A 50577-nucleotide genomic window follows, 5' to 3' on the forward strand; every position below is an offset into this window, starting at 1 on the left:
GCTCCTCCTCGTCCCCGTACCCCCCGCCCACGTGGCCGCCGTGGCTGACGACGCCCCCGCCGACCTCGTCCGGCCGACGCCCGGGACGCACCGCCGTCAGCTGGTCGGGGCGCGCCGACAGCTGCCCGCCCAGGCCCGACACCAGGCAGTCCACCGCGCTGACCTGCTCCAGCCGCAGCCCCGCGAACGCGCCGCGCGCCGCGGGCACCGTGGCGAGCACGAACTGCGCCTCCTGCCCGGTCACCGGATCGAGGCAGTCCACGAAGCCGTTGACCACGACCGAGTCCAGTACGCCGAACTCGTCCGCCGCGTACAGCTCGCGCACCACCAGCAGCAGGCACTGCGCCAGCAGGTCCCGGTACAGCGCGCGCCGCTCCGTGACCGGGCGCGGCTTCACCTTGTCCTGGTCGGTGCTCGGCAGGTACTGCACCGCCCTGGCCTCGGGCACCACCGCGTACCCGGGCAGTTCCCAGTCCAGCACCAGCTGGCGTACGGCAGGCTCGTAGGCGGCCGACACCTGCCTCGGCAGCGTCTCGGGCCAGGCCGTCGAGGCGTACAGAGCGGCCGAGAAGTACTCCACGGCGGCCCCGGCATCGCCCGAGCGCAGGGCGTCGGCCAGCTCGGCGAGCCCGCTGTTGTGCGCCCGTACGCCGGCGAGCTGCTCCGCCGCCCACCGGTCGTACTGCTGGCGGTACGCCGCCAGCTGCTGCTGCCGTTGCGCCTCCGCGGCGCTAGCGGCCTGCCAGGCCGCGGTGTACCGGGCGTGCGCCTCCCGCTCCGCCTGCGCCCGGTGGTTCGAGCCGAGCGTCCAGCCGCTGCTCTGCTGGAAGTCCTCGATGCGGGGCAGCGGCCCCGGCTGCGCCAGGGCCCCGGGGTTGAAGGGCTCGAGCTGCTCGGGCCGCATCAGGGAGGCCATCCGGAACGCCGGTGCCCGGCAGCCCGCGACCAGCAGGCCCTTCAGGGCGGCGACCTCCGCGTCGAGCGCGGCCGTACGGCGCAGGGCCTCGGCCTCGCGGTACTGGCGGTGGCTGCGGTTGGCCTCCCGCTCGTACGCCCGCTGCCGGCGCTCCGCCTCCCGCTGCTGGACCAGCTGCGTCTGCTGCTGTCGGCGCTGGGCCTCGGCCCAGGTCCCGATCGCTCCGCCCGACCGACGACTCATCAGCTGTGTACTCCCCCCACCAACCCCGAGAGGGAAAACACTAGTCGGCATTCGGGTGGTACGTCCCCCGGGTCGCACCACCCGAATGCCTCGGTACGTCCTACAGCGCGGCCCCCGCCACCACGGCCACCGCCGCGGGCAGCGCGGCCCCCGAGCCGTCGCGGCGCGGGTCCGCGGCCGGCAGGGCGGCCGGGGTGCCGTTCGCGGCCGCCGCGCGGGCCGGTGCGTTGCCGGCCCAGGCCAGGGTCAGCAGGTCCTCGCCCTTCAGGAAGCGCTGGCAGCGCACGCCGCCGGTGGCGCGGCCCTTGCGCGGGTACTGGTCGAACGGGGTCAGCTTGCCGGACTGCACCGAGTCGTCCAGCGTCCCGTGGGAGCCCGCCACCGTGAAGACCACGGCGTCGCGCGCCGGGTCCACCGCCGAGAAGTGGATCACCTTGGCGTTCTCGGAGAGCTTGATGCCCGCCATGCCGCCCGCCGGGCGGCCCTGGGGGCGCACCTGGCCCGCCGGATAGCGCAGCAGCTGCGCGTCGTCGGTGATGAAGACGAGGTCCTCCTCGCCGGTGCGCAGTTCGACCGCGCCGACGATGCGGTCGCCCTCCTTGAGGGTGATGACCTCCAGCTCGTCCTTGTTCGCCGGGTAGTCCGGCACCACGCGCTTGACCACGCCCTGCTCGGTGCCCAGCGCCAGGCCCTGCGAGGACTCGTCCAGCGAGGTCAGGCAGACCACCTTCTCGTCCGGTGCCAGCCCGGAGAGGAACTCCGACAGAGGGGCCCCGCCGGCCAGGTTCGGCGCGGCGTGGGTGTCGGGCAGCTGCGGCAGGTCGATCACCGACAGCCGCAGCAGGCGGCCGTGGGAGGTGACCGCACCGACGTCGGCGCGGGCCGTGGCCGCCACCTGCGAGACGATCAGGTCGTGCTTCGCCCGGGCCCCGCCCTCCTCCAGCGGCACCGGGTCGCCGGTCGCCGTGCGGGCCAGCAGGCCCGTCGAGGACAGCAGCACCCGGCACGGGTCGTCCGCGACCTCCAGCGGAACCGCCGCGACCGGCGCGCCCGCCGACTCCAGCAGGACGGTGCGGCGCTCGGTGCCGAACTTCTTGGCGACCGCGGCCAGCTCCGAGGAGACCAGCTTGCGCAGCTCCGCGTCGGAGTCCAGGATCCGGGTCAGCTCCTCGATCTCGCCGATGAGCCGGTCGCGCTCGGACTCGAGCTCGATCCGGTCGAAGCGGGTGAGCCGGCGCAGCGGGGTGTCGAGGATGTACTGGGTCTGGATCTCGCTCAGCGAGAAGCGCTCCATCAGGCGCTCCTTGGCCTGGGCGGAGTTGTCGCTGTCGCGGATGATCCGGATGACCTCGTCGATGTCGAGCAGGGCCACGAGCAGGCCCTCGACCAGGTGGAGCCGGTCGCGCCGCTTGCCGCGGCGGAACTCGCTGCGCCGGCGCACCACGTCGAAGCGGTGGTCGAGGTAGACCTCCAGCAGCTCCTTGAGGCCCAGCGTGAGCGGCTGGCCGTCGACCAGGGCCACGTTGTTGATGCCGAAGGACTCCTCCATCGGCGTCAGCTTGTAGAGCTGCTCCAGCACGGCCTCGGGGTGGAAGCCGTTCTTGACCTCGATGACCAGGCGCAGGCCGTGCGCGCGGTCGGTCAGGTCCTTGACGTCCGCGATGCCCTGGAGCTTCTTCGAGCCGACCAGGTCCTTGATCTTCGCGACGACCTTCTCGGGGCCGACGGTGAAGGGCAGTTCGGTGACGACCAGGCCCTTGCGGCGCGCGGTCACGTTCTCCACGGACACCGTCGCGCGGATCTTGAAGGTGCCGCGGCCGTTCTCGTACGCGTCCTTGATCCCCGACAGGCCCACGATCCGGCCGCCCGTGGGCAGGTCGGGACCCGGCACGAAGCGCATCAGCGCCTCCAGGTCCGCCTGCGGGTAGCGGATCAGGTGGCGGGCGGCCGCGATGACCTCGCCCAGGTTGTGCGGGGGCATGTTGGTGGCCATGCCGACCGCGATCCCGGACGCGCCGTTGACCAGCAGGTTCGGGTAAGCGGCCGGCAGCGCGACGGGCTCGCGCTCCTGGCCGTCGTAGTTGGCGGTGAAGTCGACGGTGTCCTCGTCGATCGACTCCGTCATCAGTGACGTGGCGTCCGCCATTCGGCACTCGGTGTAGCGCATCGCCGCGGGCGGGTCGTCGTTGCCCAGCGAGCCGAAGTTGCCGTGGCCGTCGACGAGCGGCAGCCGCATCGAGAAGGGCTGGGCCATGCGCACGAGGGCGTCGTAGATCGACGCGTCGCCGTGCGGGTGCAGCTTGCCCATGACCTCGCCGACGACGCGGGCGCACTTGACGTACCCGCGGTCGGGGCGCAGGCCCATCTCGTTCATCTGGTAAACGATGCGCCGGTGGACCGGCTTCAAGCCGTCCCGGGCGTCGGGCAGGGCTCGGGAGTAGATCACCGAGTACGCGTACTCGAGGAAGGAGCCCTGCATTTCGTCGACGACGTCGATGTCGAGGATGTTCTCCTCGAAATCCTCCGGCGGCGGGGTCTTCGTGCTGCGGCGGGCCATCGCTGCGCGGCTCCTTAACCAAGAAAGAAGGTGTGCTGGGGGTCTGGCGGGGTAGGGCGGGGTCGGGGCCGTCGGCCCGGACGGGGCCGCCGGGGGTTGTCGCGGACCATTGTGGCCCGAGGCTCCGACAGCGCCGACTCCGACCCAGGACTGAGCCGGGAACTTCTCCGCGGCCCGACGCGCTTGCATACAGTGACAGGTCTGACAGAAATCTCTGCATCGCGATCGAAGGGACCACATGCCCATGGGTCACACGGCCACAGCCCAGGCCGGCTCCGGCGGCCTGACAGCGACCGAACACCGGCTGGCCAACGGCCTGCGCGTGGTGCTCTCCGAGGACCACCTGACCCCGGTCGCCGCCGTCTGCCTCTGGTACGACGTCGGCTCGCGCCACGAAGTCAAGGGGCGCACCGGCCTGGCTCACCTCTTCGAGCACCTGATGTTCCAGGGCTCGGCGAGCGTACCGGGCAACGGCCACTTCGAGCTGGTCCAGGGTGCCGGAGGCTCGCTGAACGGCACCACGAGCTTCGAGCGCACCAACTACTTCGAGACCATGCCGGCCCACCAGCTGGAGCTGGCGCTCTGGCTCGAGGCCGACCGGATGGGCTCGCTGCTGGCCGCCCTGGACGAGGAGTCCATGGAGAACCAGCGCGACGTCGTCAAGAACGAGCGCCGCCAGCGCTACGACAACGTCCCGTACGGCACCGCCTTCGAGCGGCTGACCGCCCTCGCGTACCCCGACGGCCACCCGTACCACCACACGCCGATCGGCTCGATGGCCGACCTGGACGCGGCCTCGCTGGAGGACGCCCGCGCGTTCTTCCGTACGTACTACGCGCCCAACAACGCGGTGCTGTCGGTCGTCGGCGACATCGACCCGGCCCAGACCCTCGCCTGGATCGAGAAGTACTTCGGCACCATCCCCTCCCACGACGGCAAGAAGCCGCCGCGCGACGGCAGCCTGCCCGAGATCATGGGCCGCCAGCTGCGCGAGGAGATCATCGAGGAGGTCCCGGCCCGCGCGCTGATGGCCGCCTACCGGCTGCCGCACGACGGCACCCGCGAGTGCGACGCCGCCGACGTGGCGCTCACCGTCCTCGGCGGCGGCGAGTCCTCCCGGCTGCACAACCGCCTGGTACGCCGCGACCAGACGGCCGTCGCCGCCAGCTTCGGCATGCTCCGCCTGGCCGGCGCCCCCTCCATGGGCTGGCTGGACGTGAAGACCTCCAGCGGCGTCGAGGTGCCCGCCATCGAGGCCGCCGTGGACGAGGAGCTCGCCCGGTTCGCGGCCGAGGGCCCGACGGCCGAGGAGATGGAGCGCGCCCAGGCACAGCTGGAGCGCGAATGGCTGGACCGGCTGAGCACGGTGGCCGGCCGCGCCGACGAACTGTGCCGCTTCGCCGTCCTGTTCGGCGACCCGCAGCTCGCCCTGACCGCCGTACAGCGGGTCCTCGACGTCACCGCCGAGGAGGTGCAGGCCGTGGCCGCGGCCCGGCTGCGCCCCGACAACCGCGCGGTGCTGGTGTACGAGCCCCTCGCGGCCGACGCCGCCGATGCCGATGACGACGCCGCGAACCAGAACGAGAACGAGGGGGCGGAGCAGTGAGCGACACCGCAGCCGTCACGATGACCTTCCACCCGCGGCCGCAGGCCGGCGAGGCACGGCCGTGGGCCTTCCCGGCCCCCGAGCGCGGCGCGCTGCCCAACGGCATGACCGTGCTGCGCTGCCACCGCCCGGGCCAGCAGGTGGTGGCCGTCGAGGTCAACCTCACCGCCCCGCTGGACGCCGAGCCCGAGGGCCTGGACGGCGTGGCGACCATCATGGCCCGTGCGCTGTCCGAGGGCACCGACAAGCACTCCGCCGAGGAGTTCGCCGCCGAGCTCGAGCGCTGCGGCGCCACCCTCGACGCCCACGCCGACCACCCCGGCGTGCGGGTCTCCCTGGAGGTCCCGGCCTCGCGGCTGCACAAGGCCCTGGGCCTGGTCGCCGAGGCGCTGCGGGCGCCGGCCTTCGCCGACAGCGAGGTCGACCGCCTGGTGCGCAACCGCCTCGACGAGATCCCGCACGAGCTGGCCAACCCGCAGCGCCGCGCCGCCAAGGAGCTCTCCCGCCAGCTCTTCCCGGCCTCCCTGCGGATGTCCCGCCCGCGCCAGGGCACCGAGGAGACCGTCGCCCGGATCGACTCCGCGGCTGTCCGCGCCTTCTACGAGGCCCACGTGCGCCCCGCCACGGCCACCGCCGTGGTCGTCGGCGACCTGACCGGCATCGACCTGGACGCCGTCCTGGCGGACACCCTGGGCGCCTGGACCGGCGATACCGCCGAGGCGCGCCCGGTGCCGCCGGTGACTGCCGACGACACCGGCCGGGTAGTCATCGTGGACCGGCCCGGCGCGGTCCAGACGCAGCTGCTCATCGGCCGGATCGGGCCGGACCGGCACGACAGCGTCTGGGCGGCCCAGGTGCTCGGCACGTACTGCCTGGGCGGCACCCTCACCTCGCGCCTGGACAAGGTGCTGCGCGAGGAGAAGGGCTACACCTACGGCGTGCGCGCGTTCGGCCAGGTGCTGCGCTCCACCGCCGACGGCCGCGGGGCCTCGATGCTCGCCATCAGCGGCTCGGTGGACACCCCGAACACCGGTCCGGCCCTGGACGACCTGTGGAAGGTGCTGCGCACCCTCGCCGAGGGCGGTCTGACGGACGCCGAACGGGACGTGGCGGTGCAGAACCTGGTCGGGGTGGCCCCGCTGAAGTTCGAGACGGCCGCCGCCGTGGCGGGCACGCTCGCCGACCAGGTCGAGCAGGAGCTGCCGGACGACTACCAGGCCCGGCTGTACGCGCAGTTGGCCGCCACCGGCACGGTGGAGGCGACCACGGCGGTCGTCAAGGCCTTCCCGGTGGACCGCCTGGTCACCGTGCTCGTGGGTGACGCCTCGCAGATCGAGGAGCCGGTGCGCGCGCTCGGGATCGGAGAGGTGACCGTCGTCACCAACTGACCGTCGCCGCACGGCGGATGAGGCGCCGACGTGCTGTCGGCGCACCGGCGAACCGCCGACGGACGAAGGGCCCCGATGGCTTGGCCATCGGGGTCCTTTATGTCCAATTGGCGCCAAGGTTGCCCGTATGGGGTGTGGCGTACGCAACAAAAGCGCGCGTCTGTTTGGCGATTGACTGATGATCCGCCTAGCGTCGGGCGTGCTGTCCGTCAGTTTGTACGCGCCGCACCCGCGGCACCGGGCAGCGATCGCCGAGTCCCCGTCAGGCGTGAGCCTGGGGAGCCGGGGACCCACATGTCCCTGGGGTGAATCGGGCCGCCTCGCCAGAGGGGCCCGTAGGAGACCTTCCTGCTCCGAACCCGTCAGCTAACCCGGTAGGCGAGAAGGAAGGAAAGGATCAGCCCCTCCATGGCTTTTGGCAGTCGTGCCGCCGGCAAGCACCGTGGTTCCAGCCGTCTGAGCCGCAAGACCGCCGGTTACGCCGGCGTCGCCGCCCTCGCCACGACCGGCGTCGTGGGCACCCTCGCCGCCCCGGCGTTCGCCGCGACGGACCACAAGGGCCCCTCCATGGAGGACACCGGTCTGAACGCGGTCGTCACCGCCGAGGACCTCCAGGGCCAGATCGAGGCCCAGGCCGAGGCCCAGCGCAACGCCGCGGAGGCCGCCGCCCTCAAGGCCAAGGCCGAGGCCGACGCCGCTGCCCGCGCCGCCGAGGCCAAGCAGAAGGCCGAGGAGAAGGCGAAGGCCGAGCGCGAGGCCGCCGAGCGCGCCGCCCGCGAGGAGGAGCGCAAGCGCCTCAACACCTTCGTCTCGCCGCTCGACGACACCTACATCAGCACCCAGTACCACGCCGGCGGCGGCATGTGGTCCTCCGGCAGCCACACCGGCATCGACTTCCACGCGGCCTCCGGCACCTCGGTCCACGCGGTCGGCTCCGGCACCGTGGTCGAGGCCGGCTGGGGCGGTGCGTACGGCAACAACGTCGTCATCCGCCACAACGACGGCACGTACACCCAGTACGGCCACATGTCCTCGCTGAGCGTCTCCGTCGGCGAGACGGTCACCCCGGGCCAGCAGATCGGCCTGTCGGGCTCCACCGGCAACTCCAGCGGCCCGCACCTGCACTTCGAGGCCCGCACCGGCGCCACGTACGGCTCGGACATCGACCCCGTCTCGTACCTGCGCAGCCACGGCGTCGACCTCTGACCGACGCGCCGTCGAGCGGCGCCGCCGCACCGCTTCGCACAGGACCCCGGCTCACCGAGCCGGGGTCCTCGCGTTGTGGCCGCAAAGGCCGCCGATTTCTGCGGGCGCTCGGAAAATTCGGCGTATTGCAATAGAGTCTCGGTACGATCCCGGTGCGGTGGCGGCAAAGGCGACCGGCAGCCGGAAGAGGCGGAGAAATAGGCGGAGGTCCGGTCTTGCGTATTCCCGCGCACGCGGTATGCACTGCAATCCGCGACGACATCGTCTCCGGGGCATTCGAACCGGGCGGCCGGCTGACCGAGGAGGTGCTGGCCCGGCGCTACGGCGTCTCCCGCGTCCCCGTCCGCGAGGCGCTGCGGACCCTGGAGTCCGAGGGGTTCGTGACCACCCGCCGGCATGCGGGCGCGTGCGTCGCCGAGCCCACCGAGCAGGAGGCCGCCGACCTGCTGGAGCTGCGGATGCTGCTGGAGCCGCTGGCCGCGGCCCGGGCGGCCCGGCGCCGCACCGAGGCGCACCTCAAAGTGCTGCGCGGGCTGGTCAGGCTGGGTCAGGAGCGGGCCCGGCAGGGCCAGGGCGAGGACCTGCGGGCCCTGGGAAGCTGGTTCCACGAGACGCTGGCGCAGGCCTCCGGCAGTCCCGGGCTGATCGCGATCCTCACGCAGATGCGGCACAAGGTCGCCTGGATGTACGTCGTACAGGCGCCGCAGCGGCCCGTGGAGTGCTGGGCGGAGCACGGGGCGATCGTGGATGCGGTGGCGCGCGGCGACGCCGAGCGGGCGCGGGCGCTGACGGCGGTGCACGCGGACCGGACGTCCGGGGCGTACCGGCTGCGCGTGAGGACTTCGCAACGTGCCGTAAACATGGCGAGCGGCTCCCATTAACAAAACCCGCGTATGAATGGGGGAGGGTCGAAGAGTCGCCGTATTCTTGTGCGCCTTTCCCCGGAGCATTTTCTCGGCGTATTTTCTCTGCGCTTCTTCTGGGCGCCTTTCCCGTGCCGGGCATGAAGGAAAACGGCAGGAGCCGCGGCCGCCGGAAATTCCGGTGGCCGCGGCTCCTGCCGTTCTCGCGCCGCCCGCGCGACAAGCGAACCCGAAGGGTCAGACGGTCTCGGGAAGCTCCTCGAGCCCCTCGGCGACCAGCTTCGCCAGGCGGTCCAGCGCCGCCTCGGCGCCCTCGGCGTCGGACGACAGGATGATCTCCTCGCCGCCCTGGGCGCCCAGGCCCAGCACCGCGAGCATGGACGCGGCGTTGACGGGGGAGCCGTCGGCCTTCGCGATGGTCACCGGGACCCCGGAAGCGGTCGTCGCGCGGACGAAGATCGAGGCGGGACGAGCGTGCAGGCCCTCGGCCCAGCCGACGTTGACGCGGCGCTCTGCCATGGTGATGCCCTTCAGGTTCTTACGGTTGTCTAGACCACTATCCCACAAGGTCCCGAGTGCTCCGACCGGCCTCCCGCCCGGATCCCCCGAGGTGCGAACCACCCCAGCTTGCACCGGTTCACCCCGGCTTGCCGCGTCCGCCGCGCAGGAGCTCCCGGGGCCCCTCTGGCCTTAAGATCGCCGCATGACCACCGCGTCGGACCCCGCGTACCCGGCCCACTGGGAGGCCGACGTCGTCCTGCGCGACGGCGGCACCGCCCGCATCAGGCCCATCACCACCGAGGACGCCGGCCGGCTGGTCAGCTTCTACGCGCAGGTCTCCGACGAGTCGAAGTACTACCGCTTCTTCGCCCCCCACCCCCGGCTCTCCGACCGCGACGTCCACCGCTTCACGCACCACGACTACGTCGACCGCGTCGGCCTCGCCGCGACCGTCGGCGAGGAGTTCATCGGCACCGTCCGCTACGACCGGATCGACTCCGACGGCCGGCCCGCCTCCGGCCCCGCCGACGAGGCCGAGGTCGCCTTCCTCGTCCAGGACGCCCACCAGGGCCGCGGGGTGGCCTCCGCGCTGCTGGAGCACATCGGCGCGGTGGCCCGGGAGCGCGGCATCCGCCGCTTCGCCGCCGAGGTGCTGCCCGCCAACACCAAGATGATCAAGGTGTTCACGGACGCCGGCTACCAGCAGAAGCGCAGCTTCGAGGACGGCTCCGTCCACCTCACCCTCGACCTGGAGCCGACCGCGAAGTCCCTCGCCGTCCAGCGCGCCCGCGAACAGCGCGCCGAGGCCCGCTCCGTCCAGCGGCTGCTGGCCCCCGGCTCCGTCGCCGTCATCGGCGTCAGCCGCTCCGGCGGCGGCGTCGGCGCGGCGGCCCTGCGCAACCTCCGCGACAGCGGCTTCCGCGGCCACCTCTACGCCGTGAACGAGGCCGTCTCGGCCGACCTGCTGGACGGGGTCCGCGCCTACCGCTCCCTCGCCGACATCGACGCCCCGGTCGACCTCGCCGTGGTCGCGGTCCCGGCCGAGCGGGTCCCGCAGGTCGTCGCCGCCTGCGGGGAGCACGGGGTGCAGGGGCTCGTCGTGCTGTCCGCCGGGTACGGCGAGAGCGGCCGGGCGGGTCTGGACCGGCAGCGCGAACTGGTCCGCCAGGTGCGCTCGTACGGGATGCGGCTGATCGGGCCCAACGCCTTCGGCGTCATCAACACGGCGCCGGAGGTGGGCCTCAACGCCTCCCTCGCACCCGTCCCGGCTCCCGTGCGCGGCCGGATCGGGCTGTTCACGCAGTCCGGGGCGATCGGCATCTCGCTGCTGTCCGCCCTGCTCCGCCGCGGCGAAGGGCTGTCCTCCTTCGTCTCCGCCGGAAACCGCGCCGACGTCTCCGGCAACGACATCCTGCAGTACTGGTACGAGGACGAGGCCACCGACGTGGCCCTCATGTACCTCGAAACCCTCGGCAACCCGCGGAAGTTCACCCGCCTCGCCCGGCGCACCGCCGCGGTCAAGCCCGTCGTCGTCGCCAAGGGCGGCCGCCACACCCCGGCCGGCCACGTCGTGCCCGGGACCCGGCTCCCGGAGACCACCGTCTCCGCGCTCCTGCGCCAGGCGGGCGTGATCCGGGTCGACACCGTCACCGAACTGGTCGACGTCGGGCTGCTGCTGGCCTCCCAGCCGCTGCCCGCCGGGCCGCGCGTGGCGATCCTGGGCAACTCCGAGTCGCTCGGCTTCCTCACGTACGACGCCTGCCTCGCCCAGGGGCTGCGGCCCGGCGCGCCCCTGGACCTGACCACGGCCGCCTCCCCCAAGGACTTCGGGCAGGCGCTGGCCGCGGCCCTGGCCTCCGAGGCCCACGACGCCGTGGTCGTCACCGCGATCCCCTGGGTCAGCGAGCACGCGGACGGCGACGACCTGGCCGACGCCCTGCGCGACGCGGTGGCCGCGCACCCCGGCAAGCCCGTGGCGGTCGTCAACGTCGAGCTGGCCGAGCTCGTCGACGCCCTCTCCCGCGAGGACGTGCACATCCCCGCCTACCCCGCCGCCGAGCGGGCCGTCCGCGCCGTGGCCGAAGCCGTCCGCTACGGGCAGTGGCGGCGGGCCAACGCCGACGCCGGGCACGTGCCCGAGTACGAGGACATCGACGAGGCCGGAGCCGCAGCCCAGCTCGCCCGCCTCCTGGCCGCCGCAGCCGGAGCCGGAGCGGGCACGGACACGGGCACCGGCCCCGGCGCCGCTGCCGCCCTCGGCGCCCCCGCCGGGCTCGCCTCCCACCGTGCCCGCGCCCCCCTCGGCGACGGCGTGCTCACCCTCGCCGACGCCGACGCCGCCGAGCTGCTCGCCCGCTACGGGATCCGGGTCCTGCCCACCCTGCCCGCGCCCACCCCCGACGCCGCGGTCCGGGCCGCCGCGACCCTGGGATACCCCGTCGCGCTCAAGACCACCGCCCCGCACCTGCGCCACCGCGCCGACCTCGGCGGCGTACGCCTCGACCTGACCACCGAGGCCGAGCTGCGCCGCTCGTACGACGAGCTCACCGACCTCCTCGGGACCCCGGCCGAGCTGCTCCCCGTCGTCCAGGCCATGGTCCCCCGCGGCGTCGACACCGTCGTGCGCTCCGTCATCGACCCGGCCGCCGGCGCCGTCCTGTCCTTCGGGCTCGCCGGCGTCGCCTCCGAGCTCCTCGGCGACACCGCCCACCGCCTCGTACCCGCCACCGACCGTGACGTCGCCGGACTGATCCGCTCCATCCGCACCGCGCCCCTGCTGTTCGGCTGGCGCGGCAGCGACCCCGTTGACACCCCCGCCCTCGAGGAGCTGCTGCTGCGGCTGTCGCGGCTGGTGGACGCCCATCCCGAGGTGGTGGGCGTCACGCTCGAACCCGTCGTCGTGGCGACCGAGGGCCTCTCCGTGCTGAGCGCCGCCGTCCGTATCGCCCGTCCGCCCGCCCGCACCGACCTCGGCCCCCGGACACTCCCCAGCTACTGAGCGGGTCAGGGGCGGCCGGGGCGCCCCGTACGGGCCTTAGGATGGACCCCATGGCGAAATCCGGTACGACGACCCAGGGGCTGCGCACGGCGATCGAGCGCAGCGGCTACTACCCGGCCCTCGTGGCCGAGGCCGTGGAGGCCGCGGTGGGCGGCGAGCCGATCTCGTCGTACCTGGTCCACCAGGAGACCACCTTCGACTCCAACGAGGTCCGCCGGCACGTCACCGTCCTGGTCCTGACCGACAACCGCTTCATCGTCAGCCACACCGACGAGCAGGCCGCCGACGCCGGGTCCCCGTCCCCGTACGCGACCACCTCCACCGAGTCGGTGAAGCTGGCCAGCATCTCCTCGGTGGTGCTCAGCCGCGTCGTCGCCAACCCCGAGTCGTACACGCCGGGCACCCTGCCCCGCGAGGTCGTCCTGACCATCGGCTGGGGCGCGGTCTCCCGCATCGACCTGGAGCCCGCCGCCTGCGGCGACCCGAACTGCGACTCCGACCACGGCTACACCGGGAACTCCACCGCCGACGACCTCAGCCTGCGCGTCAGCGAGGCCGGCGACGGCCCCGAGGCGGTCCGCCAGACCCTGCTGTTCGCCCAGGCGCTCTCCGAGGCGACCGCGGCGACCTCCTCCGCCCGCTGATGTCCTACTCCGCACCGCAGAACTGGGACGAGCCGGAGCTGCTGGACCTCGCCGGCGCCCCCGTGCCCGAGTACGGCTCCGGCTCGCTCGCCGACCTGCTGCCGACGCTGGTCGCCGGCCAGGGCGTGCCGGGCTACACCGCCTCCATAGCCGAGCTGACCCCGGCCGACCGCAACTGCGTCTTCCTCGTCGACGGCATGGGCTGGGAGCAGATCAAGGCCCACCCCGACGAGGCCCCGTACCTGACCTCCCTGCTCGCCACCTCGCGCGGCGGCACCGGGCGCCCCCTCACCGCGGGCTTCCCGGCGACCACCGCCACCTCGCTGGCCTCCGTCGGCACCGGGCTCCCGCCCGCCCGCCACGGCCTGCCCGGCTACGCGGTGCGCAACCCCGCCACCGGCGCGCTGATGAACCAGCTGCGCTGGAACCCGTGGACCGAGCCCAAGGCCTGGCAGCCGTACCCGACGGTCTTCCACGAGGCCGACGCGGCCGGCGTGGCCACCGCCCAGGTGTCCTCGCCCGCCTTCCAGACCACCCCGCTCACCAAGGTCGCACTCAGCGGCGGCACCTTCCTCGGCCGGCTGAGCGGCGAGGAGCGGATGGACCTGGCCGCCGAGCGGCTCGCGGCGGGCGACCGCTCGCTGGTGTACACGTACTACAGCGAGCTCGACGGGGCCGGCCACCGGCACGGCGTCGACTCCGACGCCTGGCGCGGCCAGTTGATGTACGTCGACCGGCTGGTGCAGCGGCTCGCCGAGCAGCTCCCGCCGCGCACCGCCCTGTACGTGACCGCCGACCACGGCATGGTGGACGTCCCCTTCGACGAGGACTCCCGGATCGACTTCGACGAGGACTGGGAGCTGGGCGCCGGCGTCGCGCTGCTCGGCGGCGAGGGCCGGGCCCGGCACGTGTACGCCGTACCGGGCGCCGAGGCCGACGTGCTGACCGTGTGGCGCGAGGTGCTGGGCGACCGGTTCTGGGTCGCGAGCCGCGAAGAGGCCCTGGAACTGGGCTGGTTCGGGCCGCCGGCGGAGTGCGACGAGCGCGTGCTCGGGCGGATCGGCGACGTGGTCGCCGCCGCCCACGCCGACGTCGCGATCACCGCGTCCGTGAACGAGCCCAACGAGTCGAAGCTCGCCGGCATGCACGGCTCCATGACCGCGGCCGAGCAGCTCGTCCCGCTGCTCGAAGTCCGCACCTGACCGGCACCGCCACCGCCACCGCCAGCCGACCACGACCGACCCGAAAGGTCCCGTTCCCTCCATGCCCGAATTGGTGTTTTTCTCCGGCACGATGGACTGCGGGAAGAGTACGCTGGCGCTCCAGATCACCCACAACCGCTCGGCCCGCGGCCTCGTGGGCGTGATCTTCACGCGTGACGACCGCGCGGGCGAGGGCAAGCTGTCCTCGCGTCTCGGCTTGGTGACCGAAGCGGTCGAGGCGGCGGAGGGCATGGACCTGTACGCGTACCTGGTCGACCAGCTCTCCAGTGGCGGCAAGGCGGATTACGTGATCGTGGACGAGGCGCAGTTCCTGGCCCCCGACCAGATCGACCAGCTGGCCCGCATCGTCGACGAGCTCGACATGGACGTCTTCGCCTTCGGCATCACCACGGACTTCCGCACCAAGCTCTTCCCCGGCTCGCAGCGCCTGATCGAACTGGCGGACCGGCTGGAGCAGCTCCAGGTCGAGGCTCTGTGCTGGTGCGGCGCCCGCGCCACGCACAACGCCCGCACGGTGGGCGGCGAAATGGTCGTGGAAGGCGCCCAGGTCGTGGTCGGCGACGTGAACCGCCCGGCGAAGGAGATCGGCTACGAGGTCCTCTGCCGCCGCCACCACCGCCGGCGAATGACGAGTGCCGCTTCACAGGCGGGTGCGCTGTCGCCGGACGTGCTGCCGGTCACCTCCGACTGAATCCCTGTTCGAGAGCGTCTGGCTCCCGCTCCGGCGATGGTGCGCGGGTGCTTTTGGCTGCAGGTTGGGTCCTGGCCTGGGGTTTCTCCCGGGGCGGGGTTTTCTCTGTCTCGTGTCGAAGGACACTCCGTAAGGGGCGGGTCAGCGGGCGGCGGTGAGCAGACCGCGACCGCGCAGCACCCGGCGCTCGATGGGGGAGAAGACCAGCAGGTCGATCACGACGCCGACGGCCAGGATCAGCAGGATGGCGAGCTCGACCCGGGCCATGTCGGAGGCGACCCGGCCGTTCTCCAGCAGCTGGCCCAGACCCAGGCCCAGATCGGGGGAGCTGGCGATGAGCTCGGCGGCCATCAGCGAGCGCCAGGAGAAGGCCCAGCCCTGCTTGAGCCCGGCGAGGTAGCCGGGCAGAGCGGCGGGCAGCAGCACATGGCGGGTGCCGCGCAGTCCGGTGGCGCCCATGGTGCGCCCGGCCTGCAGATACAGCCGGGGCACCTGGTCGATTCCGGAGATCAGGCCGTTGGCGATCGACGGGACGGCGCCGAGCAGGATGACCGCGTACAGGGCACTGCCGTTGATGCCCAGCCAGATGACGGCGGCCGGCACCCAGGCCACCGAGGGCAGCGACTGCAGACCGGAGAGGATCGGGCCGACGGCGGTGCGCAACGGCCGGACCCGGGCGACCAGCAGCCCGACAGGGGTGCCCACGGCGAGCGAGACCAGAAAGCCGAAGAGGCCCCGGGAGACGCTGGTCCAGATCACCGAGAGGGTCTCGCCGCGGTACCACAGGTCGGTGAAGCTCGCCCAGACCCCGCCGGGGCCGGGGAACTTGTAGGAGGGGAGGACCCCGGCCGCGTACACGCCCTGCCAGACCGCCAGCACCAGCGCCACCGCCGCCAGGGGCGGCAGCACCTTCTCCCGCAACAGCTGGGAGAACGGGGTGCGGCGCACCTGGATGGCGTCGAGGGCGTCGAGTCCGGCCTCGACCCCGGCGAGGTCGGCGACCTGGTCCGGCGCGGCGTCCGGCGTGGTGTCCGGCGTGGTGTCCGGCGTGGCCTTGGGGACGGCGGTCTCAGTGCTGGCCATGGCGACGGATCTCCTTGCGCAGTTCTGCGGTGATCTCGACTGAGAGCTCGGCCACTCCGCTCGATTCGATACGGCGCGGCTGCGGCAGGTCGATCCGCCACTCGCGGGTGATCCGGCCGGGGCGGGAGCTCATCAGCACCACGCGCTGGCCGAGCCGCACCGCCTCGCGGACGTTGTGGGTGACGAAGACGACCGACAGCCGGGTCCCCTGCCAGATCCGGGTCAGCTCCTCGTGCAGCACATCGCGGGTGATGGCGTCGAGCGCGGCGAACGGCTCGTCCATCAGCAGCACCGGGGAGTTCTGGGCCAGGGCCCGGGCCAGCGCGACCCGCTGCCGCATACCGCCGGAGAGCTCGTGCACCCGCTTGCCGTACGAGCCGCCGAGGCGGACCAGCTCCAGCAGCCGCTCGGCCTCGAGGCGGCGCTCGGCGCGCGGGAGATCGCGCAGCAGCAGCGCCAGCTCGATGTTGCGGCCGGCCGTCAGCCAGGGGAAGAGCGCATGCTCCTGGAACATCAGGGCGGGGCAGCCGCCGGCCGCCTCGACACTGCCGGAGGTGGGCCGCTCCAGCCCGGCGACCAGGTTGAGCAGGGTCGACTTGCCGCATCCAGAGGCGCCCAGCAGGCAGAGGAATTCTCCGGGGCGGACATCGAGGGTGATGTCCTCCAGTACCGCCGTCTCGCTGCCGGGGCGGCCGAAGGACTTGAAGACACGGTCGAGCCGGACCGCGGGTGCGGGCGGCGCGGCGACGGACGGACCGTCCTGCTCCTCGGCCAGCGCCGGAGCCATCCGGTCACCTCCTGGTACGTCGGCGGGCAAGTGCACCGGAGTCGGTGCGTCGGTCATCCGGCGCCGAGGCCGGCGGCGTCGACCGCAGGCCGGCCGGCGGATTTCAGGATCTCGTTGAGCGGGGCCAGGTCGTAGATCCCCTTCAGGTCGGCCTGGTTCAGCAGTCCGGCCTTGACCGCGTGGTCGGCGCTGGTCTGCAGCGAGGACGCCACCGGGTCGTCGGTGAAGTCGAGGCTGGCCCAGGCGGCGTCGAGCACGTCGTCGGGCAGACCCTTGCCGGAGAGGCGGCTGAGCTCGGCGTTGGCGTTGGCCTTGGCCCGGTCGGGGTGGGCCTTGATCCAGGCGTTGGTGGCGACCGAGCCGCGCAACACCGCCGCGACCACGTCCGGGTGCTGCTCGAGGAAGCGCTGGGAAACGATCACATGGGTGATCGCGAACTTTCGGTCCGGCCAGAGGTCCCTCTCGTCGATCAGGACCCTGCCGCCCTCGGAGACCAGCTTCGAGGCGGTGGGCTCGGGCACCCATGCGCCGTCGACCTGGCCCGTCTTGAAGGCGTTGGGGGTCTCCTTGTTGTCCAGCCGGACCACCGAGACATCGCCCTTGCCGGTCTGGGCGTCGACCTTCCAGCCCTGCTCCGCGATGTAGTTGAGCAGCGCCACGTCCTGGGTGTTGCCCAGCTGTGGGGTGGCGATCTTCTTGCCCTCGAGGTCGTCGACCGTCTTGATCTTCTCGTTGACGACCAGTTTGACGCCGCCCGAGGCGGAGCCGGAGATGATCCGCAGGCTCTTGCCCCCTGACTTGACCCAGCCGTTGACGGCCGGGGAGGGGCCGATCCAACCGATGTCGATGGAGCCGGCATTGAGCGCCTCGATCTCGGACGGGCCGGCGTTGAAGACCTGAGCCCTGATCCGGGTGCCGCCGAGCTCCTTGGCGAAGAGACCCTCCTGCAAACCCACCAGCACGGTGGCATGGGTGAGGTTGGCGAAGTAGCCGATCTTCACGGTGTCGCTGGACAGCTTCTTGCCGGTGCCTGCCGCCGCCGGGGAGACGGCGGTGTCGGGCGCGTTCTTGCCGTAGCCGCAGCCGGAGAGCAGACCGATCAGGGAGAGCCCGGCAACGGCAGCGGCTACAGCGCGTCTGACCCCGTGGGAGCCGATACGCGGGGCGGAAGTCATGGCGCGAGTGGTGTCCTCTGCTGGAGTGGCCCCGGCCGGCTGTGGCGGGCCGGGACCGTACGGAAGGTGGGCGGACGCGGCGCTGGAGCGGGGACAGGACGTCAGCAGGCGGAGGTGCCCCGACCTGTCGCGCCACATCGCGCCACGCCCCTGGCCGCTGCTGCCGATGCGGTCGCCTTCCTTGTCCGTGTCGGAGAACGCCTCGCCGGTCATTTCCGTGCCGGGGGTGGTTCCGCCCGCGGGGTCGATCAGCAGAACGACCCCGTACGGCGGTGTTGCCGCACGGTGCCCCGCCGCTGGTCGCGGTAGCCGGCCCCACTGCGATCAAAGGTGCTGGTCTCCCGCTCGCGCGTCGACCATCCCCGCGGCGAGCGTCGCCCCGTCCTGCGGGTCGATGAGCAGGAACGAGCCGGTTCGCCTGTTCTCCGCGTAGTCGTCGACGGCAAGCGGCTCGGCAGTGCGGATCCGTACGCCGCCGATGTCGTTGACGGACAGACCGTCCGGGCAGGGCAGCCGGTGCGCATCGGTGACGTCCATGCTGTAGTCGATCTGCTCCACCATCGCCGGGACCGTCCTGGTGGTGTGTTTGAGCAGGACGCGCTGTCGTGCGCGCAGCGGGCGTTCGTGCAGGTGGCACACGTTGGCCCTGATGTGCCGCAGCATCTGTGGAGGCGGGCCCGCGGTCAGCAGGTCGCCCCGCGAGACGTCGATTTCGTCGGCGAGCCGGACGGCCACCGACTGGGGTGCCCGCACGCTCTCTGTCTCCTTGCCGAGCACGCTGAGACCGACGATCGTGCTGGACTCCCCTGACGGTTGCACGACGACGCGGTCCCCGACCCTGAGGAGGCCGGAGGCGAGTTGTCCGGCCGGCCAGCGCTCCACCACCTGCTGGCTCTCCGACGGGTGCCGGATCACGTACTGCACCGGCAGGCGCAGCGGCTTGCTGACCGGATCCGCTCCGACCGGCACGTTCTCCAGGTGGGACAGCAGCGTGTCGCCGTCGTACCAGTCCATCCTGGTCGACGGTTCGACCACGTTGTCGCCGGTCAGCGCCGACATCGGGATGGCGGTGACGTCCGCGACGCCCAACTTGCGCGCCCGCTGGGCGAACTCGTCCGCGATCGCGGTGAAGGCGGACTCCTGGAAGCAGACGGTGTCCATCTTGTTGACCGCGAGCACGACCTGCGGCACCCGCAGCAGCGCCGCGATCGCGGCGTGCCTCATCGTCTGCGCGATCACGCCGTTGCGCGCGTCGACCAGGATCACCGCCAGGTCTGCGGTGGAGGCGCCGGTGACCATGTTGCGGGTGTACTGAACGTGCCCCGGGGTGTCCGCGAGGATGAACCGCCGGGCGGGCGTCGCGAAGTAGCGGTACGCCACATCGATGGTGATGCCCTGCTCCCGTTCCGCCCGCAGGCCGTCGGTGAGCAGAGCCAGGTCGGGGCCGTCCTGCCCGCGCCTGCGGGACGCCTCCTCGATGGCCGACGCCTGGTCGGCGAGGACGGACTTGGTGTCGTAGAGCAGCCGTCCGACCAGGGTGGACTTGCCGTCGTCGACCGACCCGCAGGTGGCCAGCCGCAACAGGCTGCCCGGGAGTCGACCGGTGGAGCGCGTCTGAACCGCTGTTTCTGATAGGTCCGTTGACATGTCTAGAAGTACCCCTCTCGCTTGCGGTCCTCCATGGCTGCCTCGGACAGCCGGTCGTCAGCCCTGCTCGCACCGCGCTCGGTCACGCGACTCGCGGCGATCTCCGCGATCACCTCTCCCACCGTCGAGGCGGATGAGTCGATCGCGCCGGTGCAGGACATGTCACCGACGGTGCGGTACCGGACCTGGCGCTCGCGCACGGACTCCTCGTCCCGGGGCCCGCCCCACTCACCGGGTGCCAGCCACATGCCGTCGCGCCGGAACACCTTCCGCCAGTGCGCGAAGTAGATCTCCGGCAGTTCGATGCCTTCGCGCTCGATGTACTGCCAGACATCGAGCTCGGTCCAGTTGGACAGAGGGAAGACACGGAAGTGCTCGTCGGGCCGGTGGTGACCGTTGTAGAGCTGCCACAGTTCGGGCCGCTGCCGGCGCGGCTCCCAGGTGCCGAACTCGTCCCGCAGGCTGAACACGCGTTCCTTGGCGCGTGCCTTCTCCTCGTCGCGCCGGCCGCCGCCGAACACCGCGCCGAAGCGCCCCTCGCGGATCGTGTCCAGCAGCGGAAGGGTCTGCAGTGGATTGCGGGTGCCGTCCGGCCGCTCGCAGAGCGTGCCGTCGTCGATATACGACTGCACGGAGGCCACGTCGAGCCGGAGGCCGTACTTCTCGACGATCCGGTCCCGATAGGCGATCACCTCGGGGAAGTTGTGGCCGGTGTCCACGTGCAGCAGGGAGAACGGCAGCGGCGCCGGGGCGAACGCCTTGAGCGCCACGTGCAGCATGACGATCGAGTCCTTGCCGCCGGAGAACAGCAGCGTCGACCGGTCGAACTCCCCTGCCACCTCACGGAAGATGTGTGCCGCCTCGGCCTCCAGCATGTCGAGGTGCGTCAGCGGCGGCGCAGGATCCACCGGGGAGCTGACGCGTCCGGAACTGTCGGTGAGCACGGCCCGCTCGGCGCTGCTCATGACAGACCCCGTGCCGTGAGCAGCGCCCGCACCTGCCGGACCGACTCCTCGACCGTCTGGTGCTGGGTGTCGACCCGCAGATCGGGGTCGAGAGGCACCTCATAGGGGTCGTCCGCGCCGGTGAGTCCGCTGAGTTCACCCGCCGCCTGCCTGGCGTACAGCTGCTTGACGTCCCGGTCGGCACAGACCTCCACCGGAGTCGCCACGTGCACCTCGACGTAGCGGACGCCACGCGCCGCGTGCAGGTCCCGGACCGCCGCACGGGACAGCGCGTAGGGGGCGATGACCGGCACCAGCACCGTGACGCCGTGCTCGGCGAGCAGCCCGGCCAGGAAGCCGATGCGTCGCACGTTGGTGTCCCTGTCCTCCTTGGAGAAACCCAGGTCCGCCGACAGTGCGGCACGGACCTCGTCGCCGTCGAGGACCTGGACCCGGTGCCCAGCGGAGCGCAGCCGCTCGGCGAGAGCCGTCGCGATGGTGCTCTTGCCCGCGCTGGGCAGCCCGGTCAGCCAGACCGTGCCACCTTGCCATTCGGCTGGTGTGCTGTGGGGTTCGCTCATGTGCGGATCTGCCTTTCGCGTGAGTTGTGGGTCGACGCTCCCGCGCGTGCCTGGCTGAAGGGCTCGGTCACGTCGGTGCAGATGCCCGCGGCGATGGCGGCCGGGTTGCGGCCGCGTATGACACCGGCCAGTGGACGGGAGGCAGGACCTCTCCATGCGGCCCGGGCTCACAGGGGGTGGAGACCGGGGAAGGTCAGGCCGAGGGTCTCGGGTCGGCCCATGCGGATGTTGAGGCATTGCACGGCGTTGCCTGCGCCGCCTTTGACGAGGTTGTCCAGGGCAGCGATCGTGGTCAGGCGGCCGTTGTCCTCGTCGACTGCGAAGCCGACGTCGCAGAAGTTGGATCCCAGGAGGATCTTCGGGTCGGGGTAGCGGTAGATGCCGCGTTGGTGCGCGACGACGCGGACGAAGGGTTCCTCCGCGTACTGCTCGCGAAAGGCCCGGCGTACGGTCTGTTTGTCCACCCCGGGGCGCAGGGTGGCATGGCAGATGGTCTGCACCCCGCGGACCGCTTCGACGCCGGTGGCGGTCATCGCGGCCGACAGGCCCAGATGCCGCGATATCTCGGCTTCGTGGCGATGCCCGGTGGGCGCGAAGACGCGCATGGAGCCGCTGCGTTCGGCGTGCAGGTTGGCCGGGCCGGCCGTGGCCCCCGAGCCGCTGGAACCGGTGCGGGCGTCGAACTGAGCCCCTCGCTCCAGATCGATCAGATTGCGGGCCACCAGGGGATACAGGGCGAGTACGCCGGCCGCGGCCATGCAACCGGGCACGCTGATGAGGTCCGCGGTGCGCAGACTCTCGCGGTGCAGTTCCGGAAGGCCGGGCACGAAATCGTCGAGTAGATGCGGGGCCTGGTGTTCCTCGCCGTAGTAGCGCCGGAAGACCTCGGTGTCATCGAGCCGGAAGTCCCCGGTCAGGTCGACGACGAACTTGGACCGCTGGGCCCAGTGATCGATCTGGGTCATCGCCACCCGGTGGGGCAGCGCGAGGAACACCGCGTCGCACTCTGCGACCTCCTCGGCCGAGCAGAAGGTCAGATCGGTGACGGACCGCAGATTCGGATGCACACCGTCGACCCGTTTCCCCGGGAAGCGGGACGAGACCGCGCCCACCACCTCGACCTCGGGGTGTCCCAGCAGCAGCCGCAGCAGCTCCCCACCGATGTAACCGGCCGCACCGGCCACCGCCACCCGCATCACGGCCGTACCCCCCTCACCGCAGAATTCCGGTCCACGACCACGACTCCCTCCAGCCCGAACCAACCACCCGTGCGAGAGGAAACTACGAACCCGTCCGCCGCACCCGCGTCCGCGACAAACACATTCCGAATGAGACGCCAGAATTGCTTTCCTGCCGCGCGACTAAGCGCTTCGATTACGCGGCCCCCTGCTGACTGCGCCCGACGTCCCGGTTGACCTGCTCGGCGCGGCCCCTCGGTGCGCGCGAAAACCTGGTGGTAGTTGCCGTGCGCAGAGTGGGTAATCACGGTGATTGCACCGGATAGACCTGCTGATGCTGTCTCCGTTCGACCGGGGCTCTGATGCCGGTATTCGGTACGGAGGATCCACCGTCGTCCACCGTCACCACCCAACCGCCCGTGGAAGGCTCGTCGGCCGGGTTCCGTACGGGGAAGAGAAGGGGACCAAGACGGGAAGACTGCACCATGTAGCGGTGGTATGTGTGCACACCAAGAAGTTCGACGTTCATACTGCTCCTCGTGATGCCGAGTCATCAACTCCTTTGTGTCCAGCAGTCGACTTCGGGTTCCGCGTCCGGCAGGTTCGGGATCGGTCACCGCTCGAGGTGCCCACGGGCCGCCGATCACGTCCTGCCGAACGCACCTGGGCGCGACCGTAGCCGCCTGCTCGTCGACATCGCGTGCGGGTTCGATCGCGCTCCACGCGCCTATGCGGTCGTCGACGGCGACACGTTGGAGCTCACCCGCGAACGGTCGCCACGGCGCGACAGGATCTTGTTGCCGTGATCCGTCCGACCGCCCGATGACACATGTCGGTCAGGTACGTTCTCCTCGCTCAGGCAGGGGTAGGTACTCCGTGCGCAGTCGAAGGTGCCAGGGTGCGCGGTGCGGTGTGGGTGTATGCCTGGCACAGGAGCTGTGCGGGTGATTCACTTCCACCCAGTGGGGTGTCTCACCTCACCATCCGCGGGGGAAGACAGGGTACGGTGACATCAAAACCTGGTGAAAGCGACACGGATTCTCGACCCGAATTCGCCATGCTGGGTTCCCTGGAGGTACGCAGCGGCGGCTCGCTCGTACCTGTCAACGGAGTGCTGCAACGACGTGTCCTCGCGATGCTGCTGCTCGATGCCGGCCGTGTCGTACCCATCGCCCGGTTGGTGGTGGCCGGCTGGAACGAGGAACCGCCGGACAGCGCCGAACACCAGGTGCGCAAGGCGGTGGCCAAGCTGCGCAGCCGCATCCCGCACGGGCCCGAGATCATCGTGACGGACGGGCCCGGATACCGTGCGGTCGTCGAGACCGGGCAACTCGATCTGCTCAGCCACCAGCAGCTCCTGCGAGAAGCCAGACAATCGGTGGCCGAGGGCAGGCCGGAGCGGGCCGCAGCGCAGCTGCGAGAGGCGCTGGCCTTATGGCGGGGACCGGTGTTGGCGGGTTCCGGAGGCCAGGTGATCGACGCGGCCTCGACGGCCCTGGAGGAGCAACGGCTCACCGCTGCCGAACAGCTCTACGACCTCTGCATCGATGCGGGCGAGGCCGCCGAGATCACGGGTGAGCTGCGGTTGCTGGTGGACGAGCATCCACTGCGCGAGACGCTGCGCAGCCGGCTGATGCTCGCGCTCTACCACTGCGGACAGCGGGCCGCTGCGCTGGACGAGTTTGCCCGGGTGCGCGATCGCCTCGCCAACGAGCTGGGCATAGACCCCAGCGCGGAGCTCATCGAACTGCGTGAGCGCATCCTGCGTCAGGACCCTTCGCTCGTCCGCGTGGAACGCTCCATCGCGGGTTCCCCGCCACCGGTGACCGAGGCCCCGCACGTGCTGCCGTTCGACGTACCCGACTTCTCGGGCCGCAGCTCGGAACTGAAGTGGGTCTGCAATGCGGCCGGACGTACCCCTGAGGGGGTGCCGACGGTCCTCGCACTCGACGGCATGGGCGGCAGCGGCAAGACGGCCCTGGCCGTCCGCGCCGCCCACCAGCTGGCCGGGCAGTACCCGGACGGCAGTCTCTTCATCGATCTGCACGGCTTCACTCCGGGACAGGCGCCGCTCAGCGCGTTCCACGCACAAGGGGACCTGCTCGCCGCCGCGGGAATCTCCGGCGACGAGCTCCCCACCGTGTCGGCGGGACGCTCCGCGCGATGGCAGTCCTACATGCGAGGCCGTCGCATGGTGCTGATCCTGGACAACGCCGCTGCCTCCGAGCAGGTGCGGGCACTGATCCCCTCCTCCTCCGACAGCTTGGTCCTGATCACCAGCCGCCCTCGGCTGACTGGACTGGACGGAGTCGAATGGCTTTCCGTAGGCGCTCTTTCGGAGGTGGACAGCCAACAGCTCCTGCGCACCACCCTCGGTGGCGAACGCGTCGAGCGGGAACCGGCCGCGGTCAGTGAGCTGGTTCGGCTGTGCGGAGGACTGCCGCTGGCGGTCAGGATCGCCGCCGCCCGGTTGGCGAACCGTCCGCACTGGACCGTCCAGAGGCTCGTCGAACGACTGGGGGACCACAACCGGCGCCTGGACGAACTCACCAGCGAGGGAAGGGGCGTTGCGGGCGCACTGCTGCTGTCGTACCAGTCCATGCCCGGCCAGCAGCAGGCAGCCTTCCGGCTCCTGGGCCACCACCCGGGACGCCATCTGGACACGCGCGAAGCCGCTGCACTGCTGGACACCGACGTCCTGACGGCCGAGGACGTGCTGGAAGAACTGGTCGACGTACGGTTGCTTGAGGCCAGGGAGCCGGGTGTGTACACCCTGCACGATCTGGTGCGGAGCTTCGTGCAACGGCTCGCACAGGAGCAGCGGGAGCCGGCGGACGGGCAGGCGGTGCAGCGGCTGCTGGACTACTACCTGCGCACGGCGGAACAGGCCTGCGACACGGTGTTCCCCGGACGCCGCCGCATCGGGCACGAGCAGGAAGACCAGGCCGACAACGAGTTCGACCACAAGGAGAAGGCGCTCCAATGGCTCGACCAGCACCGCGACAGTCTCCTGGCGGCGGTGGACGTCGCACACGCCGAGGGACTGCTGTGGTACGCGGCACGTCTGCCGCGTGAGCTGGGCTTCCATTCCAGCATCCGGGGCTACGACTCCAGCGCCAACGTGGCGCTGGAGAAGGGCGTCAGCGCGGCACGGCAGCTCGGGGACCGGTCGTTGACGCGGCTGAACCTGATGAACCTGGCCATGGGCAAGTGGCGCCTCGGTCAGCTGCGCGACGCGGTCGGCCGGCTGGAAGAAGCCGTCGACCTGTCCCGGCAGCTGGGGGACGAATACGGCGAGGCGGAGTGCCGGGCCCGACTGGGACAGGCGTACTGCAGCATGGGAGATCTGGAGCGCGCGCTGCAGCTGAACCAGGAGGTCAGCACACGCGCCCAAGAGCTGGGTTTCACCCGGCTCGACGGCTCGTCGCTCAGCATGCTGAGCCTCATACTGGTGCGGCTCGGGCGGTTCGAGGAGGCGAGGGAGTCGGCGGAGCGGGCGGTGGCCATCTTCGACTCGATCGAGGAGATCCAGCTTTCCGTTACCGCGTTGAACTACCTCTCCCAGGCGATCGAGGGTCTGGGGCGTTTCGAGGAGGCGCTCGCCCGGGCAGACGTGGCGCTGGAACGGTGTCGGCGCATCAGCATGCCCGCGGCACTGCCGCTGGTGCTCGCCCGCAGAGCCGACGTACTCGTGCGCATGGGCGAGCTGGACGAGGCGGCCGAAAGCGCCGACGACGCCCTCACCAAGGCCACCAGCAGCACTGGCGACATCTACCGGGCCACCGTGCACCTCTCGGTCGGGCGTGTGCGGTACGAGCAGGGGGACCTGGACATGGCGCTGGCTCAGCAGCAGCTGGCCCACGACATCGCCTGCCGTATGGAATTGCGCTATGACGAGGCGTGCGCGCTGTGGGGTCTCGCCCGTACCGCCGAGGCCCAGGGGCGTCTGCAGACGGCCCGGGAGCACCGCCTGGCGGCGCACAGCCTCTTCTCGCTCATGAAGGTTCCGGAGCCCGTACGGTGAGCCCCCTGTACAGGGCGTTCCGCGGTGCGGGGATGGGACGGGTGTCCAGGGGGGATCATGCCGGGAAGAGGAATTGCGAAGATCAGTGGAGCCGCAACGGAGCGTTTCTCAAGGAGTTCCCTCATGCGTTTCACCTTTGCCGTCACCACCTCTGTCATCGCATTCGGGGCATTTCTGGGTGGAATCGTGACGTCCTCCGACGCGTCGCAGACGGTCCAGCAGCACGCCGCGGCCTCCGGCTTCCGGGCGGACGTCGTCGTTCTGCCCAAGACCGAGGAAGACCACGGCAACGGCTGAGCAGGTGGTCCGCAGCCACCGGGTGCGGACCGCCACTCGCTTCCGGCCCCTCCCATCGCATGCGTTGACGCCCGTCATGCCGATGATGCCGGAGATGCGCCTGGCGCCGCGAATCCTGCGTTCTCCTCCTGCGCTTTCCGTGCGCGTCATCCCCTTTATGGCATCGAGGCTCATCCCAAACTATTTTATCGAGGGGCAACACAATGACCATTAGGGTGCTCATCTGTGACCAGCTGCCCGTCATCGCGGACGGTCTCAAGACCCTCCTCGACGCCCTGCCGGACATCGATGTGATCGGCACGACCGACAACGGCATGGAAGCCATCGTTCTCGTGCGTACCAAGCGCCCCGATGTCGTGGTCACGGATCTGAACCTCCAGACCCTCTCCGGCCTCGAGTTGATCCACAGGCTCGGTCAGGAGGACGAGCCGCCCCACGTCGTCGTGTTCACCGCGGCGGACAACGACAAGACGGTGAGCGACGTGCTGCACGCCGGCGCGAGCTGTCTGCTCGGCAAGGACGCGAGTCCGCAGGAGCTGATCTCCGCGATCCAGGGGGCGGCCGCCGGGCAGACCATACTCGCACCGGACATCGCTCAGCGCCTGGTCACCTGGTTCCGTATGCAGCCGGAACCCCAGGAGAGCGAGGCCTGTCCGGAAGTGGACGAACTGACCCCGAGGGAACGGGAAGTGACCCGGTTGGTGGCCCAGGGGATGTCCACCGAGGACGTGGCCCGCGAACTGCTCATCGGCGAGGCCACGGTCCGTACCCACCTCTACCGCGTGCGCACCAAGCTCGGCGTCCGTGACCGGGCCGAGCTCGTGTCGCTGGCCTACCGGACCGGACTCATCCACTCGGCCGCCCAGCCCCTCAGCGACGAGAGGGTGTTTTCGCTGGGGGGCCTGCGGGCCAGCTGATCCCTTACGGCAGGGCTGCCGTCGCGACCGGGGGCTCCGCGCACGCCGCGGAGCCCCCGGCCGTCCGGATACGGTCGGCGCCGACCGTACGCCACAGCGCGGCGGGGTCGCCGTACCGGGCGGACTCGGCGGCAGCCAGCCGGAAGTACCGGTGCAGGCCCAGCTCTGACGTCATAGCGCGCACTCCGCAGCTCTGCATACACAGCCGCACCACGTCGCGGGCGGTCTCGGCAGCCATCGCCAGCGCCATGACCGGCGCGGTCCCGACGGCGTGAGGCTCGGAGTCGACCAACCAGGCCCCCCGGTACACCGTCGCCCTGGTCGCGCGCACCGCCACCATGGCTCGCGCCAACGGGAACGAGACCGCGGGCAGATCACGCAGCCTGGTGCCGAACTGCTGCCGGAATCCGGCGTACTCCACCGCGACTCGGTGCGCGCCGTCGGCGATGCCCAGCAGATAGGCGGCCTGCCGCAGCCGCGCCCGCGCGAGCGGACCGGTGGGCGAGTCGTCCAGAGTCCCGACGACGTCCGCCGCGGCGACCGGCGTGGCTTCCAGGCGGACGACCGGCGGCCAGCACCCGCTCTGCGTGGTGCGGCCACGCGCCCCGCCCGCCACCCCGACGAGCACCGGCTCGCCGGCTGTCCTGGCGGCCACCAGCAGCGTCCCGGGTTCCGCGGCGTCGACCGTGACCGTGCCGGTCAGCTCCCAGCGGCCCGCTCGCGGGGTCGCGCTGACCTCACTGCCGACCGGCAGCGCTTCCAGTCCGGCCAGCGCCGCGCCTGCCGGGCCACCCATGTCGGCCGCCATCGCGTCGGCCCGGTAGGAGTTGCCGCATGCCGCGCGGCCGAGCTCCTCGCTGACGAGCACCCCGGCCGTCAGGCCGAGGCCGAGACCGCCGGCGGAGGCAGGTCGTTCGAAATCGGCCGCGCCGAGTGCGTCGAGCACCGTTCGGGTCGGACCCGCGGCTCCGTCGGTCACCGGCGCGCCGTGCAGCTCGATCCGAGCGGGGACGCCCGCAAGGCCCGTACGCAACGCCTTGCGCAACTGGACGACGAGTGGATCGGGGGTGAGGTCCATGTCAGTGCTCTTCCTGTCCGATGGAGTCGAACGCGGCGGCCATGATCTGGAGCATCACCTCGGAGGTCCCTGCCGACAGCGTGAGTCCCGGCGCCTCCCGGTAGGCGGAGTCCAGGGTCACAGCCGCCCTGGTGCGGTTCGCGCGCTGCTCGGGGCTCGGGATGTCGGCGGCCCACGCCGCGATGCTCTGGGCGAGTTCGCTGCTGTGGTACTTGGCGACGGCGGCCGAGACCTGATCGACCTGATCCGACGCGATGCCGGTGAGCACTTCCCAGGCGAGGACGTGGTCGGCCGTCAGCGCGCCGTACCAGCGGCCGATCTGCTCGAGGCGGTCGTCGTGCGCAGACTCAGGGGCGTCGCCGATCAGGGCGTCCAGCGCGGCCTCGAGCCAGCGCTCCGCCTTGAGGTGGTAGTCGAGACCGGTGCGTTCGATGGCGAGCGCCTCGTTGAGCAGCGGCCACCCCTCGTCGCGGGGACCGAGGAGGTCGTCGCCCGACACCGGAACCGAGTCGAGGTCCACCCGGTGGAAGTGCTCGTCGCCGATGCCGGGTAGCACCGACACCGTCACACCGGGAGCGCCCATGTCGACCAGGAACAGACTGATTCCCTGGTACTTACCGGCACTCGGTGTCGTACGGGCCGCGCACAGCCCGAGGTCGACGAACCGTGTCTTGAGGCTGAACACCTTCGTGCCGGTGATCCGGTAGCCGTCGCCGTCGGGTTCGGCCACGGCCCGCAGCGCACCGAGATCCGACCCCGCGTCCGGTTCGGTGTAGAGCACCGAGGCGAAACTCTCACCGCGGGCCAGCGCGGGCAGGTACCGGCGCTTCTGCTCGTCGCTGCCCGCCATCAGCAGGAACTGGCCGACGATCTGGATGGTGTTGACGTGGAAGGTGTCCGGCACCCCCGCACGCACCAGTTCCTCGGCGACGATCGCGGCGTCGGTCAGCGGGCGGCCCTCTCCGCCGAACTCGACGGGCCAGTGAACGGCGAGCAGCCCCAGCTTTCCGAGCAGACGGTAGAGCGGACGCGCGTCCGGCTCGACACCGTCCGCGCCGGTGGCCTCCGCCGCTGCGGCACGCACCTCGGCGGAGCGCAGCGTCTTTCGCACGCTCGCCCGGAACCGTTGTTGATCCTCGGTGAATCCGAACCGCATGTACGTCTCCTCAAGACGCGAGCGCCTCTTCGATGGCCGCGACAACCTGGCTCAACGCCGGCTCTGTGAACAGGGTGTAGTGATCGCCGGGCACGCTTTCGACCCGGAACGGACCCGTGCACACTGTCTGCCACTGCTCCTCCACGGCGACGTGGGGCGAGGCGGTGAGAACGGTGACCGGTCCGCCGTACGGGCCCGGCGGGCGGTACGCCTGCATGGACAGGGCGCAGTGGCGGAACGTCTCGAAGCGGGCGCCCAACTCTTCGTCCGTGAGCTCAACGTCGACGCCGAGGTCCGTGAGTGTCTGTCTGACGTCGGCCACGCCGGCGCCCGGATCGTCGAGGACCGCGCCCACCTCCGGGCCGTCGCGCCCGGTCAGCCTGGCGACGTCGTGCACGAACCGCTGCCGCACCGTCGCCTCGTCGAGGGGGACGGAGTCCTCGTCATAGGCGGCGTCCAGGAGGACCACCGGAGGCCGCTGTCCGGTCGTCAGCTCGATCTGCCGGGCGACCTCGAAGGCGAGCACGCCGCCGTAGGACCAGCCGGCCAGACAGCACGACTCCGGCAGACCGGTGTTGATCAGGGACTGCGTGATCCTTGCGGCGGTCGTCGCCATCCCGTCCTGGGGAGTCACGGATGCATCGCGTGGATCGGCGGCGAAACCGGTCACACTGATGTCCTCGCGCAGTGCCCTGACCAGCGGTATGTAGCAGAACAATTCGCCTCCCGACGGGTGCAGCAGGATCACCTGCGCCGTGCCCGACGCATGCATCTCCACTGCTGCCCGGTCGTCACCCGGCGCGGCGGTCCGGGCGGCTTCCTGTCCGGTCAGGCTCTCCAGCGCGTCGAGCTGATCGCCGTCGTCATCGCGCCGTGCGGCGCGGACGGTGTCGATGGTGGCGGCCAGGTGGGCGACGGTGGGCGAGGCGAAGAAGACGCCGAGCGCGATCTCCACTCCGAACCTTCGGTTGATCGCCGACATCAGCTGAACAGCCTGGAGGCTGTTGCCGCCGGACAGGAAGAAGTCGTCGTGCACGCCGAGCCGGTCGTCGCGCAGCAGGGGAGCGAGCACGTCGCGCAGCAGCCTGCGTTCGGTCGTGGTGAGCGACTCGTCGCCTTCCCCCTCGCCCGCACGGCTCAGGTCCGGCGCGGGAAGCCTGCGCCAGTCCACCTTCCCGCTGTTGGTGAGCGGAAGCCGGTCGAGGACGACGAAGTACGAAGGGATCATGTACGACGGCAGGACCGTGCCCAGGTGCTCCCGCACCGCCGGCACCTGCTGCTCGGTGACCCCGGCCAGATAGCCGACCAGGTGCTTGTCTCCGTTCTCGTCGGTCCACGCCTGTACGCTGACCGGCCCGATGCCGTCGAAGCCGGTCAACGCCGACTCCACCTCGCCCAGCTCGATCCGCAGTCCGCGGATCTTGACCTGCTGGTCGATCCGGCCGAGGAAGACAAGCCGTCCGTCCGCCATCCGTTTCACCAGGTCTCCGGTCCGGTACAGCCGTCCACCGGGCGCGCTGCCGAACGGGTCGGCGATGAACTTCTCCGCGGTCAGTTCGTCCCGGTTGAGGTAGCCGCGTGCCAACCCGGCACCGCCGATCACCAGTTCACCCGGCACGCCGACCGGCACCTGGCGCAGGTTGCGGTCGAGCACGTGGGCCACGTGGTTGGCCATGGGCAGGCCGATCGGCGGCGAGGCGTCCCAGGTGCCCGGGCACTCCTCCACGATCATCGTCACCGTGCACTCGGTCGGCCCATAGCCGTTGAACAGCCGTCTGCCCGGGTTCCACCGGTTCACCAGCTCACCGCTGAACGCCTCGCCGCCGACGAACGCGATCCGCAGGTCGGTGAACTTCTCGGGTGCCAGCAGCGGCATCACGGTCGGAGGCAGGTCGATCACGGTGATGCCGGCCTGCTCCATCAGTGACTGGAGCCGGTCGATGGACAGCCGTTCGTCGTCGGTCGCCAGGCACAGGCGTGCTCCGGTCAGCAGCGCCGAGAACGTCTCGAATACGGAGACGTCGAAGGTCACGGAAGCGAACCCGAGTACCCGGTCGGCCGGTGTCAGGCCGAACAAGTCCGCTGTCGAATCGACGAAGTTGACCACGCCGCGGTGCTCCAGCAGCACACCCTTCGGCTTGCCGGTGCTGCCGGAGGTGTAGATGACGTACGCGACATCGCCGGGCTTCGCCGCGAGTGGCGGATTGTCGTGGGGCAGCGCCGCGAGTTCCCCGCGGACGTCTTCCAGCGTCACGACGGGCGCGTCGACCTCGCTCACGGCCTTGCCCGCCTCGGCGTGTGCGATCACCGCGCGCAGACCCGCGTCGGCGGCGATCTCCGCGACCCGTGCGGGAGGATGCGCCGTGTCGAGCGGCACATAGGCCGCGCCGGTCTTGAGCACCGCGAGGATCGCGGTCGGTACGTCTGCGTTCCTGCGCAGACACAGGCCGACCCTCGCGCCCGGTGCGACGCCGCGCTCGCGCAGCAGGGCGGCAAGCCGGTTCGCACGGGCGTTGAGTTCGGTGTAGCTGGTCTCGACGCCGCCGACGACCACCGCCACCCCGTCCGGGGACTCCTGGACGCGCGCCTCGAACTCCGCCACGATGGTGGATTCGCGGATCGGGCGCGTCGGTCCCTTGCCGACCTCGGCCAGGAACTTCTTGTCCGCCGGGCTCAGCACCTCGGCGGTCGACAACGGAGCGTCCGGGGCGGCCGTCAGGGTGTGCAGCAGCCCGTCGTAGTGGCGGGCGAACCTGGCGATGCTTTCGGCGTCGAACAGGTCGGTGTTGAACTCGATGACGAGGGGCGCGTCGGCGCCGGGAGCCGTCGGCTCCGTCAGGGTCCAGCTCATGTCGAACGGGCAGGTGCCGGACCGGACGACCTCTTGCGAGGTGGCGAGGCCGGGCAGACCGGTTGTGGTGGCCGCGTTCTCCACGCCGAACACGATCTGGAAGATCGGTGAGCGGGACGGGTCGATGACCGGATCCACCGCGTCGACCAGCTTGTCGAACGGCAGACCGCCCTGTGCGTCCGCCTCGGCCGACACGCGCCCGACCCGCTGGACCAACTCGCGGAAGGTCGGGTCGCCGACGACGTCTGCGCGCAGCACCCGCATGTCGGTGAAGAGTCCGATCACCGATGACACGGCGTCGTACCGCCGGTTCGCATCAGGCGAGCCGATCACCAGGTCGTCCAGGCCGGAGTAGCGGTGCAGCAGGGTGAAGAACGCTGCGACGACGACGTCGAACAGGCTTGCGTCCATCTCCCGGGCCAGCCCCGCCGCCCGCTCCAGACCCTCGTGCCCCACGACGAAGCTGCCGCTGCCGCCTGCGAAGGTGCGTGTGTCACCACGTGGCCGGTCGGTCGGGAACTCCAACACCTCGACGCCCGCCAGCTTGTCCCGCCAGTACGCGGCCAGCCTGTCCAGGTCACCGCTGTCGAGTCGGTCCCGCTGCCACAGCGCGTAGTCCGGGTACTGCACGGGAAGGTCGGGCAGTCGCGGTATGTCCCCATCCCGCAACGCCCGGTAGAACTCGGCGAGGTCACGCATCAGCACGACGCGCGACCAGGCGTCGCACAGGACGGTGGGTACGTCGAGCAGGAACAGGTGGTCCTCCGGCGCGACCCTGATCAACTCCGCGCGCCACATCGGCGTCCGGCTCAGGTCGAACGGTTCCCGGACCCGTCGTTCGACCAGGGCCCGTGCGGCGGCCAACCGCTGCTCGTGGTCGTCGCCTTCCGCTTCGACCACCGGCAGCTCGACCGGGACCCCGGTGGCGACGACCTGCATCGGGCCGCCCGCACGCGCCACGATCGCGGTGCGCAGCGCCTCGTGCCTGGCCACGACCGCGGCCAGCGCCGAGCGCAGCGCGTCAGGGTCCAGTGCGCCCCGCAGGCGCAGGCACAGCGGTGACCCGGATGCAGAGCTGTCCTCCGGCGCCGGGTGGTCGAGGAACCGCAGGGTCTGCTGCGCGTACGACAGCGGTGTCGGTCCGGTGTCACCGCGCGACGTAGGGCCCCGCCCCGCCACGGCTTGCGCCTGCTCCCTCAGCCGTGCGAGGAACTGCGTGCGGCGTTCCACGGGCAGCGCGGCGAGGCGCTGGGTCATGTCGGTCACCTGAGGCTCCTGATGGACAGCGGAGCGTCGCTCGCCCGGTCGTCCGAGCGCACGGGCAGGTGTTCCAACTCCGAGAGGGCGATGGTGAGGACGTCGATGCCGCGCAGGTAGTCCGACAGCACGATGTGCTCGTCGGCGGCGTGATCGAGGCTGCTGTCGCCCGGGCCGTACGTCGCCATCGGGATGTCCCAGACCTCGGCGAGGGTGTTCATGTCCGAGGTGGCTGTTTTCACCACAAGGCGTGGCCGGGCATGCAGTTGCCGGATGCCGGACACCAGCGCACGCACCGCCGGGTCGGCCCGGCCCACCCGGCAGGCCGCCACCGAGTTGAGCACTTCGAGGTGGCCGGCCGACAGCCGGTCACGCAGCCCGTTCACCAGCTCGTCGACGTCGAATCCCGGTGGGATGCGGATGCTGAGGTCCGCCGTCGCCGTGGTCAGGTCGCCGCTGAGCTGGCACAGAGTCGCGGCCGGCTCGTCGAACACGGCATGGCTCGCGTCGGGCCCGAGCAGCTCCACCAGCGCGTCCCAGCAGGCGACGGCCAGTTCGGACGCCTTCGGCGCCGGGTTGCTCGGGTGCGTGGCAGGACACTTGACGGTGTAGCGCAGGTCCAGTTTGCCCTTGTAGCCGAGCACCACGCTCGACCAGCCGCTCGGTTCGCCGATGATCAGCGCGTCCGGCCGGGCATGGGTGGCACGGATTGCCATCGCGCCACGCGAGCGCGGGGTCTCCTCCTCGACCACACCGACCACCACGAGCCGGCCGGAGAAGTTCACCGCGCCGGCCGCGGCACAGATCATCGCCGCGAGCGGTCCCTTCGCGTCCACCGCGCCGCGGCCGTAGAGCCTGCCGTCCTCGGAGCGGACCGGGAACTGACCCGAGACGGTGTCCAGGTGCCCGAGGAGCATCACGGTCGGGCCGTCACCGCGCTCGATCACGCCGATCACATTGCCCACGCCATCGATGTGTGCCTGGAAGCCCAGGCTCGTCATCGCCTCGGCCAAGTAGTCGGCCAGCACGCGCTCTTGGTACGACGAGGAGGGAATCTCCAGCATCTCGCGCAGAAGCCCGGCGGCGCACGTCTCGGTGACGTTGCCCGAAGATGTGAACGCCCAGTTCATCGTTGCGCTCGCTCCAGTAGGTGGTCGACGATGTGGTCCGCGACGTCGACCTGGTCGCCGAGCGCGGATTGGAAGCCGGTGAACTCGACCCGGTGGTTGACCTCCAGGACCAGCAGGCGGCCGTCGCGGTCCTCGATCAGATCGACACCCGAGATGTCGGCGCCGACGGCGGCGGCGGCATCGAGGGAGAGCTTGGCGATCTCCGATGTCACCTCGCACGGGCGGGTCTGCCCGCCGAGTGCCACGTTGGTACGCAGCGATTCACCGGTCCGGTACACGGCGCCCAGCACCCGACCACCGACGACGATCACCCTGATGTCCCTTTCGGGCTTGTCGATCAGCTCCTGCACATACCCGAGGTGTGACTGGGGGCCGGGCAGCGCGGCGACGTACTCGAGCACACCTTCCGCGCTGGCACGGTCGGGCAGTTGGACCACGAGCCGACCCCACGAGCCGACCAGCGGTTTGATCAGTGCCGGGTAGCCGATGGAGTCCAGGGCGGCCAGCGCGGCCTGCGGAGTGAGGCCGAGCGCGGTGCGCGGTGTGGGCACCCCGGCAGCCGCCAGGGCCATGGTGGTGCGCCACTTGTCGCCGCACACCTCGGTCGCGTCCGCGCTGTTGACCACGTCGACTCCCGCCGAGGTGAGGCAGCGGGCCCCGTACGCCGCGCGGAACTGACCGATCTCCCGGTTCAGCGCGAGCGTCCAGGGCAGCTGACGCTGACCTGCCGGGAACCACTGCCGGCGCGTGTCGACGTGGTCGAAGGGGACGCCTCGCCGGTCGAATGCGTCGAACAGTCTCTTCTCGTCAGCGCCGACCCTGCTGGCGAGCACCGCGATCCTGCGGTCGCCCGGGCGCTGTGGTGTCGCTGGCACGTGACCTCCGTGTTGACCGGACGGCAAAACCGACCTGCTGGGTGGAAAGGAGACTACGAGTGTGTCGACACCGTGTGCGTCCGCGGCAAGTTCATGCGCGGGGGCGCATTGCGTTGACTTTCCCCCAGGGTGGCTGCGAATTCTGATTACCCGGTTCCGGCGGCCTCTGTGCCACTCTTGACTGGATTCCGACTTGCCGTAACAGTTCACTGCCGTCAGATGAAGAGGGGGAATTGTGGCACACACGCCGGAACGGATCCCGGTACTCGCTATGTGGAGCGCGCCGCGCTGCCGCTCCACCGCGTTCGCGCGGATGATGACGGAGCGGGGCGATCGCGCCGTCGTGCACGAACCGTTCTCCCGAGTGGTCGACTTCGGTGAGGTGGAGGTCGGCGGCCGGGTCGCGCGCAACGAGCAGGACGTGCTCGCCGCACTCCGGGCCCTTGCGACTGAGAGGTCGGTGTTCTTCAAGGACACCACGGACTTCCACTACCCGGTGCTCCTCGCCGACGAGACCTTCCTCTCGGCCGCGACGCACACCTTCATCATCCGTGAGCCGGCCGCGGCCATCGCGTCGCACCATGTGCTCAACCCGGACCTCGGTCGCGACGAGATCGGCTTCGCCTGGCTGTACGAGATCTTCACCGCCGTGCAGACCGCCACCGGCACCACGCCGGTCGTGATCGACTCCGACGATCTGCTCGACCGGCCGGCCGAGACCGTGCGGGCGTACTGCGAGGCGGTGGGCATCCCCTTCCTGCCGGACGCGCTGAGCTGGGAGCCGGGCATGCGCTCGGAATGGCAGTCGACCAACAAGTGGCACAAGTCGACCAGTGAGACGTCCGGCTTCACGCGCGGCAAGAGCGGCGGAGCCAAGGCGGTCGAGGCGGACCCGGTGCTGCGCGCCTACCTCGATTACCACCTGCCGTACTACGAGAAGCTGCGCGCCGTTGCGCTCCGGCCGTGACCGTGCCGACCGGAATGGTCGGCAGGATTACCCGGTGAGCGCACCGAACGACAATTCGGGTATTCAAGGTAATCGCGGTGCGGACGAAAAGTTTGAATGGCTGAAATAGGTGTGGAACCTAAGACGGCGTTTCAGTGAGGGTGGGTCACTTGACGGGCATTTCCGTGACCTCCGCCAAAACAAGGCTGTGCGATCTGGTCGACATCTCCGGCCATCGCAACAATACGGCCATCTCCGCGGCGACGGAGACCACGGCGGGGGCATTCAATGTGTGGCGGAACTCGTTTGCGGCCGAGTATCTGCCGCCGGGCAAGAGCCTCGTCCACGTGGACGGCGTTCCCTTTGAGTTTCCTCCGGTGTGTGAAGGGCCGGACAACGTCCGCTGTGCCGGCCAGTTCATCGACGTACCGGAAGGGCGCTACGACTGGATCCATGTCCTGGCGGCGTCCGAACGGCGCTGCGAGGACACCGTCGAGCTGAGCTACGCCGACGGCTCCGTCGACGCGGAACCGCTGCGGGTCTCCGACTTCTGGGCGGCGCCCGCCTGGTTCGGCGAGGTCAAGGCGTTCGAGAGCCTCGTCATGCATTATCCGCACCACGTGCAGCGCGGCATCCCCGCGGTCATGTGGGCGCAGCGGGTGCCGGTCACCCGGCGGGCCGAACTGACCGGCATTCTGCTGCCGCGCAATGTCGCGGTGCATGTCTTCGCGGTCACCCTCCAGCGGACGGAGATCTGACATGCCCGTCGACACGACAGCCACGGCGGTGGCCCGGACCTACATGATCACCGGTCCCGAACCCGAGCTCTGGTACCGCGATCTCATCAGCTGCCTGCAGGCCGCTCTCGGCTCGTTCCTCGTGCGTGAGGGCGCCGATCCGCTGGAGGTGATCGGCGCGGGCTGGCGGTTCCTGCACCTGCCGGGCGACGTCAGGTCCGAGGAGTTCTACTATCCGTGCATCGAGGGCGAGTTGGGATCCGCGCTCGCCCCGCACCACGCGTTGCACGCGCGCTGGTGGCAGCCCGCCGACGAGCACGACGTCTGGCGCGAGGTCCGTGAGCACCTGGCGAACGACCGGCTGGTGATCGCCGCCGTCGACAACTTCCATCTGCCGTTCCGGCCCGCGTACGGGGATGTGCACGCCGCGCACCTCGTGGTGATCCACGGCCTGGACGAGACCCGTGGCGTGGTCCATGTCTCGGACGCGATGCCGCCCGCGTTCCGCGGTGCCGTACCGATCGAGGAGTTCCTGCGCAGCTGGGGCTCCGCGAACCCGAACGACGTCCAGGACGCGTTCTTCAGTGACGCCCGCATCGGGCGGCGCTGCCTCGACCTGCGCCTCGACGCCAAGCCCGAGCCCCTGACGCCCGAACTGCTCGGCAGCTACTTGCGGTTGAACATCGAAGGCTTCACCACGGCAGGGCCGGACCGGACCGGACTCGCCGGGTACGACGCGTTCGCCGCGGAGCTCGTGGACCGGTGCCGGGCGGGAGACGCCGGTGCGCTGACCGAGCTGTACCCGTTCGGCTGGGGCATGCAGGCCCAGGCGTCTTTGCACGGTGAACTGCTCCGATGCCGCGGCCACTTGTGGGGCGACCCGGCCCTGGCCGGAGCGGGCCGGGCCGTCGAGGCGGTCGCGCACGCGTGGACCGGACTGCGGTTCACCGGCGCCCACGGACTCGACGACCCGCGCGCGGCCGCATCCGACATCGCCCACCACGCCACGGTGCTGCGCGGCCGGTACGCCCAGGCGGTCGATGCCGTCGGCGCGGTGGCGGCGCGGCTGTGAACGCGTACGGACCGACCACCGGGACCTTGTGGAGTGGAGAGTGATGAGCAAGCTGGCAGCGTTCGGCGGCACGGCAGCCGTGCCGAGGGACCGGCGCCCCGTGCAGTGGCCGCTGATCGAGGACGAGGACCGCAAGGCCGTCCTCGACGCGCTCGACGGCCCGCGCCTCGTCTCCGACACGGACGGCGTGAACGCGGTGTCCGTCCTGGAGGAGACCTGGGCCCGCCGCTTCGGCCACGAGCACTGCGTCGCGGTGTCCAACGGCACTGCGGCCCTGTCCCTCGCCCTGGCCGCACTCGGTGTCGGACCGGGGGACGAGGTGATCGTGCCCGCGCTCAGCTTCATCGCCACGGGGATCGCACCGGTGCACCAGATGGCCGTCCCCGTGTTCGCCGACATCGACCCGGTGACCTTCAACATCGACCCGGACGACATCGAGCGCAGGATCACACCCCGCACCAAGGCGATCATCCCCGTCCATCTGCACGGCGCCCCCGCCGACATGGACCGGATCACCGAGATCGCGCGCAGACATGGCCTCGCGGTCGTCGAGGACGCCGCACAGGCGCCCGGCGCGACGCACCGCGGGCGACCGGTCGGCGCTCTCGGCGACGCGGGCGCCTTCAGCCTCCAGGTCAGCAAGAACATTCCGACCTGCGGCGAGGGCGGACTGCTGGTCACCGGCAGCACCGAGCTGGCCGAAGCGATGCGCAGGGGGCGGCAGTTCGGCGAGGTCATCGAGGCCGGCCGGGAGCGCGACTACATCTCGTACGGCCTCGGCTGGAACCACAAGATGAATGCGCTGCAGGCTGCGTTCACCCTCGCCCAGCTCGACCGGTACGACGCATACGAGGAAGCGCGGCAGCGCAACATCACCGCGTTCCTCGCGCGGCTCGCCGAGCTGCCCGGACTGCAGGTGCCGACCGCGCTCCCGGACACCACCCACGCCTGGCACATCCTGCGGTTCCGGTTCGACGCGGCCGCGTTCGGCCTGGACGGGGTACGGCCAGAGGCGCTGCGCTCGGCTCTGCGGCGGCTGCTGCGCGCCGAGGGCGTACCGATGTCGCAGTACCAGCTCATGCCGCTGCCGGACCAGAAGGTGTTCGTCGACCGGATCGGCTTCGGCTCGGGCCACCCGTGGTCCGTGACCGGGGCGCCCGGGACGACACAGGGCGAGGGCTACCCGGTGACCCGCGCGGTCATCTCCGACTCGCTGACCATCCAGAAGCGCCACCTCCACCCCGGATCGGGCGACTTGCTCCAGCTGTACGCGGACGCCTTCGACAAGGTGTGGGCGAACAGGGACACGGTGGTCACCCTCGCGAAGGCGGCCTCATGACAGTCACCCAGGTCTTGGAGCGGGACACCCTGGAGAGCGTTGCCGCGCGCATCCGAGCCCATGTCGTCGACATGTGCGCGGGCCCCGAAGGCGGCCACCTCGGCGGCGCGTTCTCCTGCGCCGACGTGCTCGCCGCGCTGTACTTCTCGGTGCTGAACGTGGACCCGCAGCGACCGGACGACCCGGATCGCGACCGCTTCCTGCTCAGCAAGGGCCACGCCGCCATCGGCCTCTACGCGACGCTGGCCGAACGGGGCTTCTTCCCGGTCGAGGAACTCGCCGGATACGGGCGGCCCGGCAGCCGGCTGATGGGACATCCGGTGCGTGCGGTGCCCGGTGTGGAGCTGCCGACCGGGTCGCTCGGCCACGGTCTCGCGCTGGCCTGCGGGTTCGCGCTGGCCAATCGGTACGCGGGCCGCACCGCGCGCAGCTTCGTCCTCATGGGCGACGGGGAGCTTCAGGAAGGATCGGTGTGGGAGGCGGCCATCGCGGCGGCGTCGCTGCGCCTCGACAGCCTGGTCGCCGTGGTGGACCGCAACGGGCTGCAGCTGACCGGCGCCACCGACGGGATCGCGCCGATGGAGCCGCTGGCCGACCGCTGGCGAAGCTTCGGCTGGGCGGTCCGCGATGTCGACGGCCACGACCCGGACAGCCTTGCGGAGCACCTGAAGTCCACGCCGTGGGAACCCGGCAGGCCGAGTGTGCTCATTGCCCGCACGGTCAAGGGCCAGGGGCTGCCGTTCCTCGCCGGGCGCAGCGCCAGCCACTACGTGACCTTGTCGCCGCGCAACCACGCGCGGGCGGTCCGTGCCCTACGAGCCACAGAGGACGCCGGATGAGCCGCGCGACGCGAGAGGCGTACCGTGACACGCTGCTTCCGCTGCTGCAGCGGCGTCCCGAGCTGATGTGCCTGGACACCGACACCGGCCTGTTCAACGCCGCGTACGCCGAGGCGGCCGGCGACCAGTACCTCAACCTCGGGATCGCCGAGCACAATCTGATGGGCGTGGCTGCAGGGATGGCCGCGAGCGGGCGGGTCCCGTTCGTCAACACCATGGCCGCCTTCGCCACGTCCAGGGCGCTGGAAGCGATCAAGATCGACATAGCCTACAACCGGCTGCCAGTCCGCATCATGGCCACCCACGGCGGCCTCGCCGCAGGCCACCTCGGCCCGACGCACCAGGCCCTGGAGGACCTCGCCGTCATGCGGGTGCTGCCAGGCATGACCGTGGTGGTGCCCGCCGACGCCGCCGCCACGGAGGCCTTCGTCGAGCAGAGCGCGGACGTGGACGCCCTGCCCGGACCGCTGTACGTCCGGCTCGGCCGCAAGCCGTCACCAGCGCTGCCCGCGACCGAGCCGCCGGTCATCGGGCAGGCGCAGACGCTGCGCGAGGGCGGCGACGTCGTGCTTGTGAGCTGCGGCCCCTACCCGGTGCTCGCCTGCCTCGCGGCGGCGGACGTATTGGCCGAAGGGGGCATCGAGGCGACGGTGTTGAACATGCACACCCTGCGCCCCTTCGACACCCGGACGCTGGTGGCCGCGGCCCGTCCTGCCCCGCTCGTGGTGACGCTGGAGGAGCACTGGCGCAGCGGCGGCCTCGGCGGCGCGGTCGCCGAGGCCCTGGCGGAGGCGGCGCCCACAAGGGTGTTGCGGCTGGGCGTGCCGGACCGGTTCGTCGACGAGGTCGGTGACCAGGAGCACCTCGTCGGCCACTACGAACTCACCGCGGAGCGGGTCGTGAGGACGGTCCGAACCGGCCTCGACGCAATGGCCCTCTCCGGAACCAACAATTGAAGGGACACCATCACATGACCACAGTGCAGGCCTGCCCGGAGTGCGAGGATGAGGTGACGATCGGTGCTTCGCCGCGGCTCAACGAGATCGTCGAGTGTGCGGGTTGCCGAAGCGAACTGGAGATCGTGGCGTTGAGTCCGGCGATGCTGGCTCTCGCGCCCGAGGTCGAAGAGGACTGGGGAGAGTAGAGACCGCGCACAGGCAGGGACGGGCCCACGCGTGCACCGGCCCGAGGTCGGGATCTCCACCCATCCCGGAGTGCCGGCCGACATGACTGCGACCGGGGCGGGGGCCGTGCGTGACGTGCAGACGGAAGCGCTCGGCCCGTCCTTCCCCGGCTCGCATCCCAACCGATCCCCGACGAACGGGAGAAGCTGTGACCACCAGACCGCTGACGGTCGTCAAGTGCGGCGGCAATCCGTCCGTCGATGCCGCACACATCTGCGCCGACGTCTCCCGGCTCGTCCAGGAGGGACAGTCGGTCGTGTTGGTGCACGGCGGGTCCGGGGCGATCGCCCAGCTGGCCGGGAGGCTCGGTGTCCCGCAACGCACCCTCCTGTCCCCGGACCAGGTGTCCGCGAGGTACACCGACCCGGCGACGCTGGAGGTGGTCGTCCTCGCGCTGGCGGGCGGGGTGAAACCGCAGCTCGTCGCGGAGCTGTCCCGGCTCGGAGTGCTCGCGGTCGGCCTCACCGGCCTGGACGGGGGCATGCTGCGCGCCCGCCGCAAGTCCGCCGTGCGGTCCGTCGTGGACGGCCGGACGACACTGGTCCGGGACAACCTCAGCGGTAGGCTCAGCGAGGTGCGCACCGAACTGGTGGAAACCCTGCTGCGGTCCGGCTTCGTGCCGGTGGTCTCACCGCCCGCGATCGACGAGGACGGCCAACCGGTGAACGTCGACGCCGACCGTGTCGCGGCGGCGCTCGCGGCGGCACTCGGGGCCGACCAGTTGGTGCTGCTGACCGGCGCACCGGGCGTACTCGCCGACCCGGACGACGGCAACAGCGTGCTGAGCACCTACGAGGTGCCCGCGACCGGGGCGCCGGGCCGGTTCGCCGGCGGCGGCATGGCGCTCAAACTCATCGCGGCACGTGAGGCGCTGACCGGCGGAGTGCCGTCGGTACGCATCGCGGACGGGCGGGTGCCCGACCCGGTCAGCCGGGCGCTGCGGGGTTCCGGCACCACGGTGACCGTGGATTTACCGTCCCGCCAACGGTATGGATACGAGCCTTCGTTGGCGGTTTCTCCGACAGGCAGGGAGACTGCTGACGATGCCAACTAGCCTTCGCCCGACCACGACCCGAGTGGCGATCGTCGACGCGTACTCGACAGGGCGCTTCCTTCCGGCGGCGCTGCGCCAGTACGGCATGGAATGTGTGCACGTCCTGTCGCAGAACCCCGACCTCAACATCAAAGTCAACTCTGACGACTACGTGGGCGATGTCCGGCATGACGGCGACGTCGTGGCCACGGCTTCCACGCTGCGCGAGTATGGGGTCGGTCATGTGATCGCCGGCTATGAGTCGGGCGTCGAACTGGTCGATCAGCTCTCCGCCGAACTCGGCACGCGCGGCAACGGGTTGAACAAATCGGCTGCTCGCCGCAACAAATACGAGATGGCCCTGGCCATGCGTGAGGCCGGACTGGCGCATGCAGCCAGTTTCGTGTCGTCCAACGTGGACGACACGATCGCATGGGCCGAGTCGTCCGCGGGCTATCCGGTCGTCTTGAAGCCGATCTCGGGCTATGCCACGAACAACGTCATGGCATGTTCGTCCGCCGAGCAGATTCGCGCCGCCCACGAAAAGATAATGAGCAGTACCGACGGCCGCGGGATACCCAATGCGGTGGTGCTCGCGCAGGAGTTCCTGGCTGGAGACGAGCACTACGTCAATACGGTCAGCCATGACGGCAAGCATCACACTGTCGAGATCTGGCGCTACTACAAACGCCGGGTCCCTGGTGGCGACTTCGTCTACGACTACGACGAGCCGCTGGCGCCGGATGATCCGAATGCCAAGAAGCTGGAGTCTTACGTCCATCAGGTGCTCGATGCCCTGGAGATCCGCCATGGAGCGGCGCATACCGAGGTCATGCTGACCGCCAGGGGACCGGTGCTCGTCGAATGCAACGCACGTGCTGGCGGCGGTCAGCTTCCGGAGATCATCACGCGTTGTTTCGGGACCAACCAGGTGGAGCTCCTTGCCCTGTCCGCGGCGCGGCCGGACGAATTCAACCAACTGCACACGGCTGACTACCAGTTGCTTCAGCACTCGCGTTCCGTGACGCTCATCAACCCGAGGGACCACAGTGTGGTCCCCTCCCACGAGGCGATGGCCGTGGTCCGTGCGTTGCCGACCTATGCCGACTGCGTCATGACGCTGCCGGCCGGAAACCCGCTACCCCGGTCCGTGGACGTCGCGACGCAGCCGGGGCTCGTATACCTCATCTCCGGTGATCCGGCAGCGGTGCGTGCCGACTACCAGACGCTGCGGCAGATCGAACAGGACCATCTCTTCGGCGACGGCCCCCTGTAAGGGACGTCGACATGACCGCGGACGGGGACCGTTCCCCGCTCCCGGCGAGCCGCCGGGGGAACCTGAGATGAGGAGCCACGATGTCCAACGATGTCCAGCCCACCGGTCAGCGGCCTCGCGTCCTGATCATCGGTGGCAAGCTCGACCATGTGCGTAAGGCCAGGGAACTCGGCCTGGACGTGATCCACGCGCAGTACCCGGATGCGTACGACCGCGATCACTGGCCCTATGTCGGCCAGGCGCTGCTACTCGACTACGGCGACATCGACCGGTTCCTGCCGCTGGCTCGGGCGTTGCACGAGTCGTACCCGTTCCGGACGGCCATGTCGCTCACCGAGTTCGGGCTGCTGCCGACTGCGCGGATCAACGAGGCGCTCGACCTCGACGGTGAGTCCGTCGCCACCGTGGAACTGCTGCTCGACAAGGCGCGGATGCGCCGTCACCTGGCCGCGAAGGACATCAGCCCGGTGGCCTCCGCGGTCGGCCGCTCCACGCAGGACGTACGGGACTTCGTCGCCGCGCACGGCCTCCCGGTCATCGTCAAGCCGATCCGTGAATCGGGCAGCCTGGGGGTGTTCTGCGTCCGCGACGAAGCCGACGTGGACGCCGTCGCCGAGCGGTACCTGTCCCTGAGCGAAAGGGAGTGGGCCGCTGGGGACGTGGCCTTCGCCGACTCCTTCGAGGAGTTCCTCATGGAGGAGTTCCTGGAGGGTCCGTGCTTCAGTGTGGAGACGCTGAGTTTCGACGGCCGGCATGTGGTCGTGGCCACGACCGACCGTGAGCTGGGCGGCACCGGGTTCGACGGCTTCGGCAGCACCGGCTTCGTCGAGGTCGCAGCGTGGCAGCCCAGCCTCCACCCGGCGGAAGTGGTCGAAGAAGCCGTACAGTTGGTACGGGACTTCCTCGACGCGGTGGGGTTGCGCAACGGCCCCGCGCACACCGAGGTCGTGCTGACCTCGCGCGGCCCGCGGATCATGGAATCGCACAACCGCATCGGCGGTGGCCGGATCAACGACATGGCCCAGATCGTTTACGGCGTCGACATGGAACCCTATGCGTTGGGAGCCTGGTCGGGTGTGGTGGAGCCACTGACGGCTTCGCCCGTGCCCCGAGGTGGAGCGTCCCTCCGGTTCCTCACCACGGAGCCCGGCCGGGTCGTGGAGGTGGCCGGCGTCGACACCGTGCGTGCGGACCCGGCGTGCGTCGACCTGCATGTGAAGGTGCAGCCGGGTGACGTGGTCCCACCGCTGACCTGGAACGAGGATGCACCTGGCCACATCGTCGTCCGCGGCGCCGACGTCACCGAGGCGATCGCCCACGGCAGGCGGCTGGCCGAGGCGGTTCGCATACGGACCGAGCCCGTCGCGTGAGCACCACGGCATCGGACCAGCCGGGCGTCGACAAGCCTCGGTTCCGCGACGCGCTGCGCGATCTGCCCGGCCGGGTGTGGATCATCAGTTTCGGCATCCTGGTCAACCAGGTCGGCAACTTCCTGCCCGTGTTCATCGTGCTCTACCTGACCAATCGCGGCTACTCCGGCATCGCCTCGGGGTTTGTGCTGGCCGCGTCGGGTCTGGGCAAGGTGCTCGGCAACGTCGTCGGCGGTTATCTCGCCGACAAGATCGGCAGGCGATGGACCATCGTGCTGTCCGCCGTGACCACCTCCGGGCTCACGGTGTTCGTGCCGTTCCTCGATGCGCTGCCGTTGATCGTCGTGCTGGTCGGGCTCATCGGTGTGACGTCGCAGGTCTACCGGCCGGCCGCGGCCGCGTTGCTGGTCGACTCCGTGTCGGGCGACCAGCAGCGACTCGCCGCCTTCGGAGTGTTCCGGTTCACGCAGAACGTCGGGGCCGCCGTGGGCGGCGTCATCGGCGGCATGCTCGCCAACACCTCCTATACGGAGCTCTTCTTGGGCAATGCCGCCGCGTGCCTGCTGTTCGGCTTGGTCATCGCGGCGTTGCTGCGGGACGTGCCCGAGCAGCCGTCCGACCAGGACGACGCGCACGCACAGACGGGCCGGTCGGTGGGATACCGGGAGGCGTTGGCGGACCGCGTCCTGGTGCGCTTCCTGGTGATGACCGTGTTTGCCGAGTTCGTCTACATTCAGTCCACCGTCGGCCTGCCCCTGCACGTCAACGACGTGGGTCTGAGCGAGCGTGACTTCGGCTTCCTCATCGGACTCAACGGCCTGCTGGTGCTGACGCTTGAACTGCCCATCACCGCCGTGGTCTCCCGGATCCGACCGGAGTACGTCCTGGCCATCGGCAACCTGATCACCGGTGCCGGTCTCGCGCTGACCGGTCTCGCGGACGGCATGACCCTGCTGCTGGGGACGGTGCTGGTGTGGACGCTCGGCGAGATGATCACCAGCTCCGTGTCCATGGCCTACCTGGGAAGTCTGGCGCCACCGCACATGGTCGGCCGCTACCAGGGGCTGTACGGCGTCGCGTACACGACCGGCACGGGCATCTCACCACTCATCGGCGGCGCCTTGTACTCGCTCGGCTCATGGGTTCTGTGGGGCATGGTCGGCGTCGCCGGGGTGCTGTCCGCCCAGTTCAGTCTGCCGCGCAGAGGCGCGGCGTCCAAAGCGAACAAGCAGGAGACAATTGATGACTGACTTCGGAGGACTGGTCGCGATCGTTACCGGCGGTGCGTCGGGAATCGGCCTTGCCACGGCGGAACTGCTGAACCGCAGGGGTGCCGAGGTCGCCGTATTCGACCTCAAACCGGACGGCCTCCCGGACGGCATCCTGGGCATCGAGGTCGACGTCACCGACGACGCCCAGGTCGAGTCCGCCGTGGCCGCCGTGATCGAGCGGTTCGGCAGGCTGGACGTGGTGGTGAACAACGCCGGCATCGGCGCGGTCGGGGACGTGACCGGGAACAGCGACGACGAGTGGCTGCGGGTCATGGACGTCAACGTGGTCGGGATGGTCAGGGTAGCCCGGCACGCGCTGCCGCACCTGCGGCGCTCACCCGCCGCGGCGATCGTCAACACCTGCTCGATCGTGGCCTGGGCCGGCGTCGAGCAGCGGGTGCTGTATTCGGCCAGCAAGGGTGCGGTGTACGCACTGACGCTGGCGATGGCGGCGGACCACGTCCGCGAGGGCATCCGGGTCAACTGCGTCGCCCCTGGCTCGGCGGACACGCCCTGGATCGACAGGTCGCTCAGCCAGGCGGCGGACGTGACGGCGGCACGGGCCGCGCTCAACGCGTTCCAGCCGACGGGGCGTCTGGTGTCTGCCGACGAGGTGGCGGGCGCGATCGCCTACCTGGCGAGCCCGTTGTCGAGTGCCACGGTGGGCACGGTGCTCGCCGTCGACAACGGCATGCACGGCCTGCGCCTGCGGCCGCCGGCCCAACCGTAGGCAGAGGAGTTGCCGCTGCCGGTCAGCGGAGTGCGGAGGGAGCGTCGATGGAGGCGGTCGCGGTGGCCCTGGCCGGGGCGGCCGGCGACCGCCTCTTGGCCGTCCTGCCCCCACGCGTCGACCCTGTCGAAGTGGTGGTGTGCCCTTGCTGCAGGTCCCGCACGGCGGGCCGGCCTTCGACGTCTCCAGGGGCGACGTCCGCACCGCGAACCCCGCCCCTGTGTGACGGCCGTCAGTCGTTCGGTGTCGCGTGCACCAGGTCAACCGGTTCCGCACGCACCTGGAATTCGGCCGCGACGGTGCGGATCGCCTCCTCCACGTCCTGGCTCGACCTCCCGCGGAACCGGAATCGGCCACCGACGTGTTCGTAGTACGAGTCCGCATCGGGCAGGACCTCGCCTGCCGTCAGCAACGCCTCGGCGTACGGACCCGGATGCCGCCCCACCATCGGCGTGACCTCGGTGATCCGGCAGGGACGGTCCGTCGGCGCCGAAATGAGCAGCCAGCCGCCGACTTCATCCGGGATCGGCGGGACCTCCTCGTCGATCTCCAGGCCCAGCTGAATCCGGAACGCGGTTTCCATCAGGTCGTACCCGTGCACCTCCCGCCAGAGCAAGGGAATTTCCGCGCCGCCCACTCTGGCACCGACCTCCATGAAGGCACAGGAACCGGTATCGGCGTCCACGAACACTTCGAGATGGAACACCAGAGCCTGGTCGGTCAGTGCACGCATGACCCCGAGTGCGAACTCGGCGATGATTCCCGTGATGTACGGGTCACTCTCCTCCGTCGAGCCCAGAAAGCCACCGGAACGGAAGTCCAAGGGGTTGTTCAGATACCGTGAGGCGCGTAGGACCAAGAGCCGTTCTCCGGTGAATACCCCGTCCACATGGTAGATCTGGTGAGGGTTGAACGCCTGCACCATTTGGGGGCCGGCAGCGAACGACAGCCTGTGCAGGTCAGCCGGCCCGTCGAGCCGGACCACGCCGGCGCTGGAACTGCCGGTCGTCGGTTTGACGATCACCGGCCAGCCGACGTACTCGGCGAATCCACGCACCGCCCCTGCGGCGGTCACCAGGGCGAAGGACGGTATCTCCACCCCCGCTTCCGCCACCCGCGCCGCCATCAGGAACTTGTCGCGGAAGGGCAGCAGTTGGTCCACCGAGGGGCCCGGCACCCCCCACTTGTCCCGCAGGCCGGCACCGACCAGGAGATCGTCCTCCTTCAGCGCCACGATGCGGTCCGGAGCCCCGTGCCGGCGCGCCAAGCCCTCCACCGCGTTCGCGACTTCCGCCAGGTTGTCGGTGGCCTGCACCGTGACCACCTCGGTGGCCTCGCGGGGGACGGCCGCGAGACCCACCTCGGTGCTCACATACGTGACCCGATGCACTCGGTGGTCGAGATAGCGCTCGAAGTCCGCATAGTGCTCCGCCCACCGATTGATGACGACGACATGCTCACTGCCGTTGAGCTGCTGTGGGGTAGACATTTCTCACCTCTTGAGCGTCGTAGTGGGGGCAGCCGAGGCGGCCTCTTCGAGGACCCGTCGTGAGCCGCGCTCCAGTGCGCCCCAGGCGGCGATCGCGACGATCACGCCGAGACCGCCGACCGCCGCGAAGGCGGCCTCGGAGCCACCGGAGTCGATGACGGCCCCCGAGAGCGGGGCGCCCGCCGCGGCGCCGGCGGCGAGCGCGGATCCGTAGATGCTCATGACCGTGGCCCGGTCACCGTCCTCGACCAGTTGGCTGACGGCGTTCGCGGTCGCGGCGAAAGCCGGCCCGCAGAGCGCTGCGGCCGGGGCGAGCGCCAGGGTGAGCGTCCACCAATTCCCTGCCGTCAGCCCCAGGGGCATGGTGGCCAGCCCCAGCAGACCGATGATCAACGGCACCGGGACGCTGCGCTGAAGGGTTCCGAACACCAGCCCGCCGACCAGCGAATACACCCCGCATCCAAAAAGCACGAAGCCGGTCCATTCGAGCTGCCCCGTGGACCGCAGGGAGCCGACGATGGCGACCTCATAGCCCGTGACGATCGCTCCGGCCGACAGCGAGCAGGCGAGGACCGCGACCAGCTTGACGGTCATCCGGCTCCGCGGCGCAGCGGGCGGCGGCGGGTGCTCAGTGCTCGCCGCCGCCGGCTCCTCTTCGATCCGGGGATTGCACAGCACCAGGGCGCCGTCGCTGATGACCAGGGCGAGACAGAGGACGACCAGCGCTCCCTTCGTCGAGACCTGAGTGGCGAGGAGAGCGGCCAAGGTGGGGCCGGTCATGACCGAGATTTCGGTGATCATCGAGTCCACGGCAAACGCGGCCTGCCGGTGCTCCCGTGGGACCAGTCCGCCGATGGCCAGCCGGATCACTGTGGAGCCCGGTACCAGCAGCAGTCCGGAGGCGAGAGCACCCACCGCGAATTCCGGGTACGACAGGTTCGGCGCCAGACCCCAGAACACCCCCTGGGCCACGATGGAGACCATCAACACCGGTCGCAGGCCGTACCGGTGGATGAATCGGCCCTGGATGGGCGAACCGATGGTGAACCCGGCGGTCCAAGCGCCGATGATCAGGCCTGCCTGCCCGTACCCATGGTGGAGCCCGCTGGTCACGTGCAGGGTCACGACGATCGGGATCGCCACGACCGGCAGCTTGGCCAGCAGCCCGAGCACCATGACGAGAGGGAAGCCCCGCACGCCGAAGACTATCCGGTACTTGTCAAGTCGCACTTCGGCTCCCGACTACAGGTTGGATCTGAAGAGACGCTATGGGGACGCGGGCACCGTGCGCGTCCCCTGAAGGCTTAGAGGTCGTTTCATTTGGTGAGGCGGCGGTGGCAGATGAGGGCTGCGGCTATGCCGACGAACGCGAGGAAGTGTTCTGCCTTGCGTTCGTAGCGGCGGTGGAGCCGACGGCAGCCGGCGAGCCAGGACACGGTCCGCTCGACGACCCACCGGTGGCGGCCGAGCCGCTG

41 protein-coding genes and 1 riboswitch (1 of these 42 running past the window's edge) are annotated in these 50577 nt (G+C 70.5%); of the genes, 23 read left to right on the forward strand and 18 right to left on the reverse strand.

Going from position 1 to position 50577, the window contains the following annotated elements; translation table 11 throughout:
* Both AB0F11_RS09610 and AB0F11_RS09615 read right to left on the reverse strand, forming a co-directional pair.
* Nucleotides 1–1159 carry the 5' portion of a restriction endonuclease gene (locus tag AB0F11_RS09610; RefSeq protein WP_362170124.1) on the reverse strand. The gene continues 914 nt to the left of window position 1, outside the view, so only the first 1159 of its 2073 coding nucleotides appear in the window; its start codon is at nt 1157–1159; its stop codon lies beyond the left edge, outside the window.
* A gap of 100 nt (nt 1160–1259) precedes the next feature.
* Nucleotides 1260–3716, reverse strand: a complete 2457-nt coding sequence (locus AB0F11_RS09615) for a DNA topoisomerase IV subunit A (RefSeq protein ID WP_362170126.1) — start codon at nt 3714–3716, stop codon at nt 1260–1262.
* Nucleotides 3717–3960: 244 nt separating this feature from the next.
* Here AB0F11_RS09615 and AB0F11_RS09620 point away from each other — a divergent pair, with 244 nt between their 5' ends.
* The 4 genes from AB0F11_RS09620 to AB0F11_RS09635 all read left to right on the forward strand — a co-directional run bounded on the left by AB0F11_RS09620 (nt 3961) and on the right by AB0F11_RS09635 (nt 8797).
* The gene (locus AB0F11_RS09620) at nt 3961–5322 is read left to right on the forward strand and encodes a pitrilysin family protein (protein ID WP_362170128.1); all 1362 of its coding nucleotides are present in this window, start codon (nt 3961–3963) and stop codon (nt 5320–5322) included.
* A 20-nt stretch (nt 5323–5342) separates the two neighbouring features.
* Nucleotides 5343–6710 carry a pitrilysin family protein gene (locus AB0F11_RS09625; RefSeq protein WP_362170210.1) on the forward strand — a complete coding sequence of 456 codons (1368 nt, stop codon included), beginning with the start codon at nt 5343–5345 and terminating at the stop codon, nt 6708–6710.
* A gap of 239 nt (nt 6711–6949) precedes the next feature.
* A riboswitch (cyclic di-AMP (ydaO/yuaA leader) is annotated at nt 6950–7105 on the forward strand.
* Between the two features lie 13 nt (nt 7106–7118).
* On the forward strand, nt 7119–7916 hold the full coding sequence (locus AB0F11_RS09630; RefSeq protein WP_362170130.1) for a M23 family metallopeptidase: 798 nt from the start codon (nt 7119–7121) through the stop codon (nt 7914–7916).
* A 215-nt stretch (nt 7917–8131) separates the two neighbouring features.
* Nucleotides 8132–8797, forward strand: coding sequence for a GntR family transcriptional regulator (locus tag AB0F11_RS09635; protein WP_362170132.1), 666 nt, complete (start codon nt 8132–8134; stop codon nt 8795–8797).
* Between the two features lie 219 nt (nt 8798–9016).
* Here AB0F11_RS09635 and AB0F11_RS09640 read toward each other — a convergent pair whose 3' ends face one another.
* Nucleotides 9017–9298 carry an HPr family phosphocarrier protein gene (locus AB0F11_RS09640; RefSeq protein ID WP_362170134.1) on the reverse strand — a complete coding sequence of 94 codons (282 nt, stop codon included), beginning with the start codon at nt 9296–9298 and terminating at the stop codon, nt 9017–9019.
* Between the two features lie 184 nt (nt 9299–9482).
* Here AB0F11_RS09640 and AB0F11_RS09645 point away from each other — a divergent pair, with 184 nt between their 5' ends.
* The 4 genes from AB0F11_RS09645 to AB0F11_RS09660 all read left to right on the forward strand — a co-directional run bounded on the left by AB0F11_RS09645 (nt 9483) and on the right by AB0F11_RS09660 (nt 14836).
* Nucleotides 9483–12278 carry a GNAT family N-acetyltransferase gene (locus tag AB0F11_RS09645; protein ID WP_362170136.1) on the forward strand — a complete coding sequence of 932 codons (2796 nt, stop codon included), beginning with the start codon at nt 9483–9485 and terminating at the stop codon, nt 12276–12278.
* Nucleotides 12279–12328: 50 nt separating this feature from the next.
* Nucleotides 12329–12922 (forward strand): DUF5998 family protein, encoded by a 594-nt coding sequence (locus AB0F11_RS09650; protein ID WP_361904782.1) that lies wholly within the window; start codon nt 12329–12331, stop codon nt 12920–12922.
* Complete coding sequence (locus AB0F11_RS09655) at nt 12922–14124, forward strand: nucleotide pyrophosphatase/phosphodiesterase family protein (protein ID WP_362170138.1); 1203 nt, start codon at nt 12922–12924, stop codon at nt 14122–14124. Before AB0F11_RS09650 ends, AB0F11_RS09655 begins: the two co-directional genes overlap by 1 nt.
* A gap of 61 nt (nt 14125–14185) precedes the next feature.
* Nucleotides 14186–14836 carry a thymidine kinase gene (locus tag AB0F11_RS09660; protein ID WP_362170140.1) on the forward strand — a complete coding sequence of 217 codons (651 nt, stop codon included), beginning with the start codon at nt 14186–14188 and terminating at the stop codon, nt 14834–14836.
* Between the two features lie 141 nt (nt 14837–14977).
* On the opposite strand, the gene AB0F11_RS09665 is transcribed toward AB0F11_RS09660, so the two are convergent.
* The 7 genes from AB0F11_RS09665 to argC all read right to left on the reverse strand — a co-directional run bounded on the left by AB0F11_RS09665 (nt 14978) and on the right by argC (nt 22249).
* Nucleotides 14978–15919, reverse strand: coding sequence for an ABC transporter permease (locus AB0F11_RS09665; RefSeq protein ID WP_362170142.1), 942 nt, complete (start codon nt 15917–15919; stop codon nt 14978–14980).
* Entirely contained in the window at nt 15906–16706 is an 801-nt protein-coding gene (locus tag AB0F11_RS09670; RefSeq protein WP_362170144.1) for an ABC transporter ATP-binding protein, read from the reverse strand. Before AB0F11_RS09670 ends, AB0F11_RS09665 begins: the two co-directional genes overlap by 14 nt.
* Before the next feature lie 53 nt (nt 16707–16759).
* Nucleotides 16760–17881, reverse strand: coding sequence for an aliphatic sulfonate ABC transporter substrate-binding protein (locus tag AB0F11_RS09675; protein WP_362170146.1), 1122 nt, complete (start codon nt 17879–17881; stop codon nt 16760–16762).
* A 324-nt stretch (nt 17882–18205) separates the two neighbouring features.
* Nucleotides 18206–19528, reverse strand: a complete 1323-nt coding sequence (locus AB0F11_RS09680; RefSeq protein ID WP_362170148.1) for a GTP-binding protein — start codon at nt 19526–19528, stop codon at nt 18206–18208.
* Nucleotides 19529–19530: 2 nt separating this feature from the next.
* Nucleotides 19531–20403: a sulfate adenylyltransferase subunit CysD gene (gene cysD / locus AB0F11_RS09685; RefSeq protein WP_362170212.1), complete on the reverse strand. Its 873-nt coding sequence runs from the start codon at nt 20401–20403 to the stop codon at nt 19531–19533.
* Between the two features lie 86 nt (nt 20404–20489).
* Nucleotides 20490–21053, reverse strand: a complete 564-nt coding sequence (gene cysC, locus AB0F11_RS09690; RefSeq protein WP_362170150.1) for an adenylyl-sulfate kinase — start codon at nt 21051–21053, stop codon at nt 20490–20492.
* Nucleotides 21054–21220: 167 nt separating this feature from the next.
* Nucleotides 21221–22249, reverse strand: coding sequence for an N-acetyl-gamma-glutamyl-phosphate reductase (argC, locus tag AB0F11_RS09695; protein ID WP_362170152.1), 1029 nt, complete (start codon nt 22247–22249; stop codon nt 21221–21223).
* 1117 nt (nt 22250–23366) lie between these two features.
* Between argC and AB0F11_RS09700 the strand changes: the two genes are divergently transcribed.
* From AB0F11_RS09700 to AB0F11_RS09710, 3 genes are all read left to right on the forward strand, one after another.
* Nucleotides 23367–26255 carry a BTAD domain-containing putative transcriptional regulator gene (locus AB0F11_RS09700; protein ID WP_362170154.1) on the forward strand — a complete coding sequence of 963 codons (2889 nt, stop codon included), beginning with the start codon at nt 23367–23369 and terminating at the stop codon, nt 26253–26255.
* Between the two features lie 123 nt (nt 26256–26378).
* On the forward strand, nt 26379–26552 hold the full coding sequence (locus tag AB0F11_RS09705) for a hypothetical protein (protein WP_362170156.1): 174 nt from the start codon (nt 26379–26381) through the stop codon (nt 26550–26552).
* Between the two features lie 203 nt (nt 26553–26755).
* The gene (locus tag AB0F11_RS09710; protein WP_362170158.1) at nt 26756–27469 is read left to right on the forward strand and encodes a response regulator transcription factor; all 714 of its coding nucleotides are present in this window, start codon (nt 26756–26758) and stop codon (nt 27467–27469) included.
* 4 nt (nt 27470–27473) lie between these two features.
* Here the strand turns inward: AB0F11_RS09710 and AB0F11_RS09715 are convergent, their stop codons facing one another.
* From AB0F11_RS09715 to lysX, 5 genes are read right to left on the reverse strand one after another with little or no spacing between them, the layout of a single operon-like run.
* Entirely contained in the window at nt 27474–28547 is a 1074-nt protein-coding gene (locus AB0F11_RS09715; protein WP_362170160.1) for an acyl-CoA dehydrogenase family protein, read from the reverse strand.
* Nucleotide 28548: 1 nt separating this feature from the next.
* Nucleotides 28549–29703, reverse strand: a complete 1155-nt coding sequence (locus tag AB0F11_RS09720) for an acyl-CoA dehydrogenase family protein (protein ID WP_362170162.1) — start codon at nt 29701–29703, stop codon at nt 28549–28551.
* A gap of 10 nt (nt 29704–29713) precedes the next feature.
* The gene (locus AB0F11_RS09725) at nt 29714–33811 is read right to left on the reverse strand and encodes an amino acid adenylation domain-containing protein (RefSeq protein ID WP_362170214.1); all 4098 of its coding nucleotides are present in this window, start codon (nt 33809–33811) and stop codon (nt 29714–29716) included.
* Between the two features lie 5 nt (nt 33812–33816).
* Nucleotides 33817–34941 (reverse strand): M20/M25/M40 family metallo-hydrolase, encoded by a 1125-nt coding sequence (locus AB0F11_RS09730; protein WP_362170164.1) that lies wholly within the window; start codon nt 34939–34941, stop codon nt 33817–33819.
* Complete coding sequence (gene lysX / locus AB0F11_RS09735) at nt 34938–35816, reverse strand: lysine biosynthesis protein LysX (protein ID WP_362170166.1); 879 nt, start codon at nt 35814–35816, stop codon at nt 34938–34940. Before lysX ends, AB0F11_RS09730 begins: the two co-directional genes overlap by 4 nt.
* Before the next feature lie 235 nt (nt 35817–36051).
* Between lysX and AB0F11_RS09740 the strand changes: the two genes are divergently transcribed.
* From AB0F11_RS09740 to AB0F11_RS09795, 12 genes are all read left to right on the forward strand, one after another.
* Complete coding sequence (locus tag AB0F11_RS09740; RefSeq protein ID WP_362170168.1) at nt 36052–36783, forward strand: sulfotransferase family protein; 732 nt, start codon at nt 36052–36054, stop codon at nt 36781–36783.
* Nucleotides 36784–36923: 140 nt separating this feature from the next.
* Nucleotides 36924–37520 (forward strand): hypothetical protein, encoded by a 597-nt coding sequence (locus tag AB0F11_RS09745; RefSeq protein WP_362170170.1) that lies wholly within the window; start codon nt 36924–36926, stop codon nt 37518–37520.
* 1 nt (nt 37521) lies between these two features.
* On the forward strand, nt 37522–38571 hold the full coding sequence (locus AB0F11_RS09750) for a BtrH N-terminal domain-containing protein (RefSeq protein WP_362170172.1): 1050 nt from the start codon (nt 37522–37524) through the stop codon (nt 38569–38571).
* 43 nt (nt 38572–38614) lie between these two features.
* Entirely contained in the window at nt 38615–39910 is a 1296-nt protein-coding gene (locus AB0F11_RS09755) for a DegT/DnrJ/EryC1/StrS family aminotransferase (RefSeq protein ID WP_362170174.1), read from the forward strand.
* Nucleotides 39907–40749: a transketolase gene (locus AB0F11_RS09760; protein ID WP_362170176.1), complete on the forward strand. Its 843-nt coding sequence runs from the start codon at nt 39907–39909 to the stop codon at nt 40747–40749. Before AB0F11_RS09755 ends, AB0F11_RS09760 begins: the two co-directional genes overlap by 4 nt.
* Entirely contained in the window at nt 40746–41705 is a 960-nt protein-coding gene (locus AB0F11_RS09765) for a transketolase C-terminal domain-containing protein (RefSeq protein WP_362170178.1), read from the forward strand. The genes AB0F11_RS09760 and AB0F11_RS09765 overlap by 4 nt, the downstream gene beginning before the upstream one ends.
* Nucleotides 41706–41719: 14 nt before the next feature.
* Nucleotides 41720–41893 (forward strand): lysine biosynthesis protein LysW, encoded by a 174-nt coding sequence (locus tag AB0F11_RS09770; RefSeq protein ID WP_362170180.1) that lies wholly within the window; start codon nt 41720–41722, stop codon nt 41891–41893.
* A 188-nt stretch (nt 41894–42081) separates the two neighbouring features.
* A complete protein-coding gene (locus tag AB0F11_RS09775) occupies nt 42082–42987 on the forward strand; it encodes a [LysW]-aminoadipate kinase (RefSeq protein WP_362170182.1) in 906 nt (301 codons plus the stop codon).
* Between the two features lie 22 nt (nt 42988–43009).
* Complete coding sequence (locus tag AB0F11_RS09780; protein WP_362170184.1) at nt 43010–44242, forward strand: ATP-grasp domain-containing protein; 1233 nt, start codon at nt 43010–43012, stop codon at nt 44240–44242.
* 80 nt (nt 44243–44322) lie between these two features.
* Nucleotides 44323–45612 carry an ATP-grasp domain-containing protein gene (locus AB0F11_RS09785; protein ID WP_362170186.1) on the forward strand — a complete coding sequence of 430 codons (1290 nt, stop codon included), beginning with the start codon at nt 44323–44325 and terminating at the stop codon, nt 45610–45612.
* The gene (locus AB0F11_RS09790) at nt 45609–46862 is read left to right on the forward strand and encodes an MFS transporter (RefSeq protein WP_362170188.1); all 1254 of its coding nucleotides are present in this window, start codon (nt 45609–45611) and stop codon (nt 46860–46862) included. The genes AB0F11_RS09785 and AB0F11_RS09790 overlap by 4 nt, the downstream gene beginning before the upstream one ends.
* Nucleotides 46855–47613 (forward strand): SDR family oxidoreductase, encoded by a 759-nt coding sequence (locus AB0F11_RS09795; protein ID WP_362170189.1) that lies wholly within the window; start codon nt 46855–46857, stop codon nt 47611–47613. Before AB0F11_RS09790 ends, AB0F11_RS09795 begins: the two co-directional genes overlap by 8 nt.
* Nucleotides 47614–47845: 232 nt before the next feature.
* Here the strand turns inward: AB0F11_RS09795 and AB0F11_RS09800 are convergent, their stop codons facing one another.
* From AB0F11_RS09800 to AB0F11_RS09810, 3 genes are all read right to left on the reverse strand, one after another.
* Nucleotides 47846–49102, reverse strand: a complete 1257-nt coding sequence (locus AB0F11_RS09800) for a biotin carboxylase (protein WP_362170191.1) — start codon at nt 49100–49102, stop codon at nt 47846–47848.
* A gap of 3 nt (nt 49103–49105) precedes the next feature.
* Nucleotides 49106–50332 (reverse strand): MFS transporter, encoded by a 1227-nt coding sequence (locus tag AB0F11_RS09805; RefSeq protein WP_362170192.1) that lies wholly within the window; start codon nt 50330–50332, stop codon nt 49106–49108.
* 86 nt (nt 50333–50418) lie between these two features.
* Nucleotides 50419–50577: transposase (locus tag AB0F11_RS09810; protein ID WP_362170216.1), on the reverse strand; the 159-nt coding region annotated here is incomplete at its 5' end.

The sequence above is a fragment of the Streptomyces sp. NPDC032472 genome (assembly GCF_040636955.1).
GTDB lineage: Bacteria > Actinomycetota > Actinomycetes > Streptomycetales > Streptomycetaceae > Streptomyces.

What these genes read in the sequence shown, in the direction of transcription:
- AB0F11_RS09630 (WP_362170130.1), top strand. Translation starts at nt 7,119, where the DNA reads ATGGCTTTTGGCAGTCGTGCCGCCGGCAAGCACCGTGGTTCCAGCCGT.
- AB0F11_RS09720 (WP_362170162.1), bottom strand. Translation starts at nt 29,703, where the DNA reads ATGCGGTTCGGATTCACCGAGGATCAACAACGGTTCCGGGCGAGCGTG.
- AB0F11_RS09680 (WP_362170148.1), bottom strand. Translation starts at nt 19,528, where the DNA reads ATGTCAACGGACCTATCAGAAACAGCGGTTCAGACGCGCTCCACCGGT.
- AB0F11_RS09625 (WP_362170210.1), top strand. Translation starts at nt 5,343, where the DNA reads ATGACCTTCCACCCGCGGCCGCAGGCCGGCGAGGCACGGCCGTGGGCC.
- AB0F11_RS09785 (WP_362170186.1), top strand. Translation starts at nt 44,323, where the DNA reads ATGTCCAACGATGTCCAGCCCACCGGTCAGCGGCCTCGCGTCCTGATC.
- AB0F11_RS09655 (WP_362170138.1), top strand. Translation starts at nt 12,922, where the DNA reads ATGTCCTACTCCGCACCGCAGAACTGGGACGAGCCGGAGCTGCTGGAC.
- AB0F11_RS09660 (WP_362170140.1), top strand. Translation starts at nt 14,186, where the DNA reads ATGCCCGAATTGGTGTTTTTCTCCGGCACGATGGACTGCGGGAAGAGT.
- AB0F11_RS09760 (WP_362170176.1), top strand. Translation starts at nt 39,907, where the DNA reads ATGACAGTCACCCAGGTCTTGGAGCGGGACACCCTGGAGAGCGTTGCC.
- AB0F11_RS09725 (WP_362170214.1), bottom strand. Translation starts at nt 33,811, where the DNA reads ATGACCCAGCGCCTCGCCGCGCTGCCCGTGGAACGCCGCACGCAGTTC.
- AB0F11_RS09640 (WP_362170134.1), bottom strand. Translation starts at nt 9,298, where the DNA reads ATGGCAGAGCGCCGCGTCAACGTCGGCTGGGCCGAGGGCCTGCACGCT.
- AB0F11_RS09765 (WP_362170178.1), top strand. Translation starts at nt 40,746, where the DNA reads ATGAGCCGCGCGACGCGAGAGGCGTACCGTGACACGCTGCTTCCGCTG.
- AB0F11_RS09770 (WP_362170180.1), top strand. Translation starts at nt 41,720, where the DNA reads ATGACCACAGTGCAGGCCTGCCCGGAGTGCGAGGATGAGGTGACGATC.
- AB0F11_RS09615 (WP_362170126.1), bottom strand. Translation starts at nt 3,716, where the DNA reads ATGGCCCGCCGCAGCACGAAGACCCCGCCGCCGGAGGATTTCGAGGAG.
- AB0F11_RS09795 (WP_362170189.1), top strand. Translation starts at nt 46,855, where the DNA reads ATGACTGACTTCGGAGGACTGGTCGCGATCGTTACCGGCGGTGCGTCG.
- AB0F11_RS09800 (WP_362170191.1), bottom strand. Translation starts at nt 49,102, where the DNA reads ATGTCTACCCCACAGCAGCTCAACGGCAGTGAGCATGTCGTCGTCATC.
- AB0F11_RS09670 (WP_362170144.1), bottom strand. Translation starts at nt 16,706, where the DNA reads ATGGCTCCGGCGCTGGCCGAGGAGCAGGACGGTCCGTCCGTCGCCGCG.
- AB0F11_RS09715 (WP_362170160.1), bottom strand. Translation starts at nt 28,547, where the DNA reads ATGGACCTCACCCCCGATCCACTCGTCGTCCAGTTGCGCAAGGCGTTG.
- cysC (WP_362170150.1), bottom strand. Translation starts at nt 21,053, where the DNA reads ATGAGCGAACCCCACAGCACACCAGCCGAATGGCAAGGTGGCACGGTC.
- AB0F11_RS09665 (WP_362170142.1), bottom strand. Translation starts at nt 15,919, where the DNA reads ATGGCCAGCACTGAGACCGCCGTCCCCAAGGCCACGCCGGACACCACG.
- AB0F11_RS09675 (WP_362170146.1), bottom strand. Translation starts at nt 17,881, where the DNA reads ATGACTTCCGCCCCGCGTATCGGCTCCCACGGGGTCAGACGCGCTGTA.
- AB0F11_RS09620 (WP_362170128.1), top strand. Translation starts at nt 3,961, where the DNA reads ATGGGTCACACGGCCACAGCCCAGGCCGGCTCCGGCGGCCTGACAGCG.
- AB0F11_RS09755 (WP_362170174.1), top strand. Translation starts at nt 38,615, where the DNA reads ATGAGCAAGCTGGCAGCGTTCGGCGGCACGGCAGCCGTGCCGAGGGAC.
- AB0F11_RS09730 (WP_362170164.1), bottom strand. Translation starts at nt 34,941, where the DNA reads ATGAACTGGGCGTTCACATCTTCGGGCAACGTCACCGAGACGTGCGCC.
- AB0F11_RS09710 (WP_362170158.1), top strand. Translation starts at nt 26,756, where the DNA reads ATGACCATTAGGGTGCTCATCTGTGACCAGCTGCCCGTCATCGCGGAC.
- AB0F11_RS09700 (WP_362170154.1), top strand. Translation starts at nt 23,367, where the DNA reads ATGCTGCTGCTCGATGCCGGCCGTGTCGTACCCATCGCCCGGTTGGTG.
- AB0F11_RS09645 (WP_362170136.1), top strand. Translation starts at nt 9,483, where the DNA reads ATGACCACCGCGTCGGACCCCGCGTACCCGGCCCACTGGGAGGCCGAC.
- argC (WP_362170152.1), bottom strand. Translation starts at nt 22,249, where the DNA reads ATGCGGGTGGCGGTGGCCGGTGCGGCCGGTTACATCGGTGGGGAGCTG.
- AB0F11_RS09650 (WP_361904782.1), top strand. Translation starts at nt 12,329, where the DNA reads ATGGCGAAATCCGGTACGACGACCCAGGGGCTGCGCACGGCGATCGAG.
- AB0F11_RS09750 (WP_362170172.1), top strand. Translation starts at nt 37,522, where the DNA reads ATGCCCGTCGACACGACAGCCACGGCGGTGGCCCGGACCTACATGATC.
- cysD (WP_362170212.1), bottom strand. Translation starts at nt 20,403, where the DNA reads ATGCTGGAGGCCGAGGCGGCACACATCTTCCGTGAGGTGGCAGGGGAG.
- AB0F11_RS09705 (WP_362170156.1), top strand. Translation starts at nt 26,379, where the DNA reads ATGCGTTTCACCTTTGCCGTCACCACCTCTGTCATCGCATTCGGGGCA.